This is a genomic window from Aggregatibacter actinomycetemcomitans (assembly GCF_023518055.1).
Classification (GTDB): Bacteria; Pseudomonadota; Gammaproteobacteria; order Enterobacterales; family Pasteurellaceae; genus Aggregatibacter; species Aggregatibacter actinomycetemcomitans.
In genome coordinates this window covers 1,384,119-1,441,789 of sequence record NZ_CP085096.1, presented here as the reverse complement: position 1 = coordinate 1,441,789, position 57,671 = coordinate 1,384,119, and the positions used below count along the sequence as shown (strand labels likewise).

Annotated in this window: 50 protein-coding genes, 1 tRNA gene and 4 pseudogenes (2 of these 55 cut by a window edge); 28 read left to right on the top strand and 27 right to left on the bottom strand. The window is 43.4% G+C overall.

Annotated elements, in window-relative coordinates; genetic code table 11:
- Positions 1 to 76, bottom strand: partial view of a hydrogenase maturation nickel metallochaperone HypA gene (gene hypA, locus LIN98_RS07220; RefSeq protein ID WP_005539253.1) — the beginning only. Its footprint begins 266 nt before the window's first position; the window shows 76 of its 342 coding nt (coding positions 1-76); its start codon is at positions 74 to 76; its stop codon lies off the left edge, out of view.
- Positions 77 to 81: 5 nt separating this feature from the next.
- On the bottom strand, positions 82 to 1,098 hold the full coding sequence (gene galE, locus LIN98_RS07215) for a UDP-glucose 4-epimerase GalE (protein WP_005567454.1): 1,017 nt from the start codon (positions 1,096 to 1,098) through the stop codon (positions 82 to 84).
- Positions 1,099 to 1,291: 193 nt separating this feature from the next.
- Here galE and LIN98_RS07210 point away from each other — a divergent pair, with 193 nt between their 5' ends.
- Both LIN98_RS07210 and LIN98_RS07205 read left to right on the top strand, forming a co-directional pair.
- Positions 1,292 to 1,678, top strand: a complete 387-nt coding sequence (locus tag LIN98_RS07210; RefSeq protein WP_005567455.1) for a DUF805 domain-containing protein — start codon at positions 1,292 to 1,294, stop codon at positions 1,676 to 1,678.
- Between the two features lie 124 nt (positions 1,679 to 1,802).
- Positions 1,803 to 3,134 (top strand): NCS2 family permease, encoded by a 1,332-nt coding sequence (locus LIN98_RS07205; RefSeq protein ID WP_005567457.1) that lies wholly within the window; start codon positions 1,803 to 1,805, stop codon positions 3,132 to 3,134.
- A 27-nt stretch (positions 3,135 to 3,161) separates the two neighbouring features.
- Here LIN98_RS07205 and tilS read toward each other — a convergent pair whose 3' ends face one another.
- From tilS to accA, 3 genes are all read right to left on the bottom strand, one after another.
- Positions 3,162 to 4,508: a tRNA lysidine(34) synthetase TilS gene (gene tilS, locus LIN98_RS07200; RefSeq protein WP_014167741.1), complete on the bottom strand. Its 1,347-nt coding sequence runs from the start codon at positions 4,506 to 4,508 to the stop codon at positions 3,162 to 3,164.
- A gap of 31 nt (positions 4,509 to 4,539) precedes the next feature.
- Positions 4,540 to 5,397 carry a pyridoxal kinase PdxY gene (gene pdxY / locus LIN98_RS07195; protein WP_005539240.1) on the bottom strand — a complete coding sequence of 286 codons (858 nt, stop codon included), beginning with the start codon at positions 5,395 to 5,397 and terminating at the stop codon, positions 4,540 to 4,542.
- 62 nt (positions 5,398 to 5,459) lie between these two features.
- Positions 5,460 to 6,413 (bottom strand): acetyl-CoA carboxylase carboxyl transferase subunit alpha, encoded by a 954-nt coding sequence (accA, locus tag LIN98_RS07190; protein ID WP_005545962.1) that lies wholly within the window; start codon positions 6,411 to 6,413, stop codon positions 5,460 to 5,462.
- A 1,174-nt stretch (positions 6,414 to 7,587) separates the two neighbouring features.
- Here accA and uraH point away from each other — a divergent pair.
- Entirely contained in the window at positions 7,588 to 8,001 is a 414-nt protein-coding gene (gene uraH / locus LIN98_RS07185; RefSeq protein WP_005539234.1) for a hydroxyisourate hydrolase, read from the top strand.
- A 193-nt stretch (positions 8,002 to 8,194) separates the two neighbouring features.
- The gene (locus tag LIN98_RS07180) at positions 8,195 to 9,145 is read left to right on the top strand and encodes a DUF7689 domain-containing protein (protein WP_005545964.1); all 951 of its coding nucleotides are present in this window, start codon (positions 8,195 to 8,197) and stop codon (positions 9,143 to 9,145) included.
- A gap of 504 nt (positions 9,146 to 9,649) precedes the next feature.
- On the opposite strand, the gene LIN98_RS07175 is transcribed toward LIN98_RS07180, so the two are convergent.
- The 5 genes from LIN98_RS07175 to LIN98_RS07155 all read right to left on the bottom strand — a co-directional run bounded on the left by LIN98_RS07175 (position 9,650) and on the right by LIN98_RS07155 (position 11,634).
- Positions 9,650 to 9,826 carry a helix-turn-helix transcriptional regulator gene (locus LIN98_RS07175; RefSeq protein ID WP_005545966.1) on the bottom strand — a complete coding sequence of 59 codons (177 nt, stop codon included), beginning with the start codon at positions 9,824 to 9,826 and terminating at the stop codon, positions 9,650 to 9,652.
- A gap of 18 nt (positions 9,827 to 9,844) precedes the next feature.
- A complete protein-coding gene (locus tag LIN98_RS07170; protein WP_005592075.1) occupies positions 9,845 to 10,054 on the bottom strand; it encodes a hypothetical protein in 210 nt (69 codons plus the stop codon).
- On the bottom strand, positions 10,027 to 10,224 hold the full coding sequence (locus LIN98_RS07165; protein ID WP_005592077.1) for a hypothetical protein: 198 nt from the start codon (positions 10,222 to 10,224) through the stop codon (positions 10,027 to 10,029). The genes LIN98_RS07170 and LIN98_RS07165 overlap by 28 nt, the downstream gene beginning before the upstream one ends.
- Before the next feature lie 85 nt (positions 10,225 to 10,309).
- On the bottom strand, positions 10,310 to 10,966 hold the full coding sequence (locus LIN98_RS07160) for a P22AR C-terminal domain-containing protein (RefSeq protein WP_005572271.1): 657 nt from the start codon (positions 10,964 to 10,966) through the stop codon (positions 10,310 to 10,312).
- A gap of 443 nt (positions 10,967 to 11,409) precedes the next feature.
- On the bottom strand, positions 11,410 to 11,634 hold the full coding sequence (locus LIN98_RS07155; RefSeq protein ID WP_005545968.1) for a hypothetical protein: 225 nt from the start codon (positions 11,632 to 11,634) through the stop codon (positions 11,410 to 11,412).
- 237 nt (positions 11,635 to 11,871) lie between these two features.
- Between LIN98_RS07155 and LIN98_RS07150 the strand changes: the two genes are divergently transcribed.
- Together LIN98_RS07150 and LIN98_RS07140 are read left to right on the top strand one after the other, a co-directional pair.
- Positions 11,872 to 12,138 (top strand): phage baseplate plug family protein, encoded by a 267-nt coding sequence (locus LIN98_RS07150; protein WP_061869853.1) that lies wholly within the window; start codon positions 11,872 to 11,874, stop codon positions 12,136 to 12,138.
- A gap of 190 nt (positions 12,139 to 12,328) precedes the next feature.
- The gene (locus LIN98_RS07140) at positions 12,329 to 12,688 is read left to right on the top strand and encodes a contractile injection system sheath initiator (protein WP_005572282.1); all 360 of its coding nucleotides are present in this window, start codon (positions 12,329 to 12,331) and stop codon (positions 12,686 to 12,688) included.
- A gap of 25 nt (positions 12,689 to 12,713) precedes the next feature.
- On the opposite strand, the gene LIN98_RS07135 is transcribed toward LIN98_RS07140, so the two are convergent.
- Together LIN98_RS07135 and LIN98_RS07130 are read right to left on the bottom strand one after the other, a co-directional pair.
- Positions 12,714 to 13,133: a type II toxin-antitoxin system HicB family antitoxin gene (locus LIN98_RS07135; RefSeq protein ID WP_014167744.1), complete on the bottom strand. Its 420-nt coding sequence runs from the start codon at positions 13,131 to 13,133 to the stop codon at positions 12,714 to 12,716.
- Between the two features lie 51 nt (positions 13,134 to 13,184).
- Positions 13,185 to 13,367: a type II toxin-antitoxin system HicA family toxin gene (locus tag LIN98_RS07130; RefSeq protein WP_005578509.1), complete on the bottom strand. Its 183-nt coding sequence runs from the start codon at positions 13,365 to 13,367 to the stop codon at positions 13,185 to 13,187.
- 500 nt (positions 13,368 to 13,867) lie between these two features.
- Between LIN98_RS07130 and LIN98_RS07125 the strand changes: the two genes are divergently transcribed.
- The 3 genes and pseudogenes from LIN98_RS07125 to LIN98_RS10515 all read left to right on the top strand — a co-directional run.
- Positions 13,868 to 15,034, top strand: coding sequence for a phage tail protein (locus LIN98_RS07125; RefSeq protein ID WP_005590091.1), 1,167 nt, complete (start codon positions 13,868 to 13,870; stop codon positions 15,032 to 15,034).
- On the top strand, positions 15,034 to 15,645 hold the full coding sequence (locus tag LIN98_RS07120; RefSeq protein ID WP_005590093.1) for a DUF4376 domain-containing protein: 612 nt from the start codon (positions 15,034 to 15,036) through the stop codon (positions 15,643 to 15,645). Before LIN98_RS07125 ends, LIN98_RS07120 begins: the two co-directional genes overlap by 1 nt.
- Positions 15,626 to 15,814: pseudogene (locus LIN98_RS10515) on the top strand (hypothetical protein); the annotation flags it as partial. The gene LIN98_RS07120 and the pseudogene LIN98_RS10515, both read left to right, overlap by 20 nt.
- On the opposite strand, the gene LIN98_RS07115 reads toward LIN98_RS10515, so the two are convergent.
- The 5 genes from LIN98_RS07115 to dcuC all read right to left on the bottom strand — a co-directional run bounded on the left by LIN98_RS07115 (position 15,798) and on the right by dcuC (position 20,570).
- A complete protein-coding gene (locus LIN98_RS07115) occupies positions 15,798 to 16,631 on the bottom strand; it encodes a tyrosine-type recombinase/integrase (RefSeq protein WP_249856098.1) in 834 nt (277 codons plus the stop codon). The pseudogene LIN98_RS10515 and the gene LIN98_RS07115 sit on opposite strands and share 17 nt — an antisense overlap.
- A 190-nt stretch (positions 16,632 to 16,821) precedes the next feature.
- Entirely contained in the window at positions 16,822 to 18,381 is a 1,560-nt protein-coding gene (guaA, locus tag LIN98_RS07110; RefSeq protein ID WP_005590096.1) for a glutamine-hydrolyzing GMP synthase, read from the bottom strand.
- Positions 18,382 to 18,412: 31 nt separating this feature from the next.
- The gene (locus LIN98_RS07105) at positions 18,413 to 18,679 is read right to left on the bottom strand and encodes a type II toxin-antitoxin system RelE/ParE family toxin (RefSeq protein ID WP_014167746.1); all 267 of its coding nucleotides are present in this window, start codon (positions 18,677 to 18,679) and stop codon (positions 18,413 to 18,415) included.
- A gap of 11 nt (positions 18,680 to 18,690) precedes the next feature.
- A complete protein-coding gene (locus LIN98_RS07100) occupies positions 18,691 to 18,963 on the bottom strand; it encodes a type II toxin-antitoxin system RelB/DinJ family antitoxin (protein WP_005539223.1) in 273 nt (90 codons plus the stop codon).
- Positions 18,964 to 19,217: 254 nt separating this feature from the next.
- Positions 19,218 to 20,570, bottom strand: a complete 1,353-nt coding sequence (dcuC, locus tag LIN98_RS07095) for an anaerobic C4-dicarboxylate transporter DcuC (RefSeq protein ID WP_005545994.1) — start codon at positions 20,568 to 20,570, stop codon at positions 19,218 to 19,220.
- A gap of 206 nt (positions 20,571 to 20,776) precedes the next feature.
- Between dcuC and LIN98_RS07090 the strand changes: the two genes are divergently transcribed.
- The 9 genes and pseudogenes from LIN98_RS07090 (at position 20,777) to truB (ending at position 33,222) form a co-directional block, all read left to right on the top strand.
- Positions 20,777 to 20,853, top strand: a tRNA-Met gene (locus LIN98_RS07090).
- A gap of 155 nt (positions 20,854 to 21,008) precedes the next feature.
- Entirely contained in the window at positions 21,009 to 21,464 is a 456-nt protein-coding gene (gene rimP / locus LIN98_RS07085; protein WP_005569409.1) for a ribosome maturation factor RimP, read from the top strand.
- A gap of 23 nt (positions 21,465 to 21,487) precedes the next feature.
- On the top strand, positions 21,488 to 22,984 hold the full coding sequence (gene nusA / locus LIN98_RS07080) for a transcription termination factor NusA (RefSeq protein ID WP_005569410.1): 1,497 nt from the start codon (positions 21,488 to 21,490) through the stop codon (positions 22,982 to 22,984).
- 15 nt (positions 22,985 to 22,999) lie between these two features.
- A complete protein-coding gene (gene infB, locus LIN98_RS07075; protein ID WP_014167747.1) occupies positions 23,000 to 25,492 on the top strand; it encodes a translation initiation factor IF-2 in 2,493 nt (830 codons plus the stop codon).
- A 438-nt stretch (positions 25,493 to 25,930) separates the two neighbouring features.
- Positions 25,931 to 28,387 carry a site-specific DNA-methyltransferase gene (locus LIN98_RS07070; protein WP_233443956.1) on the top strand — a complete coding sequence of 819 codons (2,457 nt, stop codon included), beginning with the start codon at positions 25,931 to 25,933 and terminating at the stop codon, positions 28,385 to 28,387.
- Positions 28,374 to 29,426: pseudogene (locus LIN98_RS07065) on the top strand (DEAD/DEAH box helicase family protein); the annotation flags it as partial. The gene LIN98_RS07070 and the pseudogene LIN98_RS07065, both read left to right, overlap by 14 nt.
- A pseudogene (locus LIN98_RS07060) lies at positions 29,419 to 31,831 on the top strand (SNF2-related protein). The pseudogenes LIN98_RS07065 and LIN98_RS07060, both read left to right, overlap by 8 nt.
- An 87-nt stretch (positions 31,832 to 31,918) precedes the next feature.
- Complete coding sequence (gene rbfA / locus LIN98_RS07055) at positions 31,919 to 32,305, top strand: 30S ribosome-binding factor RbfA (protein WP_005567153.1); 387 nt, start codon at positions 31,919 to 31,921, stop codon at positions 32,303 to 32,305.
- The gene (gene truB / locus LIN98_RS07050; protein WP_249856097.1) at positions 32,305 to 33,222 is read left to right on the top strand and encodes a tRNA pseudouridine(55) synthase TruB; all 918 of its coding nucleotides are present in this window, start codon (positions 32,305 to 32,307) and stop codon (positions 33,220 to 33,222) included. Before rbfA ends, truB begins: the two co-directional genes overlap by 1 nt.
- Before the next feature lie 286 nt (positions 33,223 to 33,508).
- Here the strand turns inward: truB and LIN98_RS07045 are convergent, their stop codons facing one another.
- The 3 genes from LIN98_RS07045 to sfsA form a co-directional block, all read right to left on the bottom strand.
- Complete coding sequence (locus LIN98_RS07045) at positions 33,509 to 34,120, bottom strand: histidine phosphatase family protein (protein WP_005567156.1); 612 nt, start codon at positions 34,118 to 34,120, stop codon at positions 33,509 to 33,511.
- A 126-nt stretch (positions 34,121 to 34,246) separates the two neighbouring features.
- On the bottom strand, positions 34,247 to 35,434 hold the full coding sequence (gene tyrS, locus LIN98_RS07040; RefSeq protein ID WP_148322020.1) for a tyrosine--tRNA ligase: 1,188 nt from the start codon (positions 35,432 to 35,434) through the stop codon (positions 34,247 to 34,249).
- Between the two features lie 247 nt (positions 35,435 to 35,681).
- Complete coding sequence (gene sfsA, locus LIN98_RS07035; protein WP_148326201.1) at positions 35,682 to 36,407, bottom strand: DNA/RNA nuclease SfsA; 726 nt, start codon at positions 36,405 to 36,407, stop codon at positions 35,682 to 35,684.
- 292 nt (positions 36,408 to 36,699) lie between these two features.
- On the opposite strand from sfsA, the gene pntA reads away from it, so the two are divergent.
- Entirely contained in the window at positions 36,700 to 38,235 is a 1,536-nt protein-coding gene (pntA, locus tag LIN98_RS07030; protein ID WP_032997444.1) for a Re/Si-specific NAD(P)(+) transhydrogenase subunit alpha, read from the top strand.
- A 10-nt stretch (positions 38,236 to 38,245) separates the two neighbouring features.
- Positions 38,246 to 39,670, top strand: a complete 1,425-nt coding sequence (pntB, locus tag LIN98_RS07025; RefSeq protein WP_005592768.1) for a Re/Si-specific NAD(P)(+) transhydrogenase subunit beta — start codon at positions 38,246 to 38,248, stop codon at positions 39,668 to 39,670.
- A gap of 383 nt (positions 39,671 to 40,053) precedes the next feature.
- On the opposite strand, the gene LIN98_RS07020 is transcribed toward pntB, so the two are convergent.
- The gene (locus LIN98_RS07020) at positions 40,054 to 40,215 is read right to left on the bottom strand and encodes a hypothetical protein (RefSeq protein ID WP_005567169.1); all 162 of its coding nucleotides are present in this window, start codon (positions 40,213 to 40,215) and stop codon (positions 40,054 to 40,056) included.
- Positions 40,216 to 40,682: 467 nt separating this feature from the next.
- Here LIN98_RS07020 and LIN98_RS07015 point away from each other — a divergent pair, with 467 nt between their 5' ends.
- The 6 genes and pseudogenes from LIN98_RS07015 (at position 40,683) to LIN98_RS06990 (ending at position 47,272) form a co-directional block, all read left to right on the top strand.
- Entirely contained in the window at positions 40,683 to 41,531 is an 849-nt protein-coding gene (locus LIN98_RS07015) for a Fic family protein (protein ID WP_005567170.1), read from the top strand.
- Between the two features lie 541 nt (positions 41,532 to 42,072).
- A complete protein-coding gene (selD, locus tag LIN98_RS07010) occupies positions 42,073 to 43,152 on the top strand; it encodes a selenide, water dikinase SelD (protein WP_014167752.1) in 1,080 nt (359 codons plus the stop codon).
- Positions 43,153 to 43,390: 238 nt separating this feature from the next.
- Positions 43,391 to 44,447, top strand: a pseudogene (locus tag LIN98_RS07005) (ABC transporter ATP-binding protein).
- A complete protein-coding gene (locus tag LIN98_RS07000; RefSeq protein WP_005567173.1) occupies positions 44,444 to 45,313 on the top strand; it encodes an ABC transporter permease in 870 nt (289 codons plus the stop codon). The pseudogene LIN98_RS07005 and the gene LIN98_RS07000 overlap by 4 nt, the downstream one beginning before the upstream one ends.
- Positions 45,310 to 46,161 (top strand): ABC transporter permease, encoded by an 852-nt coding sequence (locus LIN98_RS06995; protein ID WP_050846361.1) that lies wholly within the window; start codon positions 45,310 to 45,312, stop codon positions 46,159 to 46,161. Before LIN98_RS07000 ends, LIN98_RS06995 begins: the two co-directional genes overlap by 4 nt.
- A gap of 19 nt (positions 46,162 to 46,180) precedes the next feature.
- Positions 46,181 to 47,272 carry an extracellular solute-binding protein gene (locus tag LIN98_RS06990; protein WP_050846362.1) on the top strand — a complete coding sequence of 364 codons (1,092 nt, stop codon included), beginning with the start codon at positions 46,181 to 46,183 and terminating at the stop codon, positions 47,270 to 47,272.
- 386 nt (positions 47,273 to 47,658) lie between these two features.
- On the opposite strand, the gene uvrC is transcribed toward LIN98_RS06990, so the two are convergent.
- The 6 genes from uvrC to LIN98_RS06960 all read right to left on the bottom strand — a co-directional run bounded on the left by uvrC (position 47,659) and on the right by LIN98_RS06960 (position 55,814).
- Positions 47,659 to 49,488 carry an excinuclease ABC subunit UvrC gene (uvrC, locus tag LIN98_RS06985; protein ID WP_005567177.1) on the bottom strand — a complete coding sequence of 610 codons (1,830 nt, stop codon included), beginning with the start codon at positions 49,486 to 49,488 and terminating at the stop codon, positions 47,659 to 47,661.
- Positions 49,489 to 49,626: 138 nt separating this feature from the next.
- The gene (kdsB, locus tag LIN98_RS06980) at positions 49,627 to 50,400 is read right to left on the bottom strand and encodes a 3-deoxy-manno-octulosonate cytidylyltransferase (protein ID WP_005570275.1); all 774 of its coding nucleotides are present in this window, start codon (positions 50,398 to 50,400) and stop codon (positions 49,627 to 49,629) included.
- 1 nt (position 50,401) lies between these two features.
- Positions 50,402 to 50,581, bottom strand: a complete 180-nt coding sequence (locus LIN98_RS06975) for a Trm112 family protein (protein ID WP_005567179.1) — start codon at positions 50,579 to 50,581, stop codon at positions 50,402 to 50,404.
- 21 nt (positions 50,582 to 50,602) lie between these two features.
- The gene (gene lpxK / locus LIN98_RS06970) at positions 50,603 to 51,577 is read right to left on the bottom strand and encodes a tetraacyldisaccharide 4'-kinase (protein ID WP_005589925.1); all 975 of its coding nucleotides are present in this window, start codon (positions 51,575 to 51,577) and stop codon (positions 50,603 to 50,605) included.
- An 18-nt stretch (positions 51,578 to 51,595) separates the two neighbouring features.
- Entirely contained in the window at positions 51,596 to 53,344 is a 1,749-nt protein-coding gene (gene msbA / locus LIN98_RS06965) for a lipid A ABC transporter ATP-binding protein/permease MsbA (protein WP_005567181.1), read from the bottom strand.
- A gap of 46 nt (positions 53,345 to 53,390) precedes the next feature.
- Positions 53,391 to 55,814, bottom strand: a complete 2,424-nt coding sequence (locus LIN98_RS06960; RefSeq protein ID WP_148322024.1) for a DNA internalization-related competence protein ComEC/Rec2 — start codon at positions 55,812 to 55,814, stop codon at positions 53,391 to 53,393.
- Between the two features lie 297 nt (positions 55,815 to 56,111).
- Here LIN98_RS06960 and dksA point away from each other — a divergent pair, with 297 nt between their 5' ends.
- Entirely contained in the window at positions 56,112 to 56,549 is a 438-nt protein-coding gene (gene dksA / locus LIN98_RS06955; RefSeq protein ID WP_005556693.1) for an RNA polymerase-binding protein DksA, read from the top strand.
- Positions 56,550 to 56,833: 284 nt separating this feature from the next.
- A protein-coding gene (pcnB, locus tag LIN98_RS06950) for a polynucleotide adenylyltransferase PcnB (RefSeq protein ID WP_005567184.1) crosses the window boundary here: on the top strand, positions 56,834 to 57,671 show its 5' portion. It continues 461 nt past the right edge of the window; only the first 838 of its 1,299 coding nucleotides appear in the window; it begins with the start codon at positions 56,834 to 56,836; its stop codon lies beyond the right edge, outside the window.

The window sequence follows — 57,671 nt, the reverse complement described above, 5'->3', positions numbered from 1 at the left end:
CTTTGTTGACGTTGTGTTGTTGGCATTGTTGCTCAACAATTTCAATGATGTTTTGACACAACGATAATTCGTGCATAGCAATTAATCCCGATAACCTTTCGGGTTATTTTTTTGCCAGTTCCACGTGTCTTTCATCATTTCTGCCAAGCCGCGTTCCGCTTTCCAGTTTAATTCTTTGGCAGCAAGGCTTGGATCGGAATAGCAAGTGGCAATATCGCCGGGACGGCGATCCACCAATTTATATGGGATCCGAATGTCATTTGCCTGCTCAAAGGCTTTCACCATATCCAGCACGGAATAGCCCACACCGGTTCCCAAGTTATAAATATGCAATCCGGCATCATCTTGATGGCGTGCCAAGGCTTTAACGTGACCGATAGCCAAATCCACCACGTGGATATAATCGCGCACCCCGGTGCCGTCGTGCGTATCATAGTCGCTACCGAACACGGAAAGCTGCGGTAGCTTGCCGATGGCGACTTGGCTGATGTAAGGTAACAAATTGTTCGGGATCCCGTTCGGATCTTCCCCCATTAAACTGCTGGCGTGCGCACCTACCGGGTTGAAGTAGCGCAAAATCGTCATGCTGAATTTCGGTTCTGCCTTGGCAATATCGTGCAGGATTTGTTCCACCATGTATTTGGAAGTGCCGTATGGATTGGTGGTGCCGCCTACTTCGCAATCTTCGGTAATCGGGATTACTTTTGGATCGCCGTAAACCGTAGCAGAGGAGCTGAATACGAAATTCCACACACCGGCTTTTTTCATTTCCTGTACCAATACCAAGGAACCGGTGATGTTATTCAAATAATATTCCGCCGGTTTTTGTACGCTTTCTCCCACGGCTTTTAACCCGGCAAAGTGAATCACCGAGTCAATCTTATTTTCGGCGAAGATTTGCTGTAATAATGTGCGATCCAATACATCTCCCAGATAGAATTTCACTTTCTTACCGGTGATTTGTTCAACGCGTTCTAAGGACTTTGGTGAGGCGTTGCAAAGATTGTCTAAAACCACTACCTCTTTGCCTGCATTTAATAATTCCACGACAGTGTGCGAACCGATATAACCGGCACCGCCGGTGACTAAAATGGTCATAATTTCTTTCCTTTTGAATAAAATAACTGCGGGCTAGTATAGCCCTTTTTAGCGGTGAAGCAAAATCACGGCAATGGTGTTTAGCTCCAATGAGCGGATTTATACGTTAAATCAACATAGAGTCATTGCTTATTTTATTCAGAATGAATAAAATTCAGCTCCCTTTCACTTATTATAATAAGGAGCCTAAAAAATGAATTGGTATTTACATGTATTAAAAAATTATGCCACCTTTAGTGGCAGAGCCAGACGTAAAGAATATTGGATGTTTGTGTTGTTCAATTTGATTGCTACTTTCGTATGTATGTTGATTGATGCCGTTATTCAAATGCCTATTTTTCAATTTGTTTACGGTGTTGGTGTTATTATCCCTTATATTGCGGTAACAGTGCGTCGCTTGCACGATACGGATCGTAGCGGATGGTGGATTTTAATTTCTTTTATTCCGCTTATTGGTTCTATCGTTCTGCTCGTCTTTATGTGTTTTGACAGCCAACCGGGTACAAATCGTTTTGGTGACAATCCTAAGGAAAGCACCGTTTCCAACGAGGTTTCAGAAAAAAGCCGTCTTATCAGTTAATGCTAATAGGGTTAATCGAAAAGTTAGCCCTTTTATGTGGTAGTTTGCGCAAACGTTTACTTCTCCAATTTTTTCGGGAAAATGTCGCCCTTATTTTTTCTTCTATCATCAAAGGTAATTTTCAATGTCATCTTTTCAATCAGCTGCTTTAGAACAACGCTTTGAGTTGATTAAACGCGGTTCCACCGTGCGTAAAGAAATCATCGCCGGTTTAACCACGTTCTTGGCCATGGTGTATTCCGTTATCGTGGTGCCGAATATGTTAAGTACGGCGGGTTTCCCGGCGGAATCGGTTTTTATCGCCACCTGTTTGGTTGCCGGTCTCGGCTCCATTTTAATTGGCTTTTGGGCAAACGCGCCTATGGCGATCGGTTGTGCGATTTCCCTTACCGCATTTACCGCCTTCAGTTTGGTTATCGGGCAAAAAGTCAGCATTCCCGTGGCGTTAGGTGCGGTCTTCTTAATGGGCGTTTTCTTTACGTTGATTTCCGCCACCGGCATTCGTGCTTGGATTTTACGCAATTTGCCGGTAGGCATTGCCCACGGCGCCGGCATCGGTATCGGTTTGTTCCTGCTGTTAATCGCGGCGAATGGCGTCGGTTTAGTGGTCGGCAATCAAGCCGGCTTGCCGGTGAAACTCGGTGAATTTACCTCCTTTCCAGTGATGATGTCCTTAATCGGTTTGGCATTAATAGTGGGTTTGGAAAAAAAACAGGTGAAAGGCGGTATTTTATGGGTAATTATCGCCATTACCATCATCGGTTTAATTTTTGACCCGAACGTAACTTTCAACGGTCAAATGTTCAAAATGCCAAGTTTCGGCGATGAATCCCTGTTCTTGAAATTAGATGTGCTTGGTGCATTGCAACCGGCGATTTTACCGGTGGTGTTCGCCCTTGTGATGACGGCGGTATTCGATGCTACAGGCACCATTCGCGCTGTTGCCGGACAAGCGAATTTATTGGACAAAGACGGTCAAATCATCAATGGCGGTAAAGCCTTAACCTCCGATTCCGTGAGCAGTTTATTCTCTGGTATTTTCGGCACAGCGCCGGCAGCGGTTTACATTGAATCCGCCGCAGGCACCGCAGCGGGCGGCAAAACCGGTATCACCGCTATTGTGGTCGGCGTGTTGTTCCTATTAATGCTGTTCTTCCAACCGCTTGCTTTCTTAGTGCCGAATTACGCCACTGCGCCGGCATTAATGTATGTGGGGTTATTAATGTTGAGCAACGTGAGCAAATTAGATTTTGACGATTTCGTCGGCGCCATGAGCGGCTTGATTTGTGCGGTATTCATCGTGTTAACCGCCAACATCGTTACTGGTATTATGCTCGGCTTCGCGGCATTGGTTATCGGACGTGTAGTGAGCGGTGATTTAAAACGCTTAAATATTGGCACGGTGGTGATTGCTACGGTCTTGGTGGCGTTTTACGCTTGCGGTTGGGCGATTTAATCCGACGGCTAAAATAGCAAAGGCGCATCAATATGCGCTTTTTTGTTTGGATTCATGTTGAAAAACGCGGAAAAAACCCACCGCACTTTGTAGCGCATCGCCGTAGAAAATCAGCGGAATCCGTTGCCGCTGCCAAGGTGGCACGTTCAAACCTTGCCATACTTTTTTTATGTCCTGATTCACGCCTTGTTGTGTTAATTTAACTTTGCCCGAATAACCGAAACGGATCCAAACTTTCGTTCCCGCTAACGGTAAACCGAGGGTTTCTTTATATTCCTGCCCATTTTCATCGCGCCAAAGTGCGGTCATTTTTTCCAGTGTTTTTTTCAGGCTTAACGTGCCCAAGTTGTCCGGCAAATTCATGGGATCGTCAAATTGGGCTTCCAAACAGACTGGCGAAATATCCGTAAATACCGGCGTGAGAAACAATCGGTTTTGATAACGGCGAAGGATCTTATCCTCCAAACGAAACTGCGGCTGCGCATCGCTTTTGGCGAAAATGACATCGGAAATGAGCTGCTCCAGTTGTGCCAATGAGGGCATCATCACACCCTGTTCCTGCAACCATAAACGCAGCAACGCCCGTTGTTTCGCCGGAGAATAGGTGGCGAAGTCGTGCACCTTGAAAGTGCGGTCATTTTCCACGACGTTTTTTTGGTATTCCTCCGCCAGCAGTTCATTGAGCAGTTGTTGTTGCTCATAACAATGTTGTGCCGAACGTTGCACCGCGGAATCAAAATGCGCCCAGCGTTGGCGAAATTCAGGCAACACCACATTGCGCAGAAAATTGCGGTCGTATTGATTGTCTTCGTTACTTTCGTCTTCAACCCAAGTCAGCTGTTGCTGTTGCACGAATGCCATCAGTTGCTGACGGCTAAAATTCAATAGCGGGCGAAAAATCGGTACGCCGTAAACGATGCTGTTAGCTTGCATTGCACCTAACCCCTGCAAACCGCTACCGCGTTTGAGCGCAAGAAAAAAAGTTTCCGTTTGATCTTGCTGATGGTGCGCCGTGGCTAGCCATTCTTCGGGCAAAATATGTTGTGCGATGGCTTCATAACGTGCCTCACGGGCACCGGCTTCAATGCCGTTTTGCAAACGCACTTTAACCGGCTGAATCAGCAACGGAATATTCAATTGTCGGCAAATTTGTTGGCAATGTGCCGTCCAGGCATCGGCATTAGGGCTTAAGCCATGGTGAATGTGAATAGCGCGCAACTGAAAGTGCGGTCGATTTTCCCGGTGTTTGGCAAATAAGGTGAGAAGGGCGGTAGAGTCCAAGCCACCGCTAAATCCAATGAGAAATTGCGTTTGATTTGGTGCGTGCCGTTGTAACTGCTGTGAGAATTGTTCGAGAAGCATAGCGGATAACATAGCCTCCCGCTAAGCGGGAGGAAGTGGCAGATTAAGCGATTTTTTGTGCTTTATATTGGCTGCGCGGGTTGATGATAAGATCGCGGGCGGCGATGATTTGTAATTCGTATTCGCCACGTTCCAGGGTGGTTTGCATCACATCGTTGACTGCGTTTGCCATGTGTTCAAAAGCCTCCACATCGGATTTGCCGTTGAGTAAATTGGCTAAGAATAAGCCGGCGGTTAAATCACCCACGCCAACGGGTTCGTGGTCGAACGGATGTAATGGACGGGATAAATGCCAAATGCCCTGTTCGGTAGCAAGCAACATTTCAAATTGATTGGCGTTTTTGCCCACTTTGCTTAAATGTTTCACCAATACTTTTTTCGGCCCTTTTGCCAAAATGGCTTTCACGGCAGCCAATGCCTGTTCAAAATTTTCTACCGGTAAACCGCTTAATTCACGCAGTTCCACCAGATTCGGTGTAATAATATCCGCTTCCGATACAATATTAATCAACCCTTCACGCACACCATCGGCAACGATACAGCCTTTGTCAGGATGGCCCATCACAGGATCGCATAAATATAAGGCGTTTGGATTGATGGCTTTGATTTTATGAACGGCGTTGACGATTTCATCGATTTGCTCGGCGGAACCTAAGTAGCCGGAGACCACGGCATCACATTTGTGCAACGCTTGAATCTCTTCAATGCCACGCACGATTTCGCCGATTTGTTCTTTGGGAATGATAATGCCCGTCCATTTGCCATATTGGGTGTGATTGGAAAATTGCACGGTATTTAATGCCCAAACATCAATACCGAGTAATTGCATCGGGAAGGTTGCCGACTTGTTGCCGGCGTAGCCATAAACTACATGAGACTGAATTGAAAGTACATTTTTCATTGTTATTTTCTCCTTTTAAAATCCTTTTTAAATACAGCAAATACGGTTTTTATAATGATATTTTAAACATAGCCGTAACTCATTAAGCGCTGATAACGACGCTCCAATAACTGTTCTGCATCTAATACGTCTAAATCCGCTAAGTCGGACAAGAGCCGTTTTTTCAGGTTTTGCGCTATTTTTTCATAATTACGATGGGCGCCACCAAGCGGCTCAGATACGATGTTGTCAATCAAACCGAGTTCTTTTAAACGCTTTGCGGTTAAGCCCATGACTTCCGATGCGGTAGAGGCTTTGTCGGCGCTTTTCCATAAGATAGAAGCGCAACCTTCCGGCGAAATAACGGAATAGGTGGAATATTGCAGCATATTCACTTTATCACCGACACCGATGGCCAACGCGCCGCCAGAACCGCCTTCACCGATAACGGTACAAATGACAGGTACTTTTAAGGTGGACATTTCACGTAAGTTGCGGGCGATAGCTTCCGATTGTCCGCGTTCTTCCGCACCTACGCCAGGATAAGCCCCTGGGGTGTCGATGAAAGTAATGATTGGAAGTTTGAAACGTTCCGCCATTTGCATGAGGCGTAATGCTTTGCGATAGCCTTCCGGTGCCGGCATACCGAAGTTGCGTTTTACTTTTTCTTTTACCGTGCGACCTTTTTGGTGACCGATAACCATCACCGGTCTGCCGTCTAAACGGGCTAAACCACCGATAATGGCTTTATCATCGGCAAAAGCACGATCGCCGGCAAGTTCGTCAAAATCGGTGAAAATATGTTCGATATAGTCAAGAGTGTAAGGACGATTCGGGTGACGGGACATTTTGGACACTTGCCACGCATCTAAATTTGCAAAGGTTTTTTCGGTGAGTTCCATGCTTTTTTTCTGTAAACGGGCAATTTCATCATCAAGATTAATGTCGTTATCCTGATCCAAGACGGAGCGTAATGATTCGATTTTCGCTTCAAGTTCGGCAATAGGTAATTCAAAATCTAAGTATTCTTGACTCATTTGGTTGTTCCTGGTTTTGTGAAAAATTTGCACCGCACTTTAACAAGATTTTAGTGTGGGCGCAATCTGACGGGTTATTTTATGTATTTTTTTCACAAATACCATAAAAAATTAATCCGATTACACCGGCTAACACTCTGTAATTACAGTAATTTGTTGTTATCACTGAATAAATTTTCGATGAAGAAATTAGTCAACATATCTTGCAGTATTGATTGACAGTCTGCTAAAACGATTTTATTATGCAGTTACTTTCTAAGTAAGATATTTGAAAGTCAGGATTGTTCTCCTGAAATAAGCGGCTGAAGATATAAAACGCTTTTAGTATGAGTTTTATGTCGCACACTACAAGGCATCATCTGTCAATGGTGGACTAGGTAGAAGTCCGCAGGGATGCGACGCAGTAAACCGCTTACTGTTAAGACCAATTCTGCTTAGTTCACCACCTTTCTTTTAATTATACTTCTTCCTTGTTAATAGGTTTTCAATATCTTAGGCTAGTAAATTTAGGTTTTTACTAGCGAACGGTTTTTAGCTAGAAATGCTAGGTGGGCTATGCCTTATGATTTTCAAAGCATTCTAGGAAAATTTTCTAAAAAAGATCCATTTATTTTAATTCTGAAAAATTAGGGCTGGCAGTAAGAGGGTAACGCATTGCTTACTTCTTTCAAGTCAACTGACTCTTTACGTTTTCGAAAGGTCATTTTTATCTTATTCCTATCCCTGTAGGATTTCAGGTAGTAAAGCCGTTGATGAATTTTGGCGAAGATTATTTAAAGCCAATGGATAGGCGCAGTACGTCATTATTGTATGAGCGACTTAAATAACCAATTTGGTTACGGTAAGTAATAGCAGAATTAGTATGATAATATACAATTTTAGCTAAGAAAGATTTATACTTTACACTAATCCTATGTCTAATAAAGTCCATCTTTGATTTTGAAATGAACAGGGAAATCGTATTTTTTTATAAATTTCTTTTTTCTATAGCGCTGTTTTATCTGAATAAATTCTGTATTGTGTATTTTATTCAGTGAGTAGACTAAGTCAATTTTAAAATAAATTTTAATTATTTGTTAAATTTGTGAACTAGATCACATTTATAATGGGAATTAAAATGTGAAATAACAGTCTAACCTAAAACCTTGTTTTAAAATTATACACGGAGGATTGAATGAATTTAAAGAGTAAAGTAGCTGGGCTAGCAATGATGTTTGTTGTATCAAGTAGTTTTGCTACAACATACCAGTTGAGTACGCATATTTTAGACATTAATAAAGGAGTGCCTGCACCGAATGTTGGAATTGAGTTGTATAAATTCAATGAAAAAACTGAGGATTGGGTGCAGGTGGCAAAAACTGTCACAGATGGAAATGGTAGAGTTAAAGGATTATTGCCGCTTCAGGACGGAAAAGATAATAAAGGTATCTATAAACTAAAGTTTCAGGTAAAGCAATATCTCGAACAATTATATACGAAGAGTTTTTACCCATTTATTGAAGTACCTTTCGAATTAAAGGATAATGCGCATTATCATGTGCCGATTACACTGTCTCCTTATGGTTACTCTACATATAGAGGTAGCTGAGCTTGTTCTTAGGTAAAGAAAAAACGCCTAATTAGGCGTTTTTTAGATTTTCCTTCACAGTGTCATTGCTAGACTGGCTGGCTGGTGTCGAGCTAATATTTAGGTATGTAGTATTATGTTATGACTTATGAATAGTACTAGCGAAAGAAAAATTTAGGTAGATAAAGTAATTTTTACAATTAAAGGAGATTGTATGAAATCACGTGACATTATGTATTTGTCAGGGCTTTTAGAAAATGATTGTAAGAATATTCCGACATTTTCTAGACCTCTAGATGAAAGTGAGCGTATTATCTATAAAGGTTTCTTTCCAAACCTTAACTTATCCACGGCTAAAGCTACTAGCATTAGTACTGAATGTTATAATTGTGTTGCTTGGACTCTGGGTATAACTGATGACTGGTTGTGGCCTGAATTTCACGCATATACGACGGATAAAGATACAACGCTTGAAGATTTTGATAAGTTTTACGAAAAAATGGGATTTGTTCGGGCAGCTAGCGACAAAGAAGCGCATATTACCGCCTGGGGAAATACTACACCTGAAGGTAAATTATATATGACACATGCTTCTGTAACTTATCCAGATTATCAAGGACAATGGGAATCAAAATTGGGTAAGTTTATTAGAATGAAGCATGATCCAAATGATTTACAAGGTAATAGTTACGGTAGGCGCGTTGCTTATTATAAGAAAAGCACTACTCAAGATTTATTACAAACAAGGCTACGCTTAATAAAAGAAAGACGTCCTGTTACCTATGACGAGGCTATAAAGCTTAATAGAAAGTTAGTAATGTTACCTAAGGCGCTTATTGATAGCTTTGATAATAAGTATGAGTTTTGGAAAGAAACTTGGGATGATTCGTCTGATGTATTGGCTACGTTCAGTTCAAATCCTACAACTTTTAAATTATCTAACGAATATCAAGAATTAGTTAAACTGGGTAAAAACAGTGATATCTTACCACTCATTGTTTTGAGGCTTCTGTTTTTTAAAAATGATTTCTTTGCGTTACAGCTTTATGATGAATTACAAGCAAATAAAAGTTTGGTTGTTGAATATGATGATAATTTTCACCTGTTAGAAGGGGAAAAAGGGCGAGCTCACTTGACAGTTAAAAAATATATCTCTTCGCTTTAGTTTTATTTTTAATTAGCCAGAGTTAGTCAGTTTTTATTTTAAGGGAAAAGGCTGCTTAAATTAGTCCTAGTAGCTACGTGAATTAGCTTGCTTCACTAGGAAGGTAGTTGTAAATATAAGTGAAAAAATGCATCAATTCAGAATGAAGTGGTACCCTGCTAACGATAGAAGCTTAATTTGATATATAAGATTGTTCGCTTATAAAAAATTTTTAGGTGTTAGAACCTTAGATATCTGATGGCACTGGAGTAAAAACCTGATATAGATCGTGTGTTGAACGATGTTGTACATTTGATGCTAAAGTGCCCTACTTGGGTATGCTAATTACGTAAGAGCGGTAATTATATAAAACGAATTTAAATAAACAGAAAATTATATGAAATGGGGAAGTATTCCCCCCACTCGATTATTTATCGGCGACATAATGCAATGATTTATCAATGAATAAAATTGATATTGTTTATTCTATACCGTCATTTTTACCGTCGTTGGAAGAAAATGCCATCAAGAACGTTCAGCAAGCCAAGTATCAATATCAGATTTTCTCCACGCTACACGCCCCATGGACGCTTTAACACTTTTGGGGAATTTACCTTGTCTCATCATACGCCAAATTGTTGTGTCGCTCAAGCTGGTGACTTCAATCACCTTAGCTTTACTTAATAGTTTTGGTTGTTCCATTATGCTTCTTCTCCATCTTTATTTTTTTAAAATATCCGGCACTTCAACGATTTTTAACTGTTCCGGTTTTACATCTTTATATTTGATCCAATACTGAACTATTTCTAACGCTTCTCCTTGAGTTACGGTTTCGCGCGTCTCCATAACCACATTCCATTCTCGTCGAAATTGGCATTCAAGCACAATATAGCGTTTGCCATCTATAACCTGTAATTCTTGTCTATCCATTCCGCTTTGGCCTTGGCTTCCCACTCAGCGGAGATTTGCTCACTCATATCGTTATCGCAATAATCTGTTGTGTTATCTGCGTGAGCGGGTAGAGTGATTAATGCGACGGCGTATAACATCATCACGCCGGTGATAATCGCCAAAAGTGCGGTTGTAATAATTTGTTTCATGGTAGTTTCCTTGTTAGTTAAAAGCTGAATTTGAGGTGTAAAAATCCGCCGCAGCTTAAAAAGTGCGGTCGGATTTTTGGGTGTTTTAGATGGTGGTTTCGACTTTGCCGAAGATTTTTTCGTTAAAGCTGCGGATATGCTTCAGTACGCGCCAGTTTGTTTCTGGATCTGCTTCAATGTCGACGGTGATACGTTTCACGACTTCGTTGAAGCGGCGTAGTGTGTTGCGATATTCAACAGCATTATCTCTTGCTTCGACGGCGAATTTTGAACCGATGGCAGCAAGCGGGCTGTAAAGCTCGTGCAGCAGGTTGTTGTTGCGTCGGAATGCGAAGCACGCCCAAGCGACGGTTTGCAGTTCATATTCCGTTAGCGTGACGGTATATGTCTTCTCCGGTTGCGGCAGGGCAAGTTGTTTCGGCTGTTGGGCTTCGCGGTCTAAAATATCCAGCACCCAGCGGCGGAAGTCTTTGGCTACTTTGGTGTGGCTTAACATGCCGATGAGGTGTGCGCCGCGCAAGGAGAAGATGCGCACTTTTTGGATTCCGCCATTTGTCCGCATATCAATAAGTGCGGTCATTTGTGGGGTGAATTCGTCGGCGTGGCGGTCGTAGATATTTTTGACCGACTTAAAAGGATCTGAATAGCCTAATGCTTTTCCAATCTCTGTAACCGTTAGCCAAATTTGATTGTTTTGATGAATAGCCGAAAGAGTTGTGCTTTGAAAAGTTAATGTAGTCATTCTGACTGTCTCCGTGTTTAAGTTTTAAAACTTCATCACGAGTAACGCCAATTACTGGTGATGAACTGATCAAGGTTGGCGTACCGTAACACGGTGTAAACGGCGATCTTTCGATCCCTCAACCAGTTCATCATTGACTACTTTTGAAAGGGGGGTATCAAATTGATGTACCCCTTTAAAGGGTTTGATTTGCTGATTTTCGGCTATAAAAAAATCGCCATTTAGGCGACTATAATTTCTAACCGCCGTGTTATTCAGGACGCCAATCCCGACTTTCTGTTGAAAGTGGGGTTAGTTTACTGAATTGAGCGGTGGGTGTCAAATAAAAAATCCCACGTTGTAAAGTGGGATTTTGAAAATTTAGTGTTTTGCTGCTTGGTTAGCGAAGTATGCCCAACCTATCATTACAGCTGCAAATACTGCTAACCCGAATGTTAAGCCCATTATTGCACCTCCTCTTTCATTTTTCTGAATTTGCGACCTGCGAACAGACCACCATAAATCCCCAAGCAAAGCAGAATGCTGTTTAGCAATTTTATGAGGATTGGATCTTTGCCATAAAGAATAACAGGAATAGCCAAAATTGCAACTTTTGCCACATCTACCGAAAGTTTCGCCCAATCATCTAAGGTTTCTTTCTCAAAAGGGCGTTTAGCGATGTTCCACATTGGCTTACTCCGTTTATATTCAATCCTGTGGTTATCGTAGTGTGAAGTGGGGTGGTTGTCAATACTATGGCAACATTGAACCAATTAACGCGGTGGCGACTTGTTTTCGCAATCCGCCGCAAAAACGCAACAAGGCAATACACAGCCGATCGCAAAAGAGCCGAAAAAAACGACCGCACTTTATAACTTAGGTGGAAATATAGCAGGTAAGATTAAGCGTGGTTTAGGAGTGTCGCAATGAAACAAATTCCCGTAACCCAATTCCCCCACCAAGAACAAACGTTCGAATTTAACGGAACCAAGATTCGCCTCACGCTTCGATTTAACAGTGTGGGGCGTTTTTGGGCAATGGATGTATTTGAGCCGGTGAATCAAAAACAAATTTGCACAGGTCAAGCGCTTGCTTGCGGCGTTCCTTTACTTGTCCGCAGTACGCAGCCTTATTTTTTCTTCCTTGAAGATGAAAGCGGTGCGGAGTTAGATCCGATGGAAATATCGGATTAACGCTAGAATGTGCGGACGGACATCAAGCCTATACGAAATCTCGGGCAACAACGACACTTAACACAAAACAAAAAGGCGAGCTGCATTCGACGGGCGCAATTAGTAGCGATACCGACGTAAAAGCGGCGGGTATTTCCGGCAAGTCACATACTCACCGGGGCGACAGCGGCGGAACAACAGGAACACCACAATGACAACAAGAGTAAGACGGCTGGATAAAAATCACGATTGGACGTTTGGGCAAGGTTTTTCGAACTACGCCACCGAATCTGAAGCTATCGCACAGAATGTACAAACCCGCCTTTGGTCGTTTGCCAATGACTGGTTTCTAGATCTGGAACATGGCTTGCCGTGGCTTGAACAAATGGGGCGCGGTGTGAATCTGGCGGATTGGGAAATTAAAATAAAGCGGCATGTACTGGGAACGGAAGGAGTGTCAAAAATTACCGATTATCAGGCGGATTTTGAACCCGATTCGCGCAAGCTGACAATCTCAATTGACTATCAAGACATTTACGGGCAACAACAGACCGCACGCTATACAGCTTAAAGTGCGGTCAAATCGACCGCATTTTTTAATGAACCGATAAATTAATTTCGCGCCCTAATTTTTTAAAGGCTTTTTCAACAAAATCAATTTTGGATGGGTGGCGAAAATCTAATAAGCGATCGACTTGCGGCATGTGAACATCAAGACGGCGCGCCATTTCAGCTTTTCGCACACCTTGTGCGAGCATTTCATTGAGTAAGAAGACTTTTAGTGAACGCAATAAGGAAAGCGGAACCATATACTGCCCATCTTTTGGCTGGCTTGGCATTGGAATTGGGCGTTTATCATCAAAATAAAATTCAAGGGCGGTTTCTAAACCTTCTTCCGCTTCAAGTAGTGCGCTTTCAATATCTTCACCTACACTTGCCATTTCGGGAATGTCGGGGCAAGTGACAAGGAATGTACCGTTATCATCCGGGGTGATTTCAACAGGGTAGCGTAACATGGTTTCTCCTTAAATCGTTTGAGAAAACGCCCCTTTTCAGAGGCGAAAGACTTATTTTAAGTTTAAGTCTTTTTTGATTTTGTGAACTAAGCCGGTACCGATTTCTTTACTACCATGGTAGGGAAAGACAGTTTGGCACTCATTCAACGTTACCTTGCGATGACTTCCGCGCTTGGTTGCTTCGACTTTGCAGCCTTGCTCAAGCAAGTATCGCAAGAATTCACTGTATTTCATCGGGGTACCTCCTTTGCTATACAGTGAGGATAGAATACAACAAATTTGTTGTATGAGCAACATTTTTGTTGTGTTTTTTAAGTGATGATTTATTTGATAAACTTTTTTCAAAAGCCTGTTTAAAACGTAGGTTTTTTTAATAATGGAATCTGCGACGCAGATCGCAAAATTGAAATAAATTTGAGGGAGAACTTACGGAAATGTCTTGGGTTTTGTAGAATGGGCGTTTCTATTTTTTACTAAGGAACATATCTATGAACACAACCAACATTATTGCCGGAATTATCGTTATTTTAATTTTATGCAGCCCTTTTGCATTGATTTACTGGATAGTCAAGAAAATCAAACAGCGTAGAGGGCAAAAAACGTATTTAAAATCGGTATGACGCGCCGTTTACACAAGACTACAATAAAGGTTCTTGCGTACAGTTTGACGGCTTAAGCTATCGCGCACTAAAAGCAAACCAAAACAACCAACCAAATGAAGCTAATTCGCAATATTGGGTGCGTTGGGGCTTACGCTAACTGAAATTGCCCGTGCGACATTAACTCAATACGGCTTAACCCAACTTTATACCGGTTACGACAGTCAGCGCGAGGATTTGGCATTAACGCCTAAAACTGCATTTTTGCTAAAACAGCTTATTGATTCCAATACAAGAGCTCTAGGTGATGTTATTCCGAACAGCAAAAAATCTGATGAAGTGAATAGTAACTCGTCTGATACTGTAGCGACATCAAAAGCGGTCAAAACGGCTTATGACAAAGGCGTTGAAGCGAAAACCGCAGCAGATAATGCACAACATACGGCAAACTCTGCTGAAAATATCGCAAATAATGCTAATGATAACGCAAACGGGCGTGTGTCAAAGAGCGGCGATACAATGACAGGCCAGCTTTCGGTTCCAAACATTATTACTAAGCACCACGGCACGGGCGGCTATCATAATCAATTTGACATGCAAGCCCCATTTTTCGTTGATGCGGTAGGTTATACACGCGAATCAACATTCCATCCTTTTATAAAAGGCAAAGTTAGAACAAAAGGAGACTGGGGAGCAGTCTTTTCGATAGGATATACGACGAAGCAAACCGGATATTACGAGAATGGTGAATTTGGACGCGGAGTTATAAATTTAAACGAAGATAACGGAACTTTTAAAAACTGGGAGTTTGAGCATAACGGTACATTCCGGTCGGCCGGTGATGTAGTAACATCAACCGGCAGATCATTAAATAGTACAATCTACAAAGAAGGCAACCCACACGATATTGCCCTGTCATGGCTAACAGATGGATTAAAAGTCCGCGTTGATACAACAGATTTGGGAAGAGTGACGTTTCGACACGATTTCCAATATCAAAAAATCGGCAATTTTGAAATCCGCAGGTATCCAGACGGGACGATGATTCAAACATACATTATCTATCAGAACGACTTAAAAGATTTCAATGATGAAAAATCATTTAACTGGGCCCAGGCATTTATCGACACGCCAATTGTCATCCCATTTATTACCACAGAAGTTAATGATGCACATGATTGCGGTGTAAACATTTTAACTAAATCGAATCATGCCACAGTATTTTATCGCGAATATGAACATGGTCATCCTGACCAGGGCAATGTACGCATCCAATTTTACGCAATCGGGAGATGGAAATAATGGCAATTTATTATAAAGACGGTTTCTATAACGATGAAAATGGCGGCTATGTACCGCAAGGTGCAGTAGAAATCACCGAACAAACCTACCGCACTTTACTTGAAGGACAATCTGCCGGTAAACAAATTATTGCCGACAGTGAGGGCAAGCCAATTTTAGTTGAACCACAGCCAAGTCATTTGCATGAATTCAAAAACGGCAAGTGGATAATTTCAGAGAAAAATAAGACCGCACTTTTGCTGGAACAGCGTAAAACAATTTGCGCCAAAATCAATCAACTGCGTGATGAAAAAACTGCGGGCGGGGTGTATGTGGAAAGTATCGGTAAGTGGTTCGATTCGGATGACAAAGCGCGCGCGAACGTCATTGAGCTGAAAGCAGCGTTTGATGTGTTGGGTGATGAAACGGTGCCGTGGACGACGTATGAAAATGATGTTGTCATGATGGACCACGAAAAAATGAAAGCGTTATTCAAAGAATTGAAAGATTCCAAGCTGCACAATCATCAAGTTGCAACAAAGCACAAATTAGCATTGGAGCAGTCAGCGGAGCCATTAAACTATAATTATTCAACCGGATGGAGCAAAACCTATGCAGATAAAGAAAATTAAAATTTGGGGCTATCATGTTGTCGTGGCAATTGATCAGTTATTTAATGCGCTAATCGGCGGAGCGGCAGACGAAACATTGTCAAGCCGCACTTACCGCGGGGCAATGTTGGCACCTAAACCGCGCAAGCGTTGGCGCGTGTTGTATCGTCTGATTAGACATTATGCGTTCGTTTCGCTTTCATTCTTTCTGCCGGAATCGTCCACACCTTATTTTTAAAATCTACTTCATCCCAAGTCGCATTAATGAGTTCACCTTTTCGCACAAGAGTTAGCAAGATAAATTTTACTGCTTTTTTCAGTGCGAAATCCGATTGAGTGTTTTCAAGTGTGCTAAAAAAGAGTTTTATTTCTCTCGGGGTTAGAACGCGTTCGCGCTTTTTGAACGTTGCAATAGATGAATTTGCGATTTCATCGGCTGGATTTGGCAGTTTATGTCCGCGCTGAATCGCATATCGGTAGATATTCGCGATTAAATCCCGTACGAAAATGGCCGTGGAAGGCGCACCGCGATCTTTAATTTTATTGCAATGGCGGCGGATTTCATCCGTAGTGATTTCGGTCATTAAGCGATTCCCAAACGTGCCTTTAATATCTCGTTCGTAAGTGGCCACGCGGAGGGCTTTTGTACTTTCTGCCAGTTGCACCTCCTCAAGGTATTTTTCAGCGAAAGCGGAAAAGCGATCTGCATTGCGGATAAGGTCTTTTTGATTACGCTTTTCACCGGCAGGAGAAATGCCTTCACTGACCTGCTTCCTTGCGATCATTAATTTTTCGCGCGCTTCTGCGAGATTTATTCCGTCGGCGCCGTATTTACCGATAGTTAATGTTTCGCGTCTACCGTTGATTCTGTAGTCGTAACGGAATGTGATAGTCCCTGCGGGAGTGACTGATACATAAAGCCCGTCACGATCAGCGACTTTATAGAGTTTATCTTTTGGTTTTAGTGATTTGATTTTTGAATAGGTGAGCATTTTTATTACGTCCATTATACCGTCTGAAAAGTGTCGGTATTTTTGATCTTTTTGGATTGTGTTTCAATACACACCGTCAAAAATAACGCAATAAAAATGAAATACTATGAAATGGTATGAAACGCCATGAAATAACAAAACCCCGACAGAGAGGGGCTTTATAACTATTTTGAAACGTCATGAAATGTTATGAAATGCGGAAATATTATTCCCACTCAATCGTTGCTGGTGGTTTTCCGCTGATGTCATATACCACACGGGAAATGCCGTTTACTTCATTGATAATGCGATTGGAAATTCTGCCGAGCAAATCATAAGGCAGGTGTGCCCAATGTGCGGTCATAAAATCGATCGTTTCTACGGCGCGCAGGGAGATAACCCAGTCATATTTACGCCCGTCGCCCATCACACCTACCGATTTCACCGGCAGGAATACGCTGAAGGCTTGGCTGGTTTTCGCATACCAACCGTTGTTATGCAATTCTTCGATAAAAATTGCATCGGCGCGACGTAATAAATCGCAGTATTCTTTTTTCACTTCGCCGAGTACGCGCACCCCTAAACCCGGGCCGGGAAACGGATGACGGTTGATCATTTCTGCCGGTAAGCCTAATGCCAAGCCGATTTTGCGCACTTCGTCTTTGAATAGTTCGCGTAACGGCTCAACTAAGCCTAATTTCATGTAATCCGGCAAGCCGCCTACGTTATGGTGGGATTTGATCACATGGGCTTTGCCGGTTTTGCCGGCGGCGGATTCGATCACGTCAGGATAAATGGTGCCTTGCGCGAGCCATTTTACGTTGGTGAGTTTTTTCGATTCGTCGTCGAACACATCCACAAACACTTTGCCGATAATTTTACGTTTTGCCTCAGGGTCGGAAACGCCCGCCAACTCGCTCAAGAAACGGCTTTCTGCATCAACACGGGTAATGTTCAAACCGAATTTATCGCCGAACATTTCCATCACCTGAACGCCTTCGTTTAAACGCAATAAACCGTTATCCACGAACACGCAATGTAAGTTTTTGCCGATAGCGCGATGTAATAACAGCGCCACCACGGAAGAATCCACGCCGCCGGATAAGCCTAAAATCACTTCGTCATCACCTACTTGCGCTTTAATGTGCGCCACGGCATCTTCAATGATGTTTTCTGCCGTCCATTTGGTTTCGCAACCGCAAATGTTTACTACGAAATTGGTTAATAATTCCAAGCCTTTTTTGGTGTGGGTTACTTCAGGGTGGAATTGCACGCCGTAGAAACGACGATTTTCATCAGACATGGCGGCAATCGGGCAGGTCGGCGTGGTGCCGGTGATTTGGAAGTCCTTCGGCAGGCGGGTAACTTTATCGCCGTGGCTCATCCACACATCTAATTTGCTGTCGCCGTCATTTAAATGGGCAAAAAGTGCGGTCGGATTTTCTATTAAAACGGAGGCATAACCGAACTCGCGGTGATCAGAGGTTTCCGTTAAGCCGCCAAGCTGCATTGCCATGGTTTGCATACCGTAGCAAATGCCTAATACCGGCACGCCGGCATGAAAGACATATTCCGGTGCGCGCGGGCTGTTTTCTTCCGTGGTGCTTTCCGGACCACCGGAAAGAATAATCCCCGTTGGGTTGAAATCACGGATTTGTTGTTCGGTCACATCCCACGCCCAAAGCTCACAATACACCCCGATTTCACGCACACGGCGGGCGATGAGTTGGGTATATTGGGAACCGAAGTCGAGGATGAGGATTTTATGGTTATGGATGTTGGTCATGGTTTTCTCTAATATGTAATGGATATGAATTTTATTTAAACACTTCCGAGTGAGAATTTAGCCTTGCAAAATAGAGGGTGTCTGCTTCTATTTTGTAAATTAAAATGAGATCATTTTTGATGTGGCAATCTCGAAATCCCTGCCAATTTCCTTGCAAAGCATGATCTTTATATCGTTCGGGTAGGGATTTTTGATTGAACAGGCAATATAAAACCTCTGCATATTCCGGACCGGATTGAATTTCGACCGGAATTTTTTTTAAGTCCCGTTTATATTCTTTTGATAAAACGTAATCCATGAAAATCCTTTTTATTTGCTTAAATCACGAATTTTTTGTTGAAATTCATCAAAGGAATCTACGCTAAATCTTTCCCCTTTTCCGCTCATTAATTCATTGATTGCATTAGCTGTTTTTGTATTCGGCTGATAATCCAAACTGAGCGGAATTGTGTTGGTTTTGGCAATTTGGGTCAAAAACATATTTAACACCTGAGCGGGCGTTAAGCCATAGCTTTTAATGACGTTAAACGCTTGCTCTTTGATGTCGGCTTGAGTACGGAAATTCACTGCGCTATCTAACATAATTTTTTCCTACATGGTGAAATACGAGGAAATTATACGTCAATCGTATTGCAATGCAATACAAAATAGCGCGAATTTTAACCGCACTTGCTTATGATTTTTTGTCTCTCTTGTAAAACGGTGGCGCATTCTACCACTTCCCTTGAATAACGTAAACGATTGCGGTGTTTTGGCAAACAAAAGTGCGGTGGATTTCACGGGTGTTTTTTTAGTGTAGAAAAACATCGGGAAAAACCACCGCACTTTACGGTGAATTAGGCGGGAATGAATAACTCTGTGGCGATAACCACACAAATGAAACCCACCGCCATCGGCACGGACATTCGTTTTACGATTTCAAACGGAGAGATTTTCGCCATGCCGGACACCGCGACCACTACGCCAGACACCGGTGATAAGCCGCGACCTAAGTTGGAGGCTTGTAACATCGGAATAGTTAAATAAGCCGGATTGGCGCCCATTTGCGCCGCCAGTTTCGGGATCAGTTCGGCGAAAGCGTAGAATGCCGCGTTGCCGGAGCCGGTCGCCATGGTGGCTAAAATGGTGATGACGGCGAGTACTAACATCATAGTTAAGCTGCTGCCACCGAAAGATTGGGCGGAATCAATGAGATTGGTGATAAAACCAATAGTGCTTAAACTTTGTGCGAATACGCCTGCGGCGACCAATAGCATCACCACGCCGGCAAAGGCGTCCGCCATGCCGCGATAGGCGACCACCAAGTTATCAAAGGTTTTCTTCGCGCTGAAGTTGCGGGCGAAATCAATCACAGCGGTAATGATAAAACACAGAATAATGATGGTCACGATGTGCAGTTTCGGTAACCCGAATTTACCATCGAAAAGTAACACGCCGATGATGGGTAAAAGCGGTAGAATCGCGTAGAAATTCGGCGCGATGGTTTTGATTTCGGACGCGTCAACCCGTTCGATTTTAATGCCTTCTTTGCGATCCAAATAACGTTGCCAGAAAAAATGGGCGACGGCGATGCCGCAAATGGCGAAAAGGGAAACCGGCAGGCTAGTGCCGAAAGCAAATTCGCTTAATGGGATTTGGGAGATTTCGGCGGATAACACCACATCACCGGAGGTCGGTGACAAAATAATGGAAATCGGTGAGGCACAAATGGCTGCCGCCGCACCTCGAGAGATGCCGACATTGACCATGACGGGGAACAGGGTCGCCATTAACAATACGCCTAAACCTGTGGCAGAGGCGACCGCAAAGGACATCAGGCACGCTAGAAAATAGGCGAACACCATTAAAATATATGGCGAACGAATATTTTTTAAGGGTTTGGAAACCAGTTTGACCACCACGTCGTTGGCGCCCAAATGGGTCATGTAGGCGGAGAAGCCGCATAAAATCATGATCATTAAACCCAAGCCGCCGGCGCGATTTGACAGTAAATGTTTCACATATTCCAGAATATCAAAATAGGCGGAGCCGGTGCTTTTGACGTTTTCCGGCAAAATGGAATGCCCCAATAACACGGAAATCAATAACAGCGCCAAGCCGCCGAACATTAATACGCCTGTCGCCGAATAGCCTTTTACGATGTAGTAGGCGACGGCGACAATGGCGATTAAACCGATAATTAAATCCATAATTGCTCCTTAGATGGTGAGATTTATTCGTAGAACATTGAATGTAGCGAAAAAATAAAGCCACTGCAAACGGCTTTATGTACAAAGTTTGAAGTGGATCATAAAAAGTGCGGTGGATTTTCGCGATGTTTTTTTATGTTGACTTTTGCTGAATTAAACCTTGCTATTTTCATTACAGATAACTATAATACGCCACATATTTCGGACGCGGGGTGGAGCAGCTTGGTAGCTCGTCGGGCTCATAACCCGAAGGTCGTCGGTTCAAATCCGGCCCCCGCAACCAATCACAAGTTCAGTAAAAAGAACCCCAATTTTGGGGTTTTTTTATACGATAAATTTGTTGTTTAAATATCAAATAATTAATTATAACTGTTTGATAATTATTGAAAACTGGGCTGTAAGCCCTTTTTTTACGTCTATCGTTTGAGGGAGGTTGTTTTGGCAACTTTGGAACAAAAATTACAGGATTTATTACAAGGCTCGGTGGAAGATTTCGGTTGTCAGCTTTGGGGCATTGAATGCCAGCGTGTCGGTCGTTATTTAACCGTGCGTTTGTTTATTGATAAAGAAGGCGGTGTGACGGTGGAAGATTGCGCCGATGTGAGCCGTCAGGTGAGTGCAGTGTTAGATGTGGAAGATCCTATTGCGGATAAATATAACCTTGAGGTTTCCTCACCGGGGTTGGATCGCCCGTTGTTTACCTTTGCACAATATGCCCGTTATGTTGGGCAGGAAATCTTGGTGCATTTGCGCATTCCGGTGGCGGATCGTCGTAAATGGCAAGGGGAATTGGCGAAAATTGAAAATGATATGATTACGCTGATTGTGGATAAACAGGAACAGATTTTAGCGTTCGGTAATATTCAAAAAGCTAGCGTTGTCGCGAAATTTTAAATTTAAAGAAGGATAGAAACAGCATGAGTAAAGAAATTTTATTAGCGGTAGAAGCCGTATCCAATGAAAAATTATTGCCACGCGAGAAAATTTTTGAAGCGTTGGAAAGTGCAATCGCCCTCTCAACCAAGAAAAAATACGAATATGACGTAGATGTTCGCGTCGCCATTAATCCAAAAACCGGCGAATTCGACACCTTCCGTCGTTGGGTTGTGGTGGAAGAAGTGAATAATCCGACTAAAGAAATCACGTTGGAAGCAGCACGTTTTGAAGATCCTGACGCGCAAGTGGGTGATTATGTGGAAGATCAAATTGAGTCCATCGCCTTTGACCGTATTACTATGCAAACCGCCCGTCAGGTTATCAGTACCAAAATTCGTGAAGCGGAACGCAGCAAAATCGTTGATCAATTCCGCTCCAAAGAAGGTCAAATTATTACTGCTACCGTGAAGAAAAGTAACCGCGACAGCGTTATTTTAGATGTGAACGGTGAAGACGGTAACAAAGCGGAAGCAGTCATGTTACGCGAAGATATGTTACCGCGTGAGAATTTCCGTCCGGGCGACCGTGTGCGCGGTGTGTTATATAAAGTCAGTCCGGAAAATAAAGGCACTCAATTGTTCGTGAGCCGCGCCAAACCGGAAATGTTGATTGAATTATTCCGTTTGGAGGTGCCTGAAATCGGTGAAGAATTAATCGAAATCAGAAGTGCCGCCCGTGATCCGGGATCCCGTGCGAAAATTGCGGTGAAAAGCAATGATAAACGTATTGATCCGGTGGGCGCTTGCGTAGGTATGCGTGGTGCGCGCGTTCAGGCAATTACCAATGAATTGGGCGGTGAGCGCGTTGATATCGTACTTTGGGACGACAATCCGGCACAATTTGTGATTAACGCCATGGCGCCGGCAGATGTGAGTTCCATTGTGGTGGATGAAGATAAACATGCCATGGATATTGCCGTCGAAGAAGTAAATCTGGCGCAAGCCATCGGTCGTAACGGGCAAAACGTGCGTTTGGCGACCCAATTAACCGGTTGGGTGTTGAACGTAATGACCACACAGGAACTCAATGCGAAACACCAAGCGGAAGATGACAAAGTGTTGAACTTGTTCATTGATACATTAGAAATTGATGAAGAATTCGCCCAATTATTAATTGATGAAGGTTTCTCTACGTTAGAAGAATTGGCTTATGTTTCCGTCAGCGAATTGACTGCCATTGACGGTTTGGAAGACGAAGATTTGGTCGAAGAATTGCAAACCCGTGCGAAAAACGCCATTACGGCACAAGCCTTGGCGGAAGAAGAAGCTTTGAAACAAGCGAAAATTGAAGATCGTTTACTCAATCTTGAAGGCATGAATCGACATATCGCATTTAAATTGTCGGAAAAACAAATCACTACGCTGGAAGAACTTGCAGAGCAAGGCGTTGATGATTTAGCAGATATTGAAGAACTCGGTGCCGAACAAGCTGCTGATTTAATCATGGCAGCCAGAAATATTTGTTGGTTCACTGAGTAATAGAGGAGTGAGAAGATGATAGAAGAATTAAAAGGCGCGCCGAAGAAACTGAGTTTGCAGCGTAGAACGAAAACCATTGTTAGTGGTACCAGCGCTTCCGGCAAGAGTAAAGAAGTGCAGGTGGAAGTGCGTAAAAAGCGCACTATTCCGACAGAAGCCGCACAAAAAGCCGAAGAAGCGGCAAAATTGAAAGCCAGACAAGAAGCCGAGCAAAAAGCGGTAGAAGAAAAAGTGCAAAGAGAGAAGGCGGTGAAAGAAAAAGAAGCCGCTGAAAAAGCAAAACAGGCACAGGCCACTAAGGCACAAAGTGCGGTCAATAATCAAGTTAAATCTGTGGATCCGGAAAAAGAGAAACGCAAAGCGGAAGAAGCGGAATTACGTCGTAAAGCGGATGAGTTAGCCCGCCAAAAAGCGGAAGAACAAGCGCGTAAAGCAGCAGAAGAAGCGAAGCGTTACGCGGAACTTTCCGATGATAATCAGCACAACAGCAATACGGAAGATTACTCCGATTACAATTTAACCTCCAGTTATGCCCTGGAAGCGGAAGATGAAGAAGAGCGCCGCAATGAAGGTCGTGGTCGCGGCAAAAATAAAGTGACCAAAGCCAAAAAAGGCGGACGTGATGATGACAGCAACAAAAATGAACGCGAGTCTAACCGTCGTAATCAAAAAGATGTGAAGGGCGGCAAAGGCAAACAAGCGAAAAAAGGCAGTGCACTACAACAAGCCTTTACCAAGCCGGCGCAGGCGGTGAACCGTGATGTGGTGATCGGCGAAACCATTACTGTTGCCGAACTTGCCAATAAAATGGCGGTAAAAGCCACTGAAGTGATTAAAACCATGATGAAAATGGGCGCCATGGCGACTATCAACCAAGTGATCGACCAAGAAACCGCACAATTGGTGGCGGAAGAAATGGGTCACAAAGTGATCGTGCGTAAAGAAAACGAGTTGGAAGAAGCGGTCATGAGCGATCGTGATGTGGACGCCGAATTGGTCACCCGCGCACCGGTGGTGACTATCATGGGGCACGTTGACCATGGTAAAACCTCCTTACTTGACTATATTCGTAAAGCCAAAGTGGCGGCAGGCGAAGCAGGCGGGATCACGCAACATATCGGTGCGTACCATGTGGAAACCGACGATGGCAAAATGATCACTTTCTTAGATACGCCAGGACATGCGGCGTTTACTTCCATGCGTGCGCGTGGTGCGAAAGCGACGGACATCGTGGTGCTTGTGGTTGCCGCCGATGACGGCGTGATGCCGCAAACTATCGAAGCGATCCAACACGCCAAAGCGGCGGGTGTGCCGATTGTCGTTGCAGTAAACAAAATTGATAAACCGGAAGCCAATCCGGAACACGTCGAGCAAGAATTATTGCAATATGACGTTATCGCCGAAAAATTCGGTGGTGACGTGCAATTCGTGTATGTTTCCGCGAAAAAAGGGACCGGTGTTGACGAATTGCTTGAAGCCATCTTGTTGCAATCTGAAGTGCTTGAATTAACCGCCGTGAAAAACGGCATGGCGACAGGCGTGGTAATTGAATCCTACTTAGATAAAGGTCGCGGCCCGGTAGCTACCATCTTAGTTCAATCCGGTACTTTAACCAAAGGCGACATTTTGCTTTGTGGTTTCGAATACGGACGTGTGCGTGCAATGCGCGATGAAAACGGCAAAGAGATCGACGAAGCCGGTCCGGCAATTCCGGTGGAAGTGTTAGGGCTTTCCGGCGTACCGGCGGCAGGTGATGAAGCTACCGTAGTGCGTGATGAGAAAAAAGCGCGTGAAGTGGCGTTATACCGTCAAGGTAAATTCCGCGAAGTGAAACTTGCCCGTCAACAAAAAGCCAAACTGGAAAATATGTTCAGCAACATGGCGGAAGGCGATGTGGCGGAATTAAACGTCATTGTGAAAGCGGACGTACAAGGTTCCGTGGAAGCTATCGTTCAATCTTTAATGGAGCTTTCAACGGACGAAGTGAAAGTGAAAGTGGTTGGCTCCGGTGTAGGTGGTATCACTGAAACCGATGCAACGTTAGCCGCAGCTTCTAACGCCATCATTGTCGGCTTTAACGTACGTGCAGACGGCTCCGCCCGCCGCATTATCGAAAGCGAAAATATCGATTTACGTTACTATTCCATCATTTATGAATTGCTCAACGAAATCAAAGCGGCAATGAGCGGCATGCTTCAACCTGAATTCAAACAAGAAATCATCGGTCTGGCAGAAGTGCGCGATGTGTTCCGTCATCCGAAATTCGGTGCGATCGCCGGCTGTATGGTGACCGAAGGTGTCGTGAAACGTAACAACCCAATCCGCGTATTGCGCGACAATGTGGTGATTTTTGAAGGCGAACTGGAATCCCTCCGCCGCTTCAAAGACGACGTTTCCGAAGTGCGTAACGGCATGGAATGCGGTATCGGCGTGAAGAACTACAACGATGTGAAAGTCGGCGACCAGATTGAAGTGTTTGAAGTGGTTGAGGTTAAACGTTCGATCTAATTTTTAATCTAAAAGAGCGGTCAAAATTCATAGTGTTTTGACCGCTCTTTTACATAGGATATAAACACCATATTCCATCAAAAATAACTTGACAGCTAGATTTTAAAAGGAAAAAAATATGCCTCACCTCACCTCACCTCACCTCACCTTGCACAACTTATATCTAAACTCAAGGAAATTTTTCAAATTAATCAACCGGAGCTGGATTTCGGTATTTATCGCATTTTAAATTCCCGCGCTGCGGAAATTGCCACCTTTCTTGAAACCACACTTCCTCAAAAAATTCAAACTGCATTGGCGAGCAATGCCGAGCAAGAAACGGCAGTTTATAACCATCTTTTCACTTTCTTTTCCCGCTATTACGACAACGGCGATTTTATCAGCCAACGCCGTTATAAAAACGACACTTACGCGATTCCTTATTCGGGCGAAGAAGTGATGTTGCATTGGGCAAATAAAGATCAGTATTACACCAAGTCTGGCGAAAATTTCAGTAATTATGCCTTTGAATTGAACGGCAAAAAGGTGCATTTCCGTCTTGTAGAAGCCGATGTTGCCAAAGATAACCGCAAAGATAATGAAAAAGATCGTTTTTTTGTGCTTGCCGAGCCGAAAATTCAAACTTTAGTTGATGAAGACGGTGAAGAAATCCAAACGGATATTTTACCGATTGAGGAAAAAGGCGATGAACTTATTATTCGCTTTGAATATAAAGCCATGCCAAAAGGCAAAAAACAGGCAGATTATATCGATCAAGCGGTGGAAAAATTAAAAAACTTTGCATTTCAAGATGAGGCTTATCTTGAACTCTTTTCGCTTATGCCAACAGAAAAAGAGAAAGAACGCACCTTATTGAAAAAGTATTTGCAGGATTACACCGCAAAAAATACGGCTGATTATTTTATTCATAAAAACTTGGGTAAATTTCTAAATCAAGAACTGGATTTTTATATTAAAAATGAAGTGATGAATTTAGATAATATTCAAGCGGAAACCGCTTTTTCTGAAATTGAACAAAATTTACAGCAAATTAAAATTTTAAAAACCGTTGCCCAAGAAATTATTGCGTTTTTGGCACAATTAGAAGATTTCCAAAAGAAATTATGGCTGAAAAAGAAATTTGTGGCAGGCACGCATTATTTAATTACGCTTGATCATTTATCTGATGAATTGATTGAAACCGCGTTAGCGAATCCTGCACAGCTAGAACAATGGCAAGCTTTGTTTAACGTGAATGCAAGCGGTTTAAATGCGGAAAAACTTTGCGAAAATTACCCGTACTTGGTGGTGGATACGTCGCTTTTTGAGCCAAGTTTTCAGGCAGATATATTAAAAAACATTGAAGATCTAGATGAACAAACTAATGGCTTATTAATTCATTCCGATAATTTCCAAGCATTAAATTTATTGCAGGCAAGATATAAAGAACAGGTGAAATGTATTTATATTGATCCGCCGTATAATACAGAAAAAGATAGAATTGATGGAAAATTTGTCTATAAAGATGGCTATCCTCATTCTACATGGGCATCTTTTTTATATAATTTATCAAAAGCCTCCAAGAGCATTTTGAATAAAGATGCAATTTTTTTATCAAGTATTGATGATAATGAGATTATCAATCTGAAAAATATTTTAGATTATACTCTAGGTAAAGATAACTTTATTGATATTTTTTCTTGGCAAAAGACAACCACACCACCTAATTTATCTAAACAAACAAAACAATCTTGCGAATACATTTTAGCTTATCAAAGTGAGAATAGAATATCTCTTACTGGTATTAGAAAAAACAGTAAGAGTTCAAATGGTTTAATGAATCAGACAAACAATATAGGGGTTCTTACATTTCCTTCAGATATTATTACTACAAAATTACCAGATGGGATTTATAAGGCTGGTATGTACGGCACATCAAGTTATAAAATTGAATTATTAGAAGATACCGAAGTTAAAAATAATAAGTTTATTAAACCTATTGTGTTAAAAGGAAAATTTAAATGGAGCCAAAAATATTTGGATGATTCAATCAAGAGTGGAGTAAAGGTTATTATTCAAACCAAAGCATTTTCCCCATCTTATGAAAAAGAAGAATATGAGCCAGAGAAGCCTTGGAATATCATTAATTTAAATTTTAATGTTGGCACTAATGAAAATGCTAGTGCAGAATTAGATCATATGTTTTATCAGAATTTTTCTGATAAGCGTTATCCCAAACCAGTTTCTTTAATGAAATATATTTTGAATTTTAATTTAAATGTAGAAAGTCTTATTCTTGACTACTTCGCAGGTAGCGGCACAATCGCCCACGCTGTAATTAACCTCAACCTTGAAGATAACGGCAATCGCAAATATATCCTTGTGGAACAAGGGGAGTATTTCGATACGGTGTTAAAACCTCGCGTACAAAAAGTGATTTTTAGCGAAAAATGGAAAGAGGGGAAGCCAGAAGCGGGAGAAAATGGTTTGAATGGCGTATCGCAAATTGTGAAAGTGTTGAAGTTGGAAAGCTATGAAGATACCTTGAACAATCTTGAATTACGCAAGCCAACTTATACCTTTGATTTTGATGAACAGGTGCGAAATGACTACTTGTTGCACTATATGCTTGATGTGGAAAGTCGCGGTTCGTTGTTTTCGACGGAGCATTTTGCCAAACCGTTCGATTACGAATTAAATATTGCCACCAGCTCGGCAGGGGCGTATCAGCCACAAAAAATTGATTTAGTGGAAACCTTTAACTATTTGATTGGGTTGCGGGTGAATACGGTAGATGATCGCCGTGAGCGTGGCATGGTGTCGGTGGAGGGTACGCTTCCAAGCGGTGAAAAAACCTTAATTATTTGGCGAGATGTGGAACGCATGGATTATGAGGCGTTAATCCATGAAAGATGAACGCTTGGAAGTACAGTTGAATCCGCAAGCCTTGCCGTTTTTTGATTGGGATAAAATCTATCTTGAATTGCAGCAATACAAAATGGAACGCACTTGGTCGAATTTACGCGTGAGCAAACAAGGCTTACGAAAATTTGTGACGGAAAATCATGACTGGTATCGCCTTTATGCTCCAGCTTCTAGCATGGAAATTCACCGTTTTTCTGATGTGGAAAAACAGCAGGAAATTTTAATTGAGCTGCTGAAAAACTATACGGAAATGTTCTATCAACGGCTTAAAGCTGCCTATGAAAATCAATTCTTTGAGATGACTTATGTAACGGAAGAAAATGGTTCGTTGTTAGAGAAATATCAGTTTGAATTGCGGGAAGATCATGCGGTGTATAACCGAGATAAAGCGGTCGAAAAATTGGAAACATTGGCAAAATTGATTCGGAATCGTGAATTGGAAAAAGCGATGCAATATCCGATGCCGTTAAGCGGATTAGAGATGATTTGCTTTAAATCGCACTTGTTCGCCCCATTGCTGCATTTGGAAACGGATTTACCTGTGAAGCTTTCCCCGCTGCCAATCAAAGCGGAAAGTGAGCAGCGTTTTGTGGCAGATTTAATGGCAGCGGAAGCATCGGGCAAATTGTCAGCATGGTTGGGTGGCAAATCGCTTTATTTAATGCGAAATGCAGATCGCAAAGAAAAAGGCTTAGGCTTTGCCTTGGCAGGGAATTTCTACCCTGATTTTTTGCTTTGGGTGGTGGATCATCAATCGGGCAAACAATGGCTTAATTTCGTCGATCCAAAAGGCATTCGAAATATGAGCGAAAATGACCCGAAATTCGGGCTTTATCAGGAAGTGAAAACGCTGCAAATAAAAATTGGCGATCCGAATTTAGTGCTGAATAGCTTTATCTTGTCGATTACCGATTTAGCCGATTGGACGAATATGACAAAAACTGAAAAAGAACTTGCCGAGCAACATATTCTCTTTATGAATAGTGAAGCCTATTTAGCACAAATGTTTGGGAGAATGAACAATGAGTAGTATTGGTATTACTGCTTACCACGCTCGCTATTTTGCCAATGAAATTAGCTGTCGTCGCACTGATGACAACCGCTTATCGCAATCGCTTTTTGATGCGAAAGTCGATCTCAACCCGCATCAGATTGATGCGGCATTATTCGCCTTGAAAAATCCGCTACAAGAGGGTGTATTACTTGCCGATGAAGTGGGCTTGGGTAAAACCATTGAAGCAGGCTTGGTGTTGTGTCAAATGTGGGCGGAGCGTAAGCGAAAACTGCTGATCGTTTGCCCTGCGATTTTACGCAAGCAATGGGCAAATGAGCTGGCGGAGAAATTTAACTTGCCAACGTTGGTGGTCGATAAAGCAGTGGTAATGGCGGAAATGCGGCAAAAGAGCGGTTCAAAATTGCTGAATTTTTGCAAAAACCACCTTGAGCAGCAAGTAATGATTGTTTCGCACCAATATGCCACAAAAGAGATGGCGACGTTCAAGCAATTTGATTGGGATTTAGTGGTGATTGATGAAGCCCATAAAATGCGAAACGCCTACAAAACCGATAATAAAATGGGTAAAGCAATGCGCCAGGCATTTGGCGGTAAGCGAAAATTGTTGCTGACGGCAACGCCACTGCAAAATTCATTGATGGAGCTTTATGGCTTATCGACATTATTAGACGAGCATTTATTTGGGGATAAAAAATTCTTTCAAAAAGAGTTTGTGCGAAAAGGGAATTTAAGCGAACTGAAAAGCCGTATGGCGAAATTCATTAAACGCACGTTACGAAAAAATGTGCTGGAATATGTGCGTTATACCGAGCAGAAAACCATCACGCAAGAATTTATGCCAAGCGATGCCGAACAACAACTTTATGAGGCGATTTCTGATTTTCTGCATAAAGAGACGATTTACGCTTTGCCGAAACAGCACAAACATTTAACGGCATTGATTTTACGCAAATTATTGGCTTCCAGCCCGAAGGCAGTACTTGGCACGTTGCGTGCGATTTTAGACCGCTTGTTATCGTTGAAAAATACAGGCGTGCTTTCTTCTGAACTTGCCGTCGTTGATGAATTGTTAGCCGATGAAGGCTTAAGCGATGCGGATTTAGAAGCTGATGAGGAAACGCCAGAAACTGAAGGTACGTTAAACCTGAATGTTTTTTTAGACAAAGAGATTCGTGAAATTGAAGGCTTTATTCGCTTAGCAGAAAGTTTAGTCGGCGATAGTAAACTCAATTCATTATTAAAAGCCTTGCAAACAGGCTTTGGCGAAATAGCAAAACTGGGGGCGACACAAAAGGCGATTATTTTTACGGAATCGGTTCGTACACAACATTATTTGTATGATTTCTTGCTTCAAAATGGCTACGCCGATCAGGTGGTGATATTTAGTGGGACAAATAATGATGCTCAATCGACCCAAATTTACCATGATTGGTTAGCATGCAATGCTGGTACGGAAAAAGTCACGGGATCGGTCGATGTGGATAGTGGAGCGTTTTGATCAGGCGGTTTTAGATCGTCTAAAAGTGATGGCGCGTGAGCGTTTGAGTGCGATGGAACAATGGTTCTGGGGTGTGACGCAATTTGCCTTGGCAGAGAAAGCGGTGTTTAACCATTCGGATTGGTATTTCTTATTGAAAGATTCGCCGGTGGGAGGTGTGTCGATAGGGCGTTATTTGTTACCGAAGAAAACACGATCTCAACAGATTGAAGGGCTGGAATATCGTTTAAATCAGCCTTTAGGGCAATATTGTGTTAATGAGGCATTAAATACCCAAACGCCAAATGCAACATTAGTATTTGACTACACACATTATCCTGAAAAAATCAGTTTATTGGAACAATATAAAGGGCAATCGGGCTGGTTAAAATTGGATAAAATTTGCGTAACATCACCTGTGGAAAAACAAGATGTGTTGGTGTTTAGCGTTTGCGATCAACAAGGGAATGCGATTAGCGATGAAGAATTTACGCAAAAGCTCTTTTCATTACCCGCACAAGTGCGAACGTTAGCAGAAAATCAACCGCTTGGTTTTGATGCTTTGATTTATCAACAGATTGAGCAAGCTAAACAGCAGATTCAGTTAGAAAATAATGTTTTGTTGAAAACGGAAATGTTGCGTATTCAAACTTGGGCAGAAGATCAAATGCAGGCTGCGGAAGATTTAATTAGCGAAATTAAAGAAGATATTCGGGCAAAAGAACGTGAAGCGGTCACGGAAAATGACTTGGCACGTCAGATTGATTTGCAAGAATCAGTTTCAAAATTACGCAAACAACTTCGTAAAGCACGCAACGAGATTGATGATGTGCAAGATGAAATTCAAGAAGAGGAATCTAGATTACTTAAGGCATTGAAGGCAAAAGTACAGCAAACCATGGATAATCAATCGGTGTTTTTGATTCAGTGGAAAATCCTTTAGTATTTCACCGCACTTTTATGCTTTTTCCGTGCTAATTGAAGGGAATTTAAGTAGAATAGAGCGCCTTTAATAAGAAGGATAATGATAATGGCTCGAGAATTCAAACGTAGCGACCGTGTCGCACAAGAAATCCAAAAAGAAATCGCGGTGATTTTACAACGCGAAGTGAAAGATCCCCGAATCGGCATGGTGACGGTGTCCGATGTGGACGTTTCCAGTGATTTGGCGTATGCCAAAGTGTTCGTCACGTTCTTGTTTGATCATGATGAACAAGCGATCGCACAAGGCATGAAAGGCTTGGAAAAAGCCGCGCCTTATATTCGCACGCTACTTGGTAAAGCCATGCGCTTGCGGATCGTGCCGGAAATTCGTTTTATTTACGATCAATACTTAGTGGAAGGTATGCGTATGTCGAATTTAGTCACTAATGTGGTGCGCGAAGATCAGAAAAAACACCATGAGGACAATGAATAATGTCCAAACCGCGTAAACGTGGGCGTGATATTCACGGCGTATTTTTGCTGGATAAACCGCAAGGAATGTCTTCCAACGACATCATGCAAAAAGTGAAACGCATTTTTCAGGCGAACAAAGCCGGGCATACGGGCGCATTGGATCCGTTAGCCACGGGAATGTTGCCTATCTGCTTGGGCGAAGCTACCAAGTTTTCCCAGTTTTTGTTGGACGCCGATAAACGTTATTTGGTGACGGCAAAGTTGGGCGAGCGCACCGATACCTCCGATGCGGAAGGGCAGGTGGTGGAAACCCGCCCGATTAACGTAAAAACACCTGAAATTTTGACCACACTTGAGGCTTTTCGTGGCGATATTTTGCAAGTACCGACCATGTTTTCCGCCTTGAAGCATAACGGCAAGCCCCTTTATGAATATGCCCGTGCCGGTATTACGGTGGAACGGGAAGCGCGCCCCATTACGATCTTTGAATTGAACTTTATTGCATACCACGCGCCGTATTTAACCCTCGAAGTGCACTGTTCCAAAGGCACTTACATTCGTACCTTGGTGGATGATTTAGGCGAAGTCCTTGGCTGTGGCGCGCACGTCACCATGCTACGTCGCACGGCAGTGGCGGATTACCCGACGGAAAAAATGATGAGTTGGGACGACTTACAAGCCTTGGCGGAACAACAAGATTTAGCGGTGTTGGATGCACTTTTGTTACCGATGGATACCGCCGTAGCGAAACTCTCGGCGTTAATCTTGGATGAAAGCCAAACCCAAGGTATCGGATTCGGTCAACGCATAAAATTCAATAACCCGTCAAAACGACAAGGTCAAGTGCGGTTATTTTCCCATGAGAATCGCTTTCTCGGCGTTGCGGTGATTGATGAGAATAATGTGATTCGACCACAGCGATTGGTGGTGTATTGATGAAAAAAGTGCGGTGGATTTTTACCGCACTTTTTGTGTTATCAATATTGAATTGCTGCTGAATAGCTAATCTGCAGTTCTAATTCCCTTTCACTTGTAAGCCAATTTTCCAATCTGCAAAAAAGCGAGAAGTCATCATTTTCGCCGTCATTCAGGACAATTTCCGCCACATAACGATCAAATAACATTTCCACATTTTGCAGATTTTCAATATTGTAATAGCATTTGCCGTCAAATGTTCCATGAGCTCTGTTTGTTCCGTTGCGCCGCTTCTCCCGTTATCAAACTATAGATTTATATTCTGCTTGAATGTAGCATTTTGGAAAATCTCTACAGAAAAACACCCATTTTTTTGATGAAATAATTTTACAAACTCATTCTTTTTCAAATAGTTTTTTATTTCATGTTGGATAAAACCGTGGCTGACAATACAGCAATCTTGTTTTAGTAAGGTTGGCATTAATTTCTTAACGCGCTTTTTTTCTTCACCAATATTTTTTTGTGTTTTGTTTAGTCCCAGTAGCCATAAGATTCTGGAAAGAATAAACCATGAATTAAGCGTTAGTTTTATTTTAGGCATATTTGTTATTTTAAGATCAAACTCTTTTAGATCCTCCAATGTAATTAATTCATTACTTGGGAATAAAGCGTTTGCTGTTTTTTGTGCTCTTATCATAGGAGAAACAAATATTTTGGGAATTGTTAACATCTCTTGATATGCAGTACTTTGTTTGAAGGAATTTATTTCATCTAATGCCAAGCGTTCGGTTTCGTTATATTCGACCAAACGATTTTGAGCAACAGTGGCGTTACATTTACTTCCATCAACTAACGGTGTTACATGTCTGATAAGAACGATTTTAGGCATACTATTTAAAAATGTAGTTAAAAAACGCATGGCGTTTTGAGCGTTGGTTTTGCCAACGACCCCTATGGGGTGAGTAAATCAGCTATGCTGATTTACGAATAAAAATAACCGCACTTTATGGCGGGCATGAAAGTGCGGTCGTTTCTTGTGATGTTTTTATTTCACCGTTACCTTGGCGAACTTGCGTTTGCCCACTTGGTAAACGGCGGTGGAGGTGGTGATGATCAGCTTAGCGTCGTCCACTTTTTCGCCGTCAATTTTCACGCCGCCTTGTTGTACCATGCGGTTGGCTTCGGAGGTGGAGGCGACTAAGCCGGCGTCTTTTAACAAGTTGGCAAGTCCGATTTCACCTTCAAAGGTGAATTCCGGCATGTCATCCGGCATGGCGCCTTTTTGGAAGCGGTTGATAAATTCTTGTTCCGCCGCGTCGGCATCGGCTTCGCTGTGGAAGCGGGCGATGATTTCTTTTGCCAGCAGAATTTTCACATCACGTGGGTTTTTACCGTTCGCCACGTCCTCTTTCAGTTGGATGATTTCCGTTAACGGGCGGAAGGAAAGCAGGTTATACCAATCCCACATTAGATCATCGGAAATGGACATGATTTTACCGAACATTTCGCTCGGTGCGTCCGTTACGCCGATGTAATTGCCAAGGGATTTGGACATTTTTTTCTCGCCGTCCAAGCCCACCAACAGCGGCAGGGTAATTGCCACTTGTGGTTTTTGACCGGCGGATTTTTGTAACTCACGACCCACCAATAAATTGAATCTTTGGTCGGTCCCGCCAAGTTCAACGTCGGCTTCTAAGGCAACGGAATCCTGCCCTTGCAGAAGCGGATAAATGAATTCGTGAATAGCGATCGGTTGGTTATTTGAAAAGCGTTTTTTGAAATCATCACGTTCCAGCATACGGGCAACGGTGTAATTGCTTGCCAGGCGAATCATGCCTTCGGTGCCGAGTTTACCAAGCCAGTCGGAGTTAAACACGATGCGGGTTTTTTGCGGATCAAGAATTTTGAAGATCTGCTGTTTGTAGGTTTCTGCGTTGCGCAACACGTCTTCGCGGCTGAGTGGCGGGCGGGTGGTGTTTTTACCGGACGGGTCGCCCACCATGCCGGTGAAGTCGCCGATGAGGAAGATCACTTCATGACCGAAATTTTGGAATTGACGTAATTTTTTCAGTACGACCGTGTGACCTAAATGAATGTCCGGTGCGGTTGGGTCTGCACCGAGTTTCACGCGCAGTGGGCGATTTTCTTTAAGTTTTTCAATTAAATCCTGTTCGGAAAGAATTTCATCTACACCGCGCTTTAGTTCTGCGAGAACGGTATTCATATCAGTCATGTTACTTCCTAATGTTATTCAATTACAGAAAGGCTACATTATAGAGATTATTCGACAAATTTGAATTTTTTTTACCCCGGGGCGGCAAATTTCAGGCAAAAAAAACGCCTCTTTTGTGGGGGAGGAGGCGCTAAATGTTGGAGTGATTATCTATTTTATTGTTTGAATGATCTAAATGATAATTGTTCTCAAGTATGAAGTCAAGCGCCTTAATGAAAATAATTATCAAATAAATGGCGATTCAAACTTAACCCGCTTTAAACGGTGCCACTTTAGTTAAATTAAGTGCGGTGGGAATGCCTTGTGTTTTTTCAAACTCAGCGGCATAAGCATAGGCTTCCACACCTTCTTTCAGCGCCTGATGAAGTAATTCGTCATATCTGGCATCAATGTGTTTGGCGATTTGGAAATGATTAAAACCATCATGTAGCCCACAGAAGAAAATCACTGCACGATGTCCTTGTTTTTTCATGCTGATCAATTCACGTAAATGTTTTTGACCGCGCGTGGTCACCGCGTCGGGAAACATACCGAGTTTTTTGTCGTTATCTACATAAGTGATGGATTTCACTTCTACATAGCAATCAGGCAGATCTTTGCCTTTCAGTAAGAAATCAATACGACTGTTCTCTTCGCCGTATTTCACTTCGGGGTAGATTTTGTCATACATGGCAAGTTCAATAATTTGCTTTTTTTGTAATGCATCAAAGGTGAGTTGATTGGATCGATGGGTATTGATACAAACTAAGTGGCCGTTTGCCAATTGGGTCAGTTCCCAGGAGCTCGGGTATTTGCGCGTGGCGCTGTCGGAGGTGGAATACCACAGGGTGTCGCCTTGCGAACCGCAACCGATCATGGCACCGGTATTAGCGCAGTGCAAGGTAGTGATGTCACCGCTCGGTAGTTGTACATCCGCGAGAAAACGTTTGTAACGACGAATTAAGGTTGCGGATTGGAGAGATGGTAATTGCATAGTGTTGACCTTTGAACAATAAAGTGCGGTTGATTTTTTAAGTGTTTTTAGCACACCAAAGTTAAATAGTGGAAAACGATTAGTGCGCTAAAATAGCAAAGTTAGTAGTGAATTTCTAATTTTTTTGCATAAATGAAGTATTGTAATAGGGATTACATATCAAAGAAAAAGCTGAAAAAATTTTTTTACTTTTTCCTCATCAATGATAGAGTTAGTTACAGTTTGGCTGTTTTAGAATAGTCACTTGGGGGGTAATTTTACCCGGATTATTAATCAATCAAAGGGAATCATTATGTTAATTGGTGTACCTAGAGAACTACTTGATAATGAAAGTCGCGTGGCGGCAACGCCGAAGACGGTTCAGCAAATTTTGAAGCTTGGCTTTGAGGTGATTGTTGAACATGATGCGGGTTTTAAAGCAAGCTTTGAGGATCAGGCATTTGCGGCAGCCGGCGCGAAAATCGGCGATACTGCGCAGGTTTGGAACGCGGACATAATTTTTAAAGTTAACGCGCCGACCGACGATGAAATTACCTTAATGAAGGAAGGTGCGACTTTGGTCAGCTTTATTTGGCCTGCGCAAAATCCGCCATTAATGGAAAAACTCTCCGCGAAAAAGATCAATGTGTTGGCCATGGATGCCGTGCCGCGTATTTCACGGGCACAAGCGCTTGATGCGTTAAGCTCCATGGCGAATATTGCGGGTTACCGTGCGGTAGTGGAAGCCGCTCATGAATTCGGCAGCTTCTTCACCGGACAAATTACTGCTGCAGGTAAAGTACCGCCAGCGAAAGTGTTGGTGATTGGTGCGGGCGTTGCGGGTCTTGCGGCGATTGGTGCGGCAAACAGCCTCGGCGCCATTGTGCGTGCTTTTGACTCCCGTCCGGAAGTGAAAGAACAGGTTGAAAGTATGGGTGCCAGCTTCCTTGAAATTGATTTCAAAGAAGAAGGCGGCAGCGGCGACGGTTATGCGAAAGTGATGTCCGATGAGTTCAATCGTCGCGCGTTAGAACTTTACGCCGAACAAGCGAAAGAAGTGGATATTATTATTACCACCGCGTTAATTCCGGGCAAACCGGCGCCACGCTTGATCACCAAAGAAATGGTGGCATCCATGAAACCGGGTAGCGTAATCGTGGATTTGGCAGCAGCCACCGGCGGTAACTGTGAACTCAGCAAAGCAGGCGAAGTGGTGGTTACCGACAACCAAGTGAAAATCATCGGTTACACTGATTTGCCAAGCCGTTTACCAACCCAATCTTCACAGCTTTACGGCACCAACCTTGTTAATTTATTGAAATTACTTTGTAAAAACAAAGACGGTCAAATTGACATCAATTTTGATGATGTAGTATTGCGTGGCGTGACTGTGATTCGTGACGGTGAAATTACTTGGCCGGCACCACCGATTCAGGTTTCCGCTCAGCCGCAGCAAGCAAAAGCGGCAACAAGTGCGGTCAAAAAAGAAGATGAAAAACCGGTAGATCCGCGTAAGAAATACGGCATTATGGCAGGAGTCGGTATTCTTTTTCTGTGGCTCACATCTGTTGCACCGGCCGCGTTTTTATCACATTTAACCGTTTTCGTATTGGCTTGTGTCGTGGGTTATTATGTGGTCTGGAACGTCAGCCATGCGTTACATACGCCGTTAATGGCAGTCACCAACGCCATTTCGGGGATTATTATTGTGGGAGCGTTATTGCAAATTTCACAAGGTAATCTTTTTATCAGCATGTTGGCGTTTATTGCGATTTTAGTGGCAAGCATCAACATTTTCGGTGGCTTCCGTGTCACCCAACGTATGCTTTCTATGTTTAGAAAAGGCTAAGGAGAAAACGATGTCAGAAGGTTTAGTACAAGCTGCATATATTGTGGCAGCGTTGCTCTTTATCATGAGCTTAGCCGGTCTTTCCAAACATGAAACCGCCAAAGCAGGTTGCTGGTACGGTATTATCGGCATGGGCATTGCGCTCATCGCTACCATTTTCGGACCAAAATCCGAAGGCACCTTGTGGATCATTATCGCGATGGTAATCGGCGGTGTTATCGGTATTCAACGTGCATTAAAAGTGGAAATGACCGAAATGCCGGAATTGGTTGCGATCTTACACAGCTTCGTCGGTTTGGCCGCTGTATTGGTTGGCTATAACAGCTACGGTTTGCATGATATCCCAACCATGCCGAATGGCTTAAACGATGTAGAACAAGCTAAATTTTTGGCTGAGCAAGCCGCCCTTACGAGCGTTCATAATGTGGAAGTGTTCCTAGGTATCTTCATCGGTGCGGTAACCTTCACCGGTTCTGTAGTGGCATTCGGCAAATTAAGTGGAAAAATCAATTCCAAAGCCTTAATGTTGCCGCATCGCCATAAATTAAATTTAGCGGCGCTTGTGGTTTCCGCTTTATTGATGGCGGCGTTTCTGAACAATCCGGACAACATCTTTCCGTTGTTAGTCATGACCGTTATTGCCCTTGCTTTCGGCTGGCACTTGGTGGCATCCATTGGCGGTGCGGATATGCCGGTGGTGGTTTCCATGTTGAACTCCTATTCCGGTTGGGCGGCTGCAGCGGCAGGTTTCATGCTGAGCAATGACCTGTTGATCGTCACCGGTGCACTCGTGGGTTCTTCCGGTGCGATCCTTTCCTACATCATGTGTAAAGCCATGAACCGCTCCTTCATCAGCGTTATTGCCGGCGGTTTTGGGAATGACGTACAGGTTTCTTCCGATACGGAACAAGGTGAACACCGTGAAACCAGCGCAGAAGAAGTGGCGGAATTATTGAAAAATTCCGGCTCTGTGATTATCACTCCGGGATACGGCATGGCAGTTGCACAAGCCCAATATCCGGTAGCGGAAATTACGCAAAAATTACGTGAACGTGGTATCAACGTGCGTTTCGGTATCCACCCGGTTGCCGGACGTTTGCCTGGCCACATGAACGTATTATTGGCGGAAGCGAAAGTGCCTTACGATATCGTATTGGAAATGGATGAAATCAACGATGATTTCGCCGATACCGATACTGTCTTAGTTATTGGCGCCAATGACACCGTCAACCCGGCGGCAATGGACGATCCACACAGCCCAATCGCCGGCATGCCGGTGTTAGAAGTCTGGAAAGCCGCTAACGTAGTAGTATTCAAACGTTCCATGAATACCGGTTACGCGGGCGTACAAAATCCTCTCTTCTTCAAAGAAAACACGCAAATGCTGTTTGGTGATGCCAAAGAGCGTGTGGATGACATTTTAAAAGCGTTGTAATTTTTTACATTGTAATATGAAGATAAAAAGTGCGGTGATTTTTCACCGCACTTTTTTATTCGGCTATGAAAATAAAATTTTGCGATCACCATTCCAAATCCGGCTTATACAGTATAGTTTTCATGTTTTTTATGTGTATATTTATCCAGTGAATAATTGGAGTGAATAAATATGGATAATATTCAACTTTTTGAACAAAAACAGGTGCGCTCCATTGGGACGAAGAACAGGAACAATGGTATTTTTCGATTGTAGATGTGGTTGGCATCTTAACAGACAGCCCAACCCCGAAGAAATATTGGAGCGTCTTGAAAACCCGTAATAAACTAACGGACTATTGGAAAGAATCGGATATTGAAAAAACGCCTAAAGAATTTGCCTTGTTAACCAATAATCTTTTTCAGGTTGGCTAAGACCTCATCATTGGATTTTACTTTAATTTCGCCATTGTCAATTTTAGTGAAAAATACAACTTCTTCTGAAAGTGTCACTTTTTGCGGCAAATAGCCTTCCTTACGATAGGTTTCTTGTGTTGTTATGCTCATAGTTATTTTCTTTTTAAAATTTAGTCGTCATCATCATACTGAAAAACGACAGTAATGGCAATCAACACATAAAAACATATCTATACTAAAAAATAAATTTGTGTAACAACTTTATGCGAAATAAAATCAGAGATTAATCAAATCACTAATAAAATTTTACCGCGCTAAGAGAACAAGTATGAGTAAACTAACAAAGGTCATTAATCAGACAATCCGGGTTATTTATGGGAACGATTGCAAAAACAGCTATGCCACAGCTAAACAAAAGAAGAGGTGACGGTTGCCAAATAACGTACAACTATCATGAGCTCTGTTATGTTTATAAAGCAGCCAAAAAATATGTGTTATTAAACGATATTAATCTAGAAGAGTACTTTAATGAGTACCCGCCCAAGGTTTAACAGAGAAAGGGATTTTATAAATAAATGCATAAAAACATAATTATGTTTTAGTATGATGGAGTAAATATGAATATCTTAGACGAACTAAAGAAAGTATTGGATTCAAAGCGTCCGCTTGACCTCATTACAGCAAAATCCTTACAAGATGATTTTATGCTACGTTATAACCAAGCTTCCAATGCTATTGAAGGTAATCAGCTCACCTTAATGGAAACCCGGGTATTATTGGAAAGCGGGATTACGGCCAAGGGGAAACCGTTTAGAGATCACCTGGATATAATCAACCACCGGGAGGCTATTAATTACCTATTGGATATAGTCAAAATACAGGAATCTTTATCAGAACGACATATCAAAAAATTTAATGCATTATTACTGAAAGGTTCTGAAAAAGAAATCTATGCTGGAAAATACCGCACTGTACCGGTAGCCATTCAGGGTGCTGAGCATATTCCACCACAGCCTTATTTATTACAAAGTGCGATGGAAAATCTGATTATAAAAAATCAACAGGCAAAAGATAACGGACAACCAGATATAGACCGAATTGCCGAATTACACGCAGATTTTGTAAAAATTCATCCGTTTGTTGATGGCAACGGACGCACCGGTAGATTAATTATGAATCTCGAACTGATGAGCGTAGGATACAGTATCGCCATTATTGAGCCGACAGACAGGGAAGCTTATTACAACGCATTAGCGAAAGCCGATAATGGGAATTACCAGGCTATCACCAGATTAGTAAAAGAAACGGTGCAACGTTCAATAGAACGTGAATTACAGATAGTTTATCCACAGTGGCAAAAGGATTATCCTAAACTTGCCTACCAGCTAGCTAAACAAAAGGAGGTTAGCGAAAAAAAGCATGAACTTACTCTTGTTAAAGAGCAGGAAAAATTATATAAAATTTGAATCATAGTCTATTGTAATGGTATCAGTTTAAATTTTTACAAGAATTGTATTTTTATTAATTCCTGAGCCGCCACGTAACTTTTCTCACGCGGGAATAATCGGAATATTTTACATATTGGTATAGTTGAGATTAATTTCTCTTACATGTAGGGTGCTTTTTTCGATGTAATTGGTTCCGTAGATAAACCTAAAGAGGAACATTAATGTCTTCCACTAGATACAGCAAATCGAAGAAGTGAAAATGAAATATAATTCATATCTATCTGATGGGGAAATAGAAGGTGAAGAGATTCAGTATGTAGAAAAGAGGTGCTTAGCTCTAATGTCTTATTTTCATTGAGTATATTTTAAATTCCAAAAGCGGATTGGTTTCTATAATCATATTTTTAATGTATTCTAAAAATCACTTCCTAAACAGCTTTTTTAGAAAATCACCTAGTAGATACCCTTTTTTGTTTTGCGAAGAAATTGCTTTCAACTAATGAATCCTTAGTGCGAGAGGGCTATAATCATGTGGTTCATTGATAAAAAAGGAGCGAAAATGACAAATCAAGCTGTGCACGGTGTGCAAGACGAAATCACTGTGGATAATATTCGATTGACGCAATACAGCCATGGAGCAGGGTGTGGTTGTAAAATCTCGCCTAAGGTATTAGAGAGTATTCTGCATTCAAAAATGGAAAAATTTGTTGACCCGAATTTATTGGTGGGTAACGAAACCAAAGATGATGCGGCAGTATATGATATTGGTAACGGTATCGGGATCATCAGCACAACAGATTTTTTCATGCCAATTGTCGATGATCCTTTCGATTTTGGGCGTATTGCGGCAACTAACGCAATTAGTGACATTTTCGCTATGGGTGGTAAGCCGATAATGGCGATTGCGGTGTTAGGATTTCCGATTACTAAATTACCCGCCGAGGTTGCCCAACGCATTGTTGACGGCGGTCGTTTCGCTTGTCAGGAAGCGGGCATTGCCCTAGCCGGCGGACATTCCATTGATTCGCCTGAACCGATTTTCGGCTTGGCGGTGACCGGCATTATTGATACGGAAAAAGTCAAACGAAACGCCTCCGCAGAAGCCGGTTGCAACCTGTATTTAACCAAACCTCTGGGCATCGGCGTTTTAACTACGGCGGAAAAACAGGGCAAATTAAAACCGGAACACAAAGGGTTGGCAACTAAATGGATGTGCCAAATGAATCTGGTGGGAAGCCAATTTTCGAATATTGACGGCGTGACCGCCATGACCGACGTAACCGGTTTCGGTTTGTTAGGGCATTTAACGGAAATTTGCGAAGGTTCCGATCTGAATGCCGAAGTGGATTTCGCCAACATTAAAACCTTAGACGGCGTGTACGATTACATCGCGCAAGGTTGCATCCCGGGCGGTACCAATCGTAACTTCGACAGCTACGGACACAAAATTGCCCCGATTACCGATCTGCAAAAAGCCGTATTGTGTGACCCGCAAACCTCCGGCGGTTTGCTCATTGCCGTTAAACCGGAAGCGGAAAGCGAGGTCTTTGCCGTTGCACAGAAAGCCGGTGTGGCGCTTTATCCTGTCGGCAGATTAATTGAAAGACAGGGAATGCCAGAATTTATTGTAGTGAAATAACCCTCATCGTTTAACTTTTCGCACTTAAAGTGCGGTCAATTTTCTTGGTGTTTTTCAAGTAGAAACGTTGAAAAAAACGACCGCACTTTTTGATCTTTTCAATCTCTCATGCCGTCTCTCCATAATGTGATCCCTATCACGATTCCAAGATTCTTCTGCCTATTTAATTGACAACTCAATTCCTGCCAGCATTTAATACATAAGTAAATTCAATAAGCCAAGCTGGAAGGATGTAAAAATGGCAAAACTGGAAGTAAAAAATATCACGAAAAAATTCGGTGATTTTTATGCGGCGAATAACATTACGTTTACTGCAGAAGAAGGGGAGTTCGTCACCTTACTTGGTCCGAGCGGTTGTGGCAAGACCTGATTGGGGGTTTCATATTGCCGATGAAGGGGAGATTCTCATCGGCGGCAAAAATGTCAATGAGGTGCCGCCGGAAAAACGCAATACCGCCATGTGTTTCCAATCTTATGCACTCTTTCCCCACCTCAACGTCTCCCATAATATCTGCTACGGTTTAAAGCAACGTAAAATTGATATTGAAGAACAAAAACAACGGCTGAATTTGGCGTTAAAACAAATGGATTTGGATTTTCATAAATTGAAATTGCCAAGCGAATTGTCCGGTGGTCAGCAGCAGCGGGTCGCCTTGGCGCGCGCAATGGTCACCCGCCCGGATGTGATTTTGTTTGACGAGCCGTTATCCAATCTGGATGCCAAATTACGCGAAAGCGTGCGTTTTGAAATTAAGCAACTTTCCAAACAATACCATCTCACCAGTATTTATGTGACTCATGATCAGGCGGAAGCCTTGACTATGTCCGATAAAATCATCGTGTTAAATAAAGGCGCCATTGAGCAAATCGGTTCGCCGCAGGAAATTTATCATCAGCCGAAAAATCGTTTTGTCGCCGATTTCATCGGTATTGCCAACATTGCCGAGGCGCGGGTCGAATCCATCGATGAAAATCTGTATTCCGCCAAATCGATTTTCGGCGATTTCACGGTCTTTTCTGCAAAACCGCCTGAATCCGAACACATTTATATTTGTTTCCGTCCGGAAGATATTGAATTGTTGCCGGATACGCATAAGCAGGCAGAAAATCAGATTACCATAGATATTACAAACACCGCATTTATGGGCAATATCACAGAAGTGCAGGGCATGGTGCAACGGGACGGCGAAGAGAAAAAATTACGTTTGCAATTAACGAAATGCCCGAATTTGAGCGATACGCTGACGTTTACGGTTCCTCGTAATGCCATTAAATTCTTGGAGTCGGTAAAATGAAAAATCTCAAAAATGATTTAAAAGCCTGGCTGCTGCTATGCAGTGGTTTGGGAACGATCCTGTTTTTAATGGGGTCCACGTTCTATATTGTCGTGTCGCAGAGCCTTGGTTTATACAGCATGGCGGGCGAGGAAAGCCGATTTAGTCTGGAATATTGGCAAACCGTGTTGAATAGCCCGGTGTTTCAAAAGTCCTATCTTTATTCCGTGAAAGTGTCATTGCTGGGGGCGATTTTCTCTATTATCGTGGCTTACCCCATTGCCATGTGGCTGCGTAAAAAACTGCCGGCAAAAGTCACTATTATCACCATCTTACGTGCACCGATGCTGGTGCCGGGATTGGTCGCCGCCTTCCTGTTTGTCAACATGATTTCCTATCACGGCATTTTAAATGAAGTCTTTGTTTATTTAGGCATCTGGGATGAGCCGAAAACCCTGCAAAACGACGAATTCGGCTGGGGCGTGGTGATTTTGCAAATGTGGAAAAATATTCCTTTTGCCTTAATCTTAATCGGCGGCGCGGTAAATTCGTTAAAAACCGATTTACTGGATGCAGCGGCAAATTTAGGTTCGACACCATGGCAACGGTTTCATTATGTGATTTTCCCGCTGACACTCGGTGCCGTGCAGGTTTCCTTTATTTTGATTTTCATCGGCGCGCTGGGCGATTTTGCCTTTTACAGTATTGCCGGTCCGCGTAGCACCTATTCTTTGGCGCGTTTAATGCAAATGTCCGCTTATGAATTTGAAGAATGGAACCAAAGTGCGGTGATGGCGTTAACGATCATGCTGACTTCCGCCTTTTTCACGATTCTGGTGTCGTTGCTGATTAAGCCATTGGCGGTGAAATGGGGAGAAGTCAAATGAATAGCAGCGCACAAATCACGACAAAAAACAGTCGATTAATCGCCCGCATTTCCCTCATCTTTTTTATCCTCGCGAATTTTATCTGGCTGTTTCTGCCGTTTTTGATGGCGGGCTTATGGTCGTTGGTGGATCCGTCAAAGCCTTGGAGCTATCCCGACATTTTCCCGCAATCATTGTCTTTTGAACGTTGGAAAATCGTGTGGGAAACCACCTCGTTATCGGAGGCAATGTTCAATAGTTATACTATTGCGCCGACGGTTTCGTTGATTACCATTTTGCTCTCATTGCCCACCGCCTATGCCTTCGGGCGCATGGAATTTCGCGGAAAAAAACTGGCTGAGTTGTTGACGTTAATTCCATTGGTGATTCCGGGCATGATCATCGCGTTGTTCTTCAGCCGTATGTTATTGGATTTGAACATTAATAATCCGTTTATCGGGATTGTTATCGGGCACGTCGTATTAACGCTGCCTTACGCCATTCGGATTTTATCGGCGGGATTTTCTTCCGTGCCGCAGGATTTAATTGAAGCGAGTCGCGACCTTGGCGCGTCTAAATTGACCGTGTTTAAGGACGTTTATCTGCCGATGCTCAAACCCAGTTTTCTGGCGTCCATTATTTTTTGTTTAGTGAAAAGTATTGAAGAATTTGCCATTTCATTTGTGATCGGTTCCCCGGATTTCATCACCGTGCCGACCATTTTATATTCTTTCCTAGGCTATTCCTTCATTCGCCCGAATGCCGCCGTGGTATCCATTATTCTCTTGGTGCCGAACATTATTTTAATGATGATTATCGAAAAACTGCTCAAAGGTAATTATCTCTCTCAGTCCACAGGAAAAGCATAATTTTAATAAGGAGACTCTTATGCAAAAAAATATTCGTAAACTTGTTTCTATCGGCTTAACCGCCGCGGCATTCGCCGTGACCAATTTTGCGCTGGCTGCAACGGATTTAAGCGGTAAATCCTGGAGTGAAATTGAAGCGCTGGCGAAGAAAGAAGGCAAAGTAACGGTGAGCGTATGGTATTTGCAGCCGCAGTTCCGTAATTTCGTGAAAGAATTTGAAAGCCAATACGGCATTAAAGTCAAAGTGCCGGAAGGCACCATGGACGGCAATATCAATAAACTGATTGCCGAGAAAAACCTGGAAACCGGCAAAATGGACGTGGTGGTGCTCAACGCGGATCGCTTGAGTAACGTAGCGAAAAACGACACTCTCACCAAGCTGAATCAGTTACCGAATTTCGATAAATTAAATCATCACTTGCAAGGCGTGGAACTGGGTGATGTGGCGGTCGGTTATTGGGGTAACCAAACCGGCTTGGCTTACGATCCGCTGCGTATCAAAGAAGAGGAATTGCCGCAATCCTGGCAGGATATGGAAAATTATATTGATAAACATCCGAAAAAATTCGGCTATTCCGACCCGAACGGCGGCAGTTCAGGTAACGCCTTTATTCAACGGGCTTTAGTTTATATTAACGGCGACTACGATTATCGCACCGACAAAATTGATGAAGCGCAAATTGCCAGCTGGAAGAAAACCTGGGATTGGTTCAGCAGCAAAAAAGATTCGCTGATTCGCACCGCCTCCAATGCAGACAGCTTAACCCGCCTAAATGACGGCGAATTGGTGATTGTCTCCGCCTGGCAGGATCACTTGTTCAGCTTGCAAAAACAAGGCGCAATCACCGACCGCTTAAAATTCTACATTCCGAAATTCGGCATGCCGGGCGGCGGTAATGTGATGACGGTGGCGAAAAATACACCGAACCCTGCGGCATCTTTAGTGTTTGTCCACTGGATTACTTCCCCAGAAGTGCAACAAAAATTAAGACAAGAATTTGGGGTTCGTCCGTTAGATAGTCAATCCGGCTTAAAAGACACCATTTTCTTCTCCGCCCCATGGCGCAAAGCTGAAATGGAATCTTTCACCAAAGAAGTGATTTCACGTTAAGGGGAGCGAATCTTATTAAAATATCGGCACGTTTTTCTAAGGCGTGCCTTTCATCCAAAAAGTGCGGTCACAAAAAACGACGTTTTTTTAACGTTGGCTTTGCCAACGGCCCCGTTAGGGGTGAACAAACGAGAGATCGAGTTTGTGAATAATTTTCCCACGTGTTTTTCACTATTGTGTAGCTGTTGCACAAAGATGAAATTACGGTTCCTGAGCTTGTCGAAGGATGAGTAATTTCATCCTATTTAGGCACAAAACTCATGCTTCGACTAATTCTTCGACAAGCTCAGGAACCGTCTCAGCAACCGTTTTGTACATTTGCTACATAGTGCCGGTGTTTTTTGACATGAAAAACGTTGTGAAAAAGGACCGCACTTTTTTCCAACCTAATGCTGCAAGGTCTCAAAAATCTTTTCTGCCAGGGCTTTTGATATGCCGGGGACGGAGGCGATTTCGTCGAGGGTGGCATTTTTGACGCCTTGCAAGCCGCCGAGGTATTTGAGCAGGGCTTGGCGGCGTTTGGCGCCGACGCCTTCAATGCTTTCCAAGCCACTTTGGGTGAAATGTTGTTGGCGTTTTTTGCGGTGTCCGCTAATGGCGTGATTGTGGCTTTCGTCGCGGATATGCTGGATCAAGTGAAGCGCAAGGCTGTCCGCCGGTAAATGCAATTCTTTGTCCCATTTGCTCAAAATCAAGGTTTCCAAACCGGCACGACGATCCACGCCTTTGGCAACACCGATTAAGTGCGGTTGGTTTTTGTTCCATTTTACATTAAGGTTTTCGAACACCTGCAACGCGCGGTTGAGTTGTCCCTTGCCGCCGTCGATAAAAATAATGTCGGGAATTTTGTCGTCTTCCAGATCTTTGTCGTAGCGTTTTAACAGGGCTTGTTCCATGGCGGCGTAATCGTCGCCTTTGGTGATGCCGCTGATGTTGAAACGGCGGTAATCGGATTTCAGCGGTCCGTCTTGGTTGAAAACCACGCAGGAGGCGGTGGTTTGTTCGCCCATGGTGTGGCTGATGTCGAAACATTCCATGCGTTTGATGGCAGCGATGCCGAGTAATTCCTGCAGTGCGACGTAGCGATCGTGCTGTAATGTGGATTGTTTTAATTTGGTGACTAACGCCGCTTTGGCGTTCATTTGTGCCAGTTGCAAATATTTGCTTTTATCGCCTTTGGCATGATCCTGAATGCTGACTTTGCGTCCCGCTTGGTCGCTGAGTAAAGTTTCCAAATCGACTTTTTCGTCCAGTTTTTGATCCACGATAATGGTGTTCGGAATGGTTCTGCCTTGGTGCGCCTGCAAATAAAATTGCCCCACAAAGGTTTCCGTGAGTTCTGCCAGATTGGTATTGCTCGGGACTTTAGGAAAATAGCTGCGATTGCCCAAAATCTTACCTTGACGAATAAACAAAACCTGCACGCAGGCCACGCCGAGTTGATAGGTGATGGCGATAATATCAATGTCGTCATGGCGATCGTTGGCGACAAATTGTTTTTCAATTACTGCCCGCACTGCCTGAATTTGATCACGAACGCGTGCCGCTTCTTCAAAATTCAGTTGCTGACTTGCCTGTTCCATTTGCTTCACCAAATGATCCAGCACCTGTTGATCTTTTCCTTGTAAAAACAAGCGGGCGAAATTGACCTGCTGCGCATAGGCTTCATCGGTCACATAGCCCTTTACGCAAGGCGCCAGACAACGCCCGATTTGATACTGCAAACAGGGGCGCGAACGGTTGTTATACACGGAGTTTTCACACTGCCGAATGGGGAACAGTTTTTGTAATAAAGACAGGGTTTCGCGCACTGCACCGGCATTCGGATAAGGACCGAAATATTCCCCTTGGATTTTTTTCGAACCGCGATAAGCGGTAATACGCGGGTGGGTTTCTTTGGTTAATAAAATGTACGGATAAGATTTATCATCGCGCAACAGCACGTTATAGCGCGGCTGGTAGGTTTTGATGTAATTGTGCTCTAGGAGCAGGGCTTCGGTTTCCGATGTGGTAATGGTGGTTTCGATATGCTGAATCGACGCCACCAATGCTTCCGTTTTTTTGCTGCTTAACTGCTTGCGAAAATAACTGGATAAGCGTTTTTTCAGATCTTTCGCCTTGCCCACATAAATCACCGTGCTTTTATCGTCATACATACGATAAACGCCCGGTAAGTGCGGTACGTTGGCGAGGAATTTTTTGGCGTCGAAAGTCATAATGAGATTAATTAAATCGAGTTCTATAGTGAAATGATTTGAAGCATTATATTCGTCTAATCTTTAAAGAAAAAAGAAAATATCCTTCTTTAGCAAAGAGGAGTTAGGGGAGATTGGTCAATTTAGGTGCAAAATACGTTAACGGCATTTCTCCGATAAAATCGACCGCACTTTTTCCAGATCTTCGGGGGTATCCACACCCACGGCAGGCACTTCTTTAGCGAGTTCTACATGGATTTTTTCGCCATGCCAAAGCACGCGTAATTGTTCCAGTTTTTCGATGTGTTCCAGCGCAGTCGGCTGCCACTGTACGTATTGTTTAATGAATCCGGCACGGTAAGCGTAAATGCCGATGTGACGTAAATATTCGGTATTCAGCCGTAACTTTGCCGTATCGTCCGTTTGTGCGAATTGATCGCGATCCCAGGGAATCACGGCGCGGGAGAAATAAAGCACATAGCCGTTTTTGTCGGTCAGCACTTTTACCACGTTGGGATTAAACAATTCTTTCGCGTCATCAATTTTTACCGCAAGGCTTGCCATGTTCACAGGGTATTTTGCCAGGTTTTCCGCCACTTGTTTCACGATAATGGGCGGAATGAGCGGTTCGTCGCCTTGAATGTTGACGATAATTTCATCGTCGGGCAGCACCAGTTTTTCCACCACTTCCGCCAGGCGTTCCGTGCCGGAATTGTGGTTTTTGGCAGTCATGCACACTTCCGCCCCGAAATTTCTTGCGGCGGTTGCCACCAATTCGTTATCGGTGGCGATAATGACGCGGTCGGCACCGGATTGTTTGGCTTGTTCAAAAACGTGTTGAATCATCGGCTTGCCGGCAATATCGGCTAAGGGTTTGCCCGGTAAGCGGCTGGAGGCGTAACGGGCGGGAATGATCACGGTGAATTGTGTCATATTAATTATCCTGTTCTTGATTTAACGGCTGCGCCTGTTCCGCCGGTAATACGGGAATGCCGTTCTTAATCGGGTAAGCGATTTTTTCAAAACGACAGATTAAACGTTGATGTTGTTCATCGTATTCCAAACGTCCGTGACAGCTTGGGCATGCCATGATTTCTAATAATTTTCCATTCATTACGCTGCTCTCGATTTGTCGCTATTTTTCACCGCACTTTTGCACGATCTTTTGAATCAATTGCCGGGCTTTTTCGCCGTGAATTTCTGCCGTCACCGGCACATACCACCAGTTTTCCTGTGCAAATGCAAGACATTTTACCGCATCTTTTTCTGTCATCAGGAGCGGTTGGTTTTTATCGAATTGGTTGAATAAATCCGCGCTGAAACGTTGGTGATCTTGAAATGCTTTGATGTCGCTTAAGATAATGCCCTGTTGTTGCAACATGGCAAAAAAACGCGGCGGATTGCCAATGCCGGCAATGGCGGTTGCCTGTGAGAATTCTTTTAACGGGTACTGTGCTTTGTTGACTAAATTGACGGCATACTGTGGTTGCAATGTCATCACCGCGTCGCTGTATTGGTTTTCCGCGCCATTAGTAACGACGAAATCGACAGATTTTAAACGGCTTGGCAACTCGCGCAACGGTCCGGCAGGCAATAAGAAACCGTTACCCAGACCACGTTGTGCGTCCATGATGACGACTTCGATATCACGTTGTAATTTATAATGTTGCAAGCCGTCATCGCTGATAATGACATCGCATTGGGCGTGTTCTAACAGGTATTCAACGGCTTGTTGTCGGTTGGGTGAGATACAAACGGGCGCTTGGGTACGGGTGGCGATCAACACGGGCTCATCGCCGGCTTCTACAGGATCGCTGGGCGGCGTAACCAACAAAGGATAATGTTTGGCTTGGCTGCCGTAGCCCCGTGAAATCACGCCGACTTTTAAACCGCGCTTGCTGAGTTCCTGTACCAACCAAATCACTGCCGGTGTTTTGCCGTTACCGCCGACGGAAAGATTGCCGACGACTACCACAGGAACCGGCGCACGATAGGATTTTAGCAAGTTAAAACGAAAGAGCGCGCGACGAATGGCGGTAATTAGCCAAAATAACAAGGAGAAAGGGCAGAGTAGCCATGTGATCCACGAGCGGGAATACCAAAACTGCATACGTTCTCCTTGCCTTGGTTATTGACTGAATTGCATGCTGTGCAATTGTTTATAAGCACCACCTTGCTCCAACAATGTTTTGTGGTTGCCGCGTTCTTTAATTTGTCCGTGTTCGATGACTAAAATTTCATCGGCTTTTTCGATGGTGGATAAACGATGGGCGATCACCAAAACCGTGCGATCTTTTTGGATTTCTTCCAATGCCGCTTGAATTGCGCGTTCGGATTCCGTATCCAATGCCGAGGTGGCTTCATCTAAAATCAATACCGGCGAGTTACGCAACAAGGCGCGGGCGATGGCTAAACGCTGGCGTTGACCGCCGGATAAGCTGGCGCCGTTTTCGCCGATAACCGTATCCAGACCGTTTTCCAAATGCTCGATAAATTCCATGGCGTGCGCCGCTTTTGCCGCTTTGATGATTTCTTCACGACTGTATTTGTCTTTCGCCGCATAAGCAATGTTGTTGGCGATCGTGTCATTAAATAAATGCACTTGTTGGGAGACCACCGCGCAGTTTTCGCGTAAATCGGACAGGCGATAATCCTGAATATTTACGCCGTCCAGCGTAATTTCCCCTTGGTTTATATCATAAAAACGGGTGACTAAGTTGGCGATAGTGGATTTACCGGAGCCTGAACGCCCGACCAATGCCACGGTTTTGCCGTGCGGAATCTTGAAAGAAATATTGTCTAAAGCGGGTTCATCTTTCCCTTGGTAGCTGAATGTCACATTTTTGAATTCAACGTCGCCTTTTACCTTGTCTGCTTTATACGTGCCGGTGTCTTTTTCTGTGTCCATATCCAAAATGCCGAACAGGGTTTGGCACGCCGCCATGCCGCGTTGGAATTGCGCATTCACGTTAGTTAAGGATTTTAGCGGGCGCATTAAAGCAAGCATGGAGGAGAAAACGACGGTAAATGTACCCGCACTTAAGTTCTGATCCATAATGGAGGGGAAAGTGGCTAGATAAAGTACGGCAGCCAGGGCGAAAGAGGCGATAATCTGTACCACAGGATCGGCAATGGCATCGGCGGCGGTCATTTTCATACCCTTACGGCGCATATCGTTACTTACACGGTTAAAGCGTTCTTCTTCAATGAATTGCCCACCGAAAGAAAGCACTACTTTATGTCCTTTTAACATTTGTTCCGTAGTCGAGGTCAGTTCTCCCATAGAATTTTGCATATTGCGACTTAGCTCACGGAATTTCTTGGAAACTATACGAATTAAAATACCGATAATCGGTCCGATAACAAATAAAACCAAGGAAAGCTGCCAGCTGGTGTAAAGCATGATACTGAGCAAGGAAAGCAAATATGCGCCTTCACGTACGATGGTAATGAGGGAACCGGAGGAGGCGCTGGCGATCATTTCGGAATCGTAAGTAATGCGGGAAAGTAAGCGACCGGAAGAGTTGCTGTCGAAAAAACTCACCGGCATGAACATTAAGTGTTTAAACAAACGGCGGCGCATGGTCATCACTACTTTGCCGGAGACCCATGCCAGACAGTAATTGGAAATAAAGCTGGAAATGCCGCGAAAGAGAATCAGCAGCACCACAAATACCGACATTTGTTTTAAAAAAGAAGCGTCAGCTTTGCCAAAACCATCATCCAATAAGGGTTTCAGTAAGAAAATTAAGCCGGAATCGGTTAACGCGTTTAATACTAACGCAACACCGGAAACGATCAAACCTGCTTTATACGGGCTAATCATCGGCCATAAACGTTTGAAGGTTTGCATGGTGGAAAGGTCTTGATCTTGCATAATAAATTTTCTGTCTTAGGTTAAAAAATAATGGCGCATTGTACCTTTATTTCGTGCTCAAGCCAATCAATCTGCGATACCAAGGCGAAAATTCAGCGCGCGCGGTCTGAATTTTGATCTCTTCATTGTAGAACAATAGACTGATTTGCCCGCTATGCGCCGTATTATAAATTTGTGATCCTTGTTGTTGCAGGCGCGCCACCACGTCTTTATGGGGAAAATGCCATGGGTTCCAGCGTCCGCTGGAAATCAGCGCAATGTCCGGTTGAATATGTTGCACTAATGCCTGCCCCGTCGAGGTTTTGCTACTGTGATGCCCTACTTGTAACACATGGATTTTGCCAAGTTTCGGTAGGATCTTATATTCCACGCTAAGATCCGCGTCGCCCGTCAGCAAAATATGGTGCGTGCCATCGGTTAATAAAAGTGTGCAGGAATCCCGATTTTCCGCACGGGGCACGATATTCTCCGGTGATAGCACGGTAAAATGCAACCCCTGCCAATGCCATTGTTTACCGGCTTGACAAAAAGTGCGGTCATTTTTTTCGGTGTTTTGGGAACCATATCGCTTTTGTGAAGCGGTGGTCAGTTGAATATGGGGATACATTGCTAAAATATCTTTGGCACCACCTGCGTGATCGTTGTCGTCATGGCTTAATATCAGCCATTCCAAATCAATGCCTTGCCGTTGTAAATAAGGCAGAATTTCCAATTGTGCCATACTGCCGCCCTTCCAACTCGGGCCGGTATCGTAAAGCACGCCTTTGCCGTCTTTCACGATTAAAGTTGCCAACCCTTGCCCCACGTCCAAGGTTTCCAATTGCCAGTTCGGACGTGAAATAGACTGAGAAATTAACGTCAGGCAACACAGGGCAATCAGCCCACCGCCCACGCAATAAGCGCTTTTTCGTAACGGTAAACTTAGTTCCGGATTAAAATGAAATCCTTTAAAGCGGTGCTGCCTTGACAATGCTAAAGTGGATGTTATCGGTTTGGGCGGTTTATAAATAACATAGAGCGCCACTAAAAAAAGAAAGGTTAAACATAGGGTTATCCATAAACTGTGCGGAATGGAAATTGCCAACCAGTCATCCTGCCAGGGCGTCAAAAGTGCGGTGATTTTTTCCGCCAAATCGTTGGCGAGCTGCCACGAATGCCACGCACCTTGGGTGACTACGGCAAATAACACCAACGGGACCAAAACGAAGCTATAAGGCGGCACGGCGATGACATTGGCGATAAAACTATTTAACGAAATGCCGTTAAAAAATAACAGCTGAATGGGCGTGAACAGCCAGAGCAGACCGAATTGCAAATGAAACAAGCCGAAAACATACCGCACTTTCCGCCACGGCGAATTGGCAAGGGAATGGCCGCGCCATTGCAATAGAGACAACGGAAAATACTGATACCAAACAATCAGACAGGTCACTGCGCCCACCGACAACCAAAAGCTGGTGGAAAGTAACATGAGCGGATCGATAAAAATCAGCAAGGCAACCACTCTTAACAAGAATTGCCATACCGTCCAATATCGTCGCCAATACTGAATCGCGTAGAGCATGGCTAACGCAATCATAGCGCGTAAAGTCGGAATAGCAAGCCCCGCCAGTTGGCTGTATAACAACGCAAAAATGAATCCGCACAGAATCGGAAATGTCGGGCTGATGTAACGCGTCGGCAAGGCAAATTGCAGTAGACGCGCCAAGGTAAAACCCAGCATCATCGCCAGTCCGATATGCAGCCCTGAAATGGCAATTAAATGCGCCGTATTTGTTTTTTGATAAATTTGCCAAGTTTTTTGGTCTAAGCGGAAACGTTCGCCAAAACCGAGTGCCAGCAACAAGCCTTGTCGGGGTAAATTCTCCGTTTGTTGTAAGGCTTGATTGAGAGCGGTTTGGCGTAACGAAAAAACGTTTTCCAATTTGACCGCACTTTTAATCTCTGCCCAAGCGGTGATGTGCTTGCCGAAATACCATGGCTGGCGGTCAAAACCGTCAAAATTCAGGCGGGAAGAAAGCGCTCGCAAGCGTAAATTGCCTGCGTAACGTTCGCCGGGGTTGACTGGTTGCTTGAGTTTCCATTGCGCGTAAATACGTTGTTCGGGAAGATTTTCGGCGAGTTTGGCGCGAATAACCAGGGTTTGATAATGCTGCTGATGCAGAATTTCCTTGACGGTAAATTCGCGGTGAACGGTTTTCGGCAGATTGGCAAGATTATCCGCCTGGGTCAGTATGGAAATTGCCGATTGGTGGACGTAAGCGGACTGAATCATCAAGATCAGTAGCCACATTACTATTTGCTTGATTTTGTCCTGTCGCAGGGCATAAGCAAGCAACATGAGTGGACATAATAAGAGGAGTAAATAGCACGCCGTTTGCCACGATAATAAAAAGCGATCGGGCAAAAACAATAATGTTAAACCGCTAAAAATCAGGGCTATAGCCAACTTATCCAACGAAACGCTCACATTTTCAACCGCACTTTTCTCATCCGAAGGGCGGCTACTATGGAAGAAATGGGCGGGGTGTAAAACCGACGGAAGTGAATATTGGAAACTGAATCACAAAAATAAAATTTTTCATCAAAAAAGCTAATAGATGTGTAAATTTTATTTGATAAATAGGATAAGTTCTGCTATTTATACGCCTTCAAAATTTGGGTCCGTTTTTTAATAGGTTTACTTTGGTAGTAACAACATTAAGCAACACTGGATTGTGGGGGCTTAGCAGTATGAAATGGATGAATTTTTTATTAGGAGATACAAATGAGTAAAGCGTCTTTGAGTTTATTAGCTTTAGCCGGCGTTGAGCCGTACAAAGAAAAGAAAGGCGAAGAATACATGAATGAGCACCAAGTGCTGCATTTCAAGAAGATCCTTCAAGCCTGGCATGATCAAATTAGAGATGAAGCTTCTCGAACCGTTGCTCATATGCAGGACGAAGCGTCTAATTTCCCGGATCCATCCGACCGCGCCACACAGGAAGAAGAATTTAGCCTGGAGTTGCGTACCCGTGATCGTGAACGCAAATTAATGAAGAAAATCGAAAGCACCTTGAAAAAATTGGATACGGACGATTTCGGTTATTGCGAATCCTGTGGCGTAGAAATCGGTATTAAACGTTTAGAAGCGCGCCCAACCGCCGATCTTTGTATCGATTGCAAAACCCTGGCGGAAATTCGCGAAAAACAAATGGTGGGTTAATCCTGCTAATTCATTGATAAAAGTGCGGTCAAAAAACACATTATTTTTCGACCGCACTTTCACTTTATTTTTGTGATAAATGGAGATGTATTATCTTTACCTATATTAAAAATCTTTTGAGCAAGAAAACGAAGAACAAAACCTCCGCTCAAAATGAAGTTAAAGTCTCGCCTAAAAAACAATCCGTTATTGAATCTGAACCTGTAAAAAACAAGGTTCAAGGTTCCTCCCGCAACAAAAAAAACACGCATAAAAAAGAATTCAAACACAGTATTAAAGCCTCAATGCACGGCATTACGCCGCGCATGATCAATCGCCATGCGTTGACCGTGGTGGAAAAATTACAACGCCAAGGCTATGAAGCCTATGTGGTCGGCGGCTGTTTGCGCGATTTATTGTTAGGCAAAAAACCAAAAGATTTTGATGTGGCGACCAATGCCCGCCCGGAACAGATTCAGGCGGTTTTTCAGCGTCAATGCCGTTTGGTGGGACGACGTTTCCGCCTGGCACACGTGATGTTCGGACGTGAAATTATTGAAGTCGCCACTTTCCGCGCCGGTCACATGGAACATCATAATGAAAAACTCGCTAAACAAAGCGAAGAAGGGATGTTACTGCGCGACAACGTATATGGCACTCTGGAGCAGGATGCGGAACGCCGCGATTTTAGTGTGAACGCGCTATATTACAATCCGCAGGACAACACCCTGAAAGACTATTTCAACGGTATTGAAGATTTAAAAAACGGCAAATTGCGTTTAATCGGTGATCCGGTGACCCGTTATCAGGAAGATCCGGTGCGGATGTTACGCTCCATTCGTTTTATGGCGAAGCTGGAAATGTTTTTGGATAAACCGAGCGAAGCGCCTATTAAAGAATTGTCACATTTATTAAAAAATATTCCGTCGGCACGCTTATTTGAAGAAAGCCTGAAATTGTTACAGGGCGGAAACGGCGTGAAAACCTATCGCTTATTGCGTCAATACGGCTTGTTTGAACAACTGTTTCCGCTACTACAAAATTACTTCACGGAGCGTGAAGACAGCATGGCGGAGAAAATGATTCTGCGTGCGCTAACCTCCACCGATGAACGTGTTGCCGATAAATTGCCGATTAATCCGG

Excerpts from the sequence above, each read along its gene's own strand:
- galE (WP_005567454.1), bottom strand. The coding sequence starts at position 1,098 with ATGACCATTTTAGTCACCGGCGGTGCCGGTTATATCGGTTCGCACACT.
- LIN98_RS07210 (WP_005567455.1), top strand. The coding sequence starts at position 1,292 with ATGAATTGGTATTTACATGTATTAAAAAATTATGCCACCTTTAGTGGC.
- LIN98_RS07205 (WP_005567457.1), top strand. The coding sequence starts at position 1,803 with ATGTCATCTTTTCAATCAGCTGCTTTAGAACAACGCTTTGAGTTGATT.
- tilS (WP_014167741.1), bottom strand. The coding sequence starts at position 4,508 with ATGTTATCCGCTATGCTTCTCGAACAATTCTCACAGCAGTTACAACGG.
- pdxY (WP_005539240.1), bottom strand. The coding sequence starts at position 5,397 with ATGAAAAATGTACTTTCAATTCAGTCTCATGTAGTTTATGGCTACGCC.
- accA (WP_005545962.1), bottom strand. The coding sequence starts at position 6,413 with ATGAGTCAAGAATACTTAGATTTTGAATTACCTATTGCCGAACTTGAA.
- uraH (WP_005539234.1), top strand. The coding sequence starts at position 7,588 with ATGAATTTAAAGAGTAAAGTAGCTGGGCTAGCAATGATGTTTGTTGTA.
- LIN98_RS07180 (WP_005545964.1), top strand. The coding sequence starts at position 8,195 with ATGAAATCACGTGACATTATGTATTTGTCAGGGCTTTTAGAAAATGAT.
- LIN98_RS07175 (WP_005545966.1), bottom strand. The coding sequence starts at position 9,826 with ATGGAACAACCAAAACTATTAAGTAAAGCTAAGGTGATTGAAGTCACC.
- LIN98_RS07170 (WP_005592075.1), bottom strand. The coding sequence starts at position 10,054 with ATGGATAGACAAGAATTACAGGTTATAGATGGCAAACGCTATATTGTG.
- LIN98_RS07165 (WP_005592077.1), bottom strand. The coding sequence starts at position 10,224 with ATGAAACAAATTATTACAACCGCACTTTTGGCGATTATCACCGGCGTG.
- LIN98_RS07160 (WP_005572271.1), bottom strand. The coding sequence starts at position 10,966 with ATGACTACATTAACTTTTCAAAGCACAACTCTTTCGGCTATTCATCAA.
- LIN98_RS07155 (WP_005545968.1), bottom strand. The coding sequence starts at position 11,634 with ATGTGGAACATCGCTAAACGCCCTTTTGAGAAAGAAACCTTAGATGAT.
- LIN98_RS07150 (WP_061869853.1), top strand. The coding sequence starts at position 11,872 with ATGAAACAAATTCCCGTAACCCAATTCCCCCACCAAGAACAAACGTTC.
- LIN98_RS07140 (WP_005572282.1), top strand. The coding sequence starts at position 12,329 with ATGACAACAAGAGTAAGACGGCTGGATAAAAATCACGATTGGACGTTT.
- LIN98_RS07135 (WP_014167744.1), bottom strand. The coding sequence starts at position 13,133 with ATGTTACGCTACCCTGTTGAAATCACCCCGGATGATAACGGTACATTC.
- LIN98_RS07130 (WP_005578509.1), bottom strand. The coding sequence starts at position 13,367 with ATGAAATACAGTGAATTCTTGCGATACTTGCTTGAGCAAGGCTGCAAA.
- LIN98_RS07120 (WP_005590093.1), top strand. The coding sequence starts at position 15,034 with ATGGCAATTTATTATAAAGACGGTTTCTATAACGATGAAAATGGCGGC.
- LIN98_RS07115 (WP_249856098.1), bottom strand. The coding sequence starts at position 16,631 with ATGGACGTAATAAAAATGCTCACCTATTCAAAAATCAAATCACTAAAA.
- guaA (WP_005590096.1), bottom strand. The coding sequence starts at position 18,381 with ATGACCAACATCCATAACCATAAAATCCTCATCCTCGACTTCGGTTCC.
- LIN98_RS07105 (WP_014167746.1), bottom strand. The coding sequence starts at position 18,679 with ATGGATTACGTTTTATCAAAAGAATATAAACGGGACTTAAAAAAAATT.
- LIN98_RS07100 (WP_005539223.1), bottom strand. The coding sequence starts at position 18,963 with ATGTTAGATAGCGCAGTGAATTTCCGTACTCAAGCCGACATCAAAGAG.
- dcuC (WP_005545994.1), bottom strand. The coding sequence starts at position 20,570 with ATGGATTTAATTATCGGTTTAATCGCCATTGTCGCCGTCGCCTACTAC.
- nusA (WP_005569410.1), top strand. The coding sequence starts at position 21,488 with ATGAGTAAAGAAATTTTATTAGCGGTAGAAGCCGTATCCAATGAAAAA.
- infB (WP_014167747.1), top strand. The coding sequence starts at position 23,000 with ATGATAGAAGAATTAAAAGGCGCGCCGAAGAAACTGAGTTTGCAGCGT.
- LIN98_RS07070 (WP_233443956.1), top strand. The coding sequence starts at position 25,931 with ATGTTGCATTGGGCAAATAAAGATCAGTATTACACCAAGTCTGGCGAA.
- rbfA (WP_005567153.1), top strand. The coding sequence starts at position 31,919 with ATGGCTCGAGAATTCAAACGTAGCGACCGTGTCGCACAAGAAATCCAA.
- truB (WP_249856097.1), top strand. The coding sequence starts at position 32,305 with ATGTCCAAACCGCGTAAACGTGGGCGTGATATTCACGGCGTATTTTTG.
- LIN98_RS07045 (WP_005567156.1), bottom strand. The coding sequence starts at position 34,120 with ATGCGTTTTTTAACTACATTTTTAAATAGTATGCCTAAAATCGTTCTT.
- tyrS (WP_148322020.1), bottom strand. The coding sequence starts at position 35,434 with ATGACTGATATGAATACCGTTCTCGCAGAACTAAAGCGCGGTGTAGAT.
- sfsA (WP_148326201.1), bottom strand. The coding sequence starts at position 36,407 with ATGCAATTACCATCTCTCCAATCCGCAACCTTAATTCGTCGTTACAAA.
- pntA (WP_032997444.1), top strand. The coding sequence starts at position 36,700 with ATGTTAATTGGTGTACCTAGAGAACTACTTGATAATGAAAGTCGCGTG.
- pntB (WP_005592768.1), top strand. The coding sequence starts at position 38,246 with ATGTCAGAAGGTTTAGTACAAGCTGCATATATTGTGGCAGCGTTGCTC.
- LIN98_RS07020 (WP_005567169.1), bottom strand. The coding sequence starts at position 40,215 with ATGAGCATAACAACACAAGAAACCTATCGTAAGGAAGGCTATTTGCCG.
- LIN98_RS07015 (WP_005567170.1), top strand. The coding sequence starts at position 40,683 with ATGAATATCTTAGACGAACTAAAGAAAGTATTGGATTCAAAGCGTCCG.
- selD (WP_014167752.1), top strand. The coding sequence starts at position 42,073 with ATGACAAATCAAGCTGTGCACGGTGTGCAAGACGAAATCACTGTGGAT.
- LIN98_RS07000 (WP_005567173.1), top strand. The coding sequence starts at position 44,444 with ATGAAAAATCTCAAAAATGATTTAAAAGCCTGGCTGCTGCTATGCAGT.
- LIN98_RS06995 (WP_050846361.1), top strand. The coding sequence starts at position 45,310 with ATGAATAGCAGCGCACAAATCACGACAAAAAACAGTCGATTAATCGCC.
- LIN98_RS06990 (WP_050846362.1), top strand. The coding sequence starts at position 46,181 with ATGCAAAAAAATATTCGTAAACTTGTTTCTATCGGCTTAACCGCCGCG.
- uvrC (WP_005567177.1), bottom strand. The coding sequence starts at position 49,488 with ATGACTTTCGACGCCAAAAAATTCCTCGCCAACGTACCGCACTTACCG.
- kdsB (WP_005570275.1), bottom strand. The coding sequence starts at position 50,400 with ATGACACAATTCACCGTGATCATTCCCGCCCGTTACGCCTCCAGCCGC.
- LIN98_RS06975 (WP_005567179.1), bottom strand. The coding sequence starts at position 50,581 with ATGAATGGAAAATTATTAGAAATCATGGCATGCCCAAGCTGTCACGGA.
- lpxK (WP_005589925.1), bottom strand. The coding sequence starts at position 51,577 with ATGCAGTTTTGGTATTCCCGCTCGTGGATCACATGGCTACTCTGCCCT.
- msbA (WP_005567181.1), bottom strand. The coding sequence starts at position 53,344 with ATGCAAGATCAAGACCTTTCCACCATGCAAACCTTCAAACGTTTATGG.
- dksA (WP_005556693.1), top strand. The coding sequence starts at position 56,112 with ATGAGTAAAGCGTCTTTGAGTTTATTAGCTTTAGCCGGCGTTGAGCCG.